At 63.1% G+C, this 56,025-nt stretch carries 54 protein-coding genes (2 of these 54 running past the window's edge); 27 read left to right on the top strand and 27 right to left on the bottom strand.

Annotated features, from left to right (window positions below; all coding sequences use genetic code 11):
• From M3I56_RS13145 to M3I56_RS13115, 7 genes are all read right to left on the bottom strand, one after another.
• On the bottom strand, positions 1-1,347 hold the 5' portion of the coding sequence (locus M3I56_RS13145; RefSeq protein ID WP_254354301.1) for an MFS transporter. It extends 9 nt beyond the left edge of the window; only the first 1,347 of its 1,356 coding nucleotides appear in the window; it begins with the start codon at positions 1,345-1,347; its stop codon lies beyond the left edge, outside the window.
• Positions 1,348-1,487: 140 nt separating this feature from the next.
• Complete coding sequence (locus M3I56_RS13140; protein WP_254354300.1) at positions 1,488-3,449, bottom strand: hypothetical protein; 1,962 nt, start codon at positions 3,447-3,449, stop codon at positions 1,488-1,490.
• On the bottom strand, positions 3,446-4,492 hold the full coding sequence (locus M3I56_RS13135) for a Gfo/Idh/MocA family protein (protein ID WP_254354299.1): 1,047 nt from the start codon (positions 4,490-4,492) through the stop codon (positions 3,446-3,448). The genes M3I56_RS13140 and M3I56_RS13135 overlap by 4 nt, the downstream gene beginning before the upstream one ends.
• Before the next feature lie 3 nt (positions 4,493-4,495).
• On the bottom strand, positions 4,496-5,563 hold the full coding sequence (locus M3I56_RS13130) for an ABC transporter permease (RefSeq protein WP_254354298.1): 1,068 nt from the start codon (positions 5,561-5,563) through the stop codon (positions 4,496-4,498).
• A gap of 63 nt (positions 5,564-5,626) precedes the next feature.
• Entirely contained in the window at positions 5,627-7,189 is a 1,563-nt protein-coding gene (locus M3I56_RS13125) for a sugar ABC transporter ATP-binding protein (protein WP_254354297.1), read from the bottom strand.
• On the bottom strand, positions 7,186-7,845 hold the full coding sequence (locus M3I56_RS13120; protein ID WP_028205435.1) for a DUF2291 family protein: 660 nt from the start codon (positions 7,843-7,845) through the stop codon (positions 7,186-7,188). Before M3I56_RS13120 ends, M3I56_RS13125 begins: the two co-directional genes overlap by 4 nt.
• Before the next feature lie 82 nt (positions 7,846-7,927).
• Positions 7,928-8,866 carry a D-ribose ABC transporter substrate-binding protein gene (locus M3I56_RS13115; RefSeq protein WP_254354296.1) on the bottom strand — a complete coding sequence of 313 codons (939 nt, stop codon included), beginning with the start codon at positions 8,864-8,866 and terminating at the stop codon, positions 7,928-7,930.
• A gap of 348 nt (positions 8,867-9,214) precedes the next feature.
• Between M3I56_RS13115 and M3I56_RS13110 the strand changes: the two genes are divergently transcribed.
• The 3 genes from M3I56_RS13110 to M3I56_RS13100 all read left to right on the top strand — a co-directional run bounded on the left by M3I56_RS13110 (position 9,215) and on the right by M3I56_RS13100 (position 11,535).
• Positions 9,215-10,300 carry a DMT family transporter gene (locus M3I56_RS13110; protein ID WP_254354295.1) on the top strand — a complete coding sequence of 362 codons (1,086 nt, stop codon included), beginning with the start codon at positions 9,215-9,217 and terminating at the stop codon, positions 10,298-10,300.
• A gap of 113 nt (positions 10,301-10,413) precedes the next feature.
• Positions 10,414-10,815 carry an SRPBCC family protein gene (locus M3I56_RS13105; RefSeq protein WP_254354294.1) on the top strand — a complete coding sequence of 134 codons (402 nt, stop codon included), beginning with the start codon at positions 10,414-10,416 and terminating at the stop codon, positions 10,813-10,815.
• 300 nt (positions 10,816-11,115) lie between these two features.
• On the top strand, positions 11,116-11,535 hold the full coding sequence (locus M3I56_RS13100; protein ID WP_254354293.1) for a hypothetical protein: 420 nt from the start codon (positions 11,116-11,118) through the stop codon (positions 11,533-11,535).
• A gap of 175 nt (positions 11,536-11,710) precedes the next feature.
• Here the strand turns inward: M3I56_RS13100 and M3I56_RS41615 are convergent, their stop codons facing one another.
• The gene (locus M3I56_RS41615; RefSeq protein WP_375541720.1) at positions 11,711-12,208 is read right to left on the bottom strand and encodes a hypothetical protein; all 498 of its coding nucleotides are present in this window, start codon (positions 12,206-12,208) and stop codon (positions 11,711-11,713) included.
• Positions 12,209-12,271: 63 nt separating this feature from the next.
• On the opposite strand from M3I56_RS41615, the gene M3I56_RS13090 reads away from it, so the two are divergent.
• Genes M3I56_RS13090 through M3I56_RS13075 form a run of 4 tightly spaced genes read left to right on the top strand, consistent with a single transcriptional unit; the run spans position 12,272 to position 14,602 of the window.
• Complete coding sequence (locus tag M3I56_RS13090) at positions 12,272-12,904, top strand: TetR/AcrR family transcriptional regulator (RefSeq protein WP_254354292.1); 633 nt, start codon at positions 12,272-12,274, stop codon at positions 12,902-12,904.
• 60 nt (positions 12,905-12,964) lie between these two features.
• A complete protein-coding gene (locus tag M3I56_RS13085) occupies positions 12,965-13,708 on the top strand; it encodes a Pr6Pr family membrane protein (protein WP_254354291.1) in 744 nt (247 codons plus the stop codon).
• A gap of 23 nt (positions 13,709-13,731) precedes the next feature.
• A complete protein-coding gene (locus tag M3I56_RS13080; RefSeq protein WP_254354290.1) occupies positions 13,732-14,241 on the top strand; it encodes a DUF1697 domain-containing protein in 510 nt (169 codons plus the stop codon).
• Positions 14,242-14,296: 55 nt separating this feature from the next.
• Positions 14,297-14,602 carry an NIPSNAP family protein gene (locus M3I56_RS13075; protein WP_254354289.1) on the top strand — a complete coding sequence of 102 codons (306 nt, stop codon included), beginning with the start codon at positions 14,297-14,299 and terminating at the stop codon, positions 14,600-14,602.
• Between the two features lie 145 nt (positions 14,603-14,747).
• Here M3I56_RS13075 and M3I56_RS13070 read toward each other — a convergent pair whose 3' ends face one another.
• Genes M3I56_RS13070 through M3I56_RS13055 form a run of 4 tightly spaced genes read right to left on the bottom strand, consistent with a single transcriptional unit; the run spans position 14,748 to position 19,872 of the window.
• A complete protein-coding gene (locus M3I56_RS13070; protein ID WP_254354288.1) occupies positions 14,748-16,040 on the bottom strand; it encodes an MFS transporter in 1,293 nt (430 codons plus the stop codon).
• A 17-nt stretch (positions 16,041-16,057) separates the two neighbouring features.
• Positions 16,058-16,609: a GAF domain-containing protein gene (locus M3I56_RS13065; RefSeq protein ID WP_254354287.1), complete on the bottom strand. Its 552-nt coding sequence runs from the start codon at positions 16,607-16,609 to the stop codon at positions 16,058-16,060.
• Positions 16,610-16,641: 32 nt separating this feature from the next.
• The gene (locus M3I56_RS13060) at positions 16,642-18,054 is read right to left on the bottom strand and encodes an MFS transporter (RefSeq protein WP_254354286.1); all 1,413 of its coding nucleotides are present in this window, start codon (positions 18,052-18,054) and stop codon (positions 16,642-16,644) included.
• 33 nt (positions 18,055-18,087) lie between these two features.
• Entirely contained in the window at positions 18,088-19,872 is a 1,785-nt protein-coding gene (locus M3I56_RS13055; protein WP_254354285.1) for a gamma-glutamyltransferase family protein, read from the bottom strand.
• A gap of 135 nt (positions 19,873-20,007) precedes the next feature.
• Between M3I56_RS13055 and M3I56_RS13050 the strand changes: the two genes are divergently transcribed.
• Entirely contained in the window at positions 20,008-20,748 is a 741-nt protein-coding gene (locus M3I56_RS13050; protein ID WP_254354284.1) for a FadR/GntR family transcriptional regulator, read from the top strand.
• Positions 20,749-20,775: 27 nt separating this feature from the next.
• Here the strand turns inward: M3I56_RS13050 and M3I56_RS13045 are convergent, their stop codons facing one another.
• Positions 20,776-21,300, bottom strand: coding sequence for a heme-binding protein (locus M3I56_RS13045; RefSeq protein WP_254354283.1), 525 nt, complete (start codon positions 21,298-21,300; stop codon positions 20,776-20,778).
• Positions 21,301-21,398: 98 nt separating this feature from the next.
• The gene (locus M3I56_RS13040; RefSeq protein ID WP_254354282.1) at positions 21,399-22,595 is read right to left on the bottom strand and encodes an NnrS family protein; all 1,197 of its coding nucleotides are present in this window, start codon (positions 22,593-22,595) and stop codon (positions 21,399-21,401) included.
• Here M3I56_RS13040 and M3I56_RS13035 point away from each other — a divergent pair.
• The 4 genes from M3I56_RS13035 to M3I56_RS13020 all read left to right on the top strand — a co-directional run bounded on the left by M3I56_RS13035 (position 22,594) and on the right by M3I56_RS13020 (position 25,324).
• On the top strand, positions 22,594-22,755 hold the full coding sequence (locus tag M3I56_RS13035) for a hypothetical protein (RefSeq protein WP_254354281.1): 162 nt from the start codon (positions 22,594-22,596) through the stop codon (positions 22,753-22,755). The genes M3I56_RS13040 and M3I56_RS13035 overlap by 2 nt on opposite strands.
• 344 nt (positions 22,756-23,099) lie before the next feature.
• On the top strand, positions 23,100-23,423 hold the full coding sequence (locus M3I56_RS13030) for a hypothetical protein (RefSeq protein WP_254354280.1): 324 nt from the start codon (positions 23,100-23,102) through the stop codon (positions 23,421-23,423).
• A gap of 323 nt (positions 23,424-23,746) precedes the next feature.
• Positions 23,747-24,184 carry a hypothetical protein gene (locus M3I56_RS13025; protein WP_254354279.1) on the top strand — a complete coding sequence of 146 codons (438 nt, stop codon included), beginning with the start codon at positions 23,747-23,749 and terminating at the stop codon, positions 24,182-24,184.
• Between the two features lie 153 nt (positions 24,185-24,337).
• On the top strand, positions 24,338-25,324 hold the full coding sequence (locus tag M3I56_RS13020) for an aldo/keto reductase (protein WP_254354278.1): 987 nt from the start codon (positions 24,338-24,340) through the stop codon (positions 25,322-25,324).
• Here the strand turns inward: M3I56_RS13020 and M3I56_RS13015 are convergent.
• The 3 genes from M3I56_RS13015 to M3I56_RS13005 form a co-directional block, all read right to left on the bottom strand.
• Positions 25,321-26,370, bottom strand: coding sequence for an acetylserotonin O-methyltransferase (locus M3I56_RS13015; RefSeq protein ID WP_254354277.1), 1,050 nt, complete (start codon positions 26,368-26,370; stop codon positions 25,321-25,323). The two genes, M3I56_RS13020 and M3I56_RS13015, sit on opposite strands and share 4 nt — an antisense overlap.
• A gap of 51 nt (positions 26,371-26,421) precedes the next feature.
• On the bottom strand, positions 26,422-26,736 hold the full coding sequence (locus tag M3I56_RS13010) for a DJ-1/PfpI family protein (RefSeq protein ID WP_302056822.1): 315 nt from the start codon (positions 26,734-26,736) through the stop codon (positions 26,422-26,424).
• 105 nt (positions 26,737-26,841) lie between these two features.
• Positions 26,842-27,390 carry a carboxymuconolactone decarboxylase family protein gene (locus M3I56_RS13005; protein ID WP_254354318.1) on the bottom strand — a complete coding sequence of 183 codons (549 nt, stop codon included), beginning with the start codon at positions 27,388-27,390 and terminating at the stop codon, positions 26,842-26,844.
• A 166-nt stretch (positions 27,391-27,556) separates the two neighbouring features.
• On the opposite strand from M3I56_RS13005, the gene M3I56_RS13000 reads away from it, so the two are divergent.
• From M3I56_RS13000 to M3I56_RS12970, 7 genes are all read left to right on the top strand, one after another.
• Entirely contained in the window at positions 27,557-28,318 is a 762-nt protein-coding gene (locus M3I56_RS13000; protein WP_254354276.1) for a hypothetical protein, read from the top strand.
• Between the two features lie 259 nt (positions 28,319-28,577).
• Complete coding sequence (locus M3I56_RS12995; protein WP_254354275.1) at positions 28,578-28,889, top strand: DUF2282 domain-containing protein; 312 nt, start codon at positions 28,578-28,580, stop codon at positions 28,887-28,889.
• 31 nt (positions 28,890-28,920) lie between these two features.
• Positions 28,921-29,862, top strand: a complete 942-nt coding sequence (locus M3I56_RS12990; RefSeq protein ID WP_254354274.1) for a DUF692 domain-containing protein — start codon at positions 28,921-28,923, stop codon at positions 29,860-29,862.
• Complete coding sequence (locus M3I56_RS12985; protein WP_254354273.1) at positions 29,852-30,631, top strand: DNA-binding domain-containing protein; 780 nt, start codon at positions 29,852-29,854, stop codon at positions 30,629-30,631. The genes M3I56_RS12990 and M3I56_RS12985 overlap by 11 nt, the downstream gene beginning before the upstream one ends.
• A 5-nt stretch (positions 30,632-30,636) precedes the next feature.
• Entirely contained in the window at positions 30,637-31,140 is a 504-nt protein-coding gene (locus tag M3I56_RS12980; protein ID WP_254344143.1) for a DoxX family protein, read from the top strand.
• Entirely contained in the window at positions 31,137-31,778 is a 642-nt protein-coding gene (locus M3I56_RS12975) for a DUF1109 domain-containing protein (protein ID WP_254354272.1), read from the top strand. The genes M3I56_RS12980 and M3I56_RS12975 overlap by 4 nt, the downstream gene beginning before the upstream one ends.
• A 52-nt stretch (positions 31,779-31,830) precedes the next feature.
• Positions 31,831-33,909 carry an NAD(P)/FAD-dependent oxidoreductase gene (locus tag M3I56_RS12970; RefSeq protein ID WP_254354271.1) on the top strand — a complete coding sequence of 693 codons (2,079 nt, stop codon included), beginning with the start codon at positions 31,831-31,833 and terminating at the stop codon, positions 33,907-33,909.
• A gap of 123 nt (positions 33,910-34,032) precedes the next feature.
• On the opposite strand, the gene M3I56_RS12965 is transcribed toward M3I56_RS12970, so the two are convergent.
• The gene (locus M3I56_RS12965) at positions 34,033-34,950 is read right to left on the bottom strand and encodes an AraC family transcriptional regulator (protein ID WP_254354270.1); all 918 of its coding nucleotides are present in this window, start codon (positions 34,948-34,950) and stop codon (positions 34,033-34,035) included.
• Positions 34,951-35,051: 101 nt separating this feature from the next.
• Between M3I56_RS12965 and M3I56_RS12960 the strand changes: the two genes are divergently transcribed.
• Both M3I56_RS12960 and M3I56_RS12955 read left to right on the top strand, forming a co-directional pair.
• A complete protein-coding gene (locus M3I56_RS12960) occupies positions 35,052-35,801 on the top strand; it encodes an SDR family oxidoreductase (protein WP_254354269.1) in 750 nt (249 codons plus the stop codon).
• A 19-nt stretch (positions 35,802-35,820) separates the two neighbouring features.
• The gene (locus M3I56_RS12955) at positions 35,821-36,579 is read left to right on the top strand and encodes an SDR family oxidoreductase (protein ID WP_254354268.1); all 759 of its coding nucleotides are present in this window, start codon (positions 35,821-35,823) and stop codon (positions 36,577-36,579) included.
• A 40-nt stretch (positions 36,580-36,619) separates the two neighbouring features.
• Here the strand turns inward: M3I56_RS12955 and M3I56_RS12950 are convergent, their stop codons facing one another.
• From M3I56_RS12950 to M3I56_RS12930, 5 genes are all read right to left on the bottom strand, one after another.
• Positions 36,620-37,747, bottom strand: a complete 1,128-nt coding sequence (locus tag M3I56_RS12950) for a hypothetical protein (RefSeq protein WP_254354267.1) — start codon at positions 37,745-37,747, stop codon at positions 36,620-36,622.
• A gap of 53 nt (positions 37,748-37,800) precedes the next feature.
• Positions 37,801-39,096 (bottom strand): hypothetical protein, encoded by a 1,296-nt coding sequence (locus tag M3I56_RS12945; protein WP_254354266.1) that lies wholly within the window; start codon positions 39,094-39,096, stop codon positions 37,801-37,803.
• 57 nt (positions 39,097-39,153) lie between these two features.
• The gene (locus tag M3I56_RS12940) at positions 39,154-40,374 is read right to left on the bottom strand and encodes a hypothetical protein (protein WP_254354265.1); all 1,221 of its coding nucleotides are present in this window, start codon (positions 40,372-40,374) and stop codon (positions 39,154-39,156) included.
• Positions 40,375-40,457: 83 nt separating this feature from the next.
• On the bottom strand, positions 40,458-41,180 hold the full coding sequence (locus M3I56_RS12935) for an NADPH-dependent F420 reductase (RefSeq protein ID WP_302056810.1): 723 nt from the start codon (positions 41,178-41,180) through the stop codon (positions 40,458-40,460).
• Entirely contained in the window at positions 41,164-42,585 is a 1,422-nt protein-coding gene (locus tag M3I56_RS12930; protein ID WP_309249151.1) for an aldehyde dehydrogenase family protein, read from the bottom strand. Before M3I56_RS12930 ends, M3I56_RS12935 begins: the two co-directional genes overlap by 17 nt.
• A 247-nt stretch (positions 42,586-42,832) precedes the next feature.
• On the opposite strand from M3I56_RS12930, the gene M3I56_RS12925 reads away from it, so the two are divergent.
• Together M3I56_RS12925 and M3I56_RS12920 are read left to right on the top strand one after the other, a co-directional pair.
• A complete protein-coding gene (locus M3I56_RS12925) occupies positions 42,833-43,291 on the top strand; it encodes a nuclear transport factor 2 family protein (protein ID WP_254354262.1) in 459 nt (152 codons plus the stop codon).
• Between the two features lie 131 nt (positions 43,292-43,422).
• Positions 43,423-44,334 carry a LysR family transcriptional regulator gene (locus M3I56_RS12920; RefSeq protein ID WP_254354261.1) on the top strand — a complete coding sequence of 304 codons (912 nt, stop codon included), beginning with the start codon at positions 43,423-43,425 and terminating at the stop codon, positions 44,332-44,334.
• Between the two features lie 73 nt (positions 44,335-44,407).
• Here the strand turns inward: M3I56_RS12920 and M3I56_RS12915 are convergent, their stop codons facing one another.
• Positions 44,408-45,319 carry a LysR family transcriptional regulator gene (locus M3I56_RS12915; RefSeq protein ID WP_254354260.1) on the bottom strand — a complete coding sequence of 304 codons (912 nt, stop codon included), beginning with the start codon at positions 45,317-45,319 and terminating at the stop codon, positions 44,408-44,410.
• Between the two features lie 211 nt (positions 45,320-45,530).
• Between M3I56_RS12915 and M3I56_RS12910 the strand changes: the two genes are divergently transcribed.
• A complete protein-coding gene (locus M3I56_RS12910) occupies positions 45,531-46,508 on the top strand; it encodes a zinc-binding alcohol dehydrogenase family protein (protein WP_254354259.1) in 978 nt (325 codons plus the stop codon).
• A gap of 519 nt (positions 46,509-47,027) precedes the next feature.
• Here the strand turns inward: M3I56_RS12910 and map are convergent.
• Complete coding sequence (gene map, locus M3I56_RS12905; protein WP_254354258.1) at positions 47,028-47,795, bottom strand: type I methionyl aminopeptidase; 768 nt, start codon at positions 47,793-47,795, stop codon at positions 47,028-47,030.
• Positions 47,792-48,004, bottom strand: coding sequence for a ParD-like family protein (locus M3I56_RS12900; protein ID WP_254354257.1), 213 nt, complete (start codon positions 48,002-48,004; stop codon positions 47,792-47,794). The genes map and M3I56_RS12900 overlap by 4 nt, the downstream gene beginning before the upstream one ends.
• A gap of 229 nt (positions 48,005-48,233) precedes the next feature.
• Here M3I56_RS12900 and M3I56_RS12895 point away from each other — a divergent pair, with 229 nt between their 5' ends.
• Positions 48,234-48,590 (top strand): STAS/SEC14 domain-containing protein, encoded by a 357-nt coding sequence (locus M3I56_RS12895; RefSeq protein ID WP_028205466.1) that lies wholly within the window; start codon positions 48,234-48,236, stop codon positions 48,588-48,590.
• 146 nt (positions 48,591-48,736) lie between these two features.
• Here M3I56_RS12895 and M3I56_RS12890 read toward each other — a convergent pair whose 3' ends face one another.
• Positions 48,737-49,201, bottom strand: a complete 465-nt coding sequence (locus M3I56_RS12890; RefSeq protein WP_254354256.1) for a YafY family protein — start codon at positions 49,199-49,201, stop codon at positions 48,737-48,739.
• Positions 49,202-49,794: 593 nt separating this feature from the next.
• Between M3I56_RS12890 and M3I56_RS12885 the strand changes: the two genes are divergently transcribed.
• Positions 49,795-55,287 carry an AAA family ATPase gene (locus M3I56_RS12885; protein WP_254354255.1) on the top strand — a complete coding sequence of 1,831 codons (5,493 nt, stop codon included), beginning with the start codon at positions 49,795-49,797 and terminating at the stop codon, positions 55,285-55,287.
• Between the two features lie 89 nt (positions 55,288-55,376).
• Positions 55,377-56,025: the 5' portion of a PAS domain-containing protein gene (locus M3I56_RS12880; RefSeq protein ID WP_254354254.1), read on the top strand. It continues 1,796 nt past the right edge of the window; 649 of the gene's 2,445 nt are visible here — the first part of the coding sequence; its start codon is at positions 55,377-55,379; its stop codon lies beyond the right edge, outside the window.

Genomic DNA, 56,025 nt, shown 5'->3' with positions numbered 1-56,025 from the left:
GGCGAGCGCACGCTCGCGCTCACGCGATGCGCGCGGTTCGCGGGCAAAGGCCAGCGCGAGCACGGCGCTCAGCAGCATCAGTGCGCCGACGACGAACATCGGCGCGTGGTAAGAGCCGGTTGCATCGTGCATGGCGCCCGTCACGTAAGGCGCGACGAAGCCCGCCACGTTGCCGACCGTGTTGATGAGCGCGATGCCAGCGGCGGCGCCCGCGCCCGAGAGCGAGCGGGCCGGCAGCGTCCAGAAGCACGGCAGCGCGGCGAACACGGCGCAGGCCGTCACCGTGATGACGGCAATGCTGGCGGCCGGCGACTTCATGTAGAGCGCGAGCGGAATGCTCAACGCGCCGAGCAACGCGGGAATCCCGACGTGCCAGCCGCGCACGCCGCGGCGCGTGGCGTCGCGGCTCCAGACGAAGAGTGCGATGGCGGCCGGCAGATACGGAATGGCCGTAATGAGCCCCTTCTGGAACACGTTGAAGTGCGTGCCGAACTGCCCTTCGAATCCGCCGATGATGGTCGGCAGGAAAAACGCGAGCGCATAGAGGCCGTAGACGAGCCCGAAATAGATCAGCGAGAACATCCACACCCGCGGGCTCAGCAGGGCCGCGCCCGCATGCGCGCCGTGGCTCGCGGCGCCCTGCTCTTTTGCACGCGCCTCGGCTTCGATTTCCGCGGTGAGCCATGCCTGTTCGTCGCGTGTGAGCCAGCGCGCCTGCGAGGGACGGTCGCTCAGATAGAACCACGCGATCACGCCCACCACGATGGCCGGCAAGGCCACACCGATGAACATCACGCGCCACCCCGCGAGCCCGAACCACCCACGCGCCCCGATGAGCAGCGCGGCGAACGGCGCACCGATCACGATGGTGAGCGGCTGCGCGAGATAAAACAGCGCGAGGATATGGCTGCGATGGCGCTGCGGCACCCAGTTGCTGAGGAACAGGATCGCGCCGGGGAAAAAGCCCGCCTCCGCCACGCCCAGCAGGAAACGCAGCACATAGAGCGAAGTCGCGCTGTCGACCCACGCAAGCAGGAGCGCGACCACGCCCCACGTCACCATGATGCGCGCGAGCCAGCGGCGCGCGCCGTAGCGATGCAGCGCCAGGTTGCTCGGCACTTCGAGAAAGATGTAGCCGATGAAGAACACGCCCGCCGCAAAGCCGAACTGCGCCGCGTCGAGACCGAGGTCGTGCGCCATGCCGTTCGGGCCGGCAAACGAGATCGCGGTGCGGTCGAGGAAGTTGATGAAGAACATCAAGGCGACGAACGGCACGAGGCGCAGCGAGACCTTGCGGATCGTCGGACGTTCGAAAGCGGATTCGGCTTTTCCTGAAACGGCTTGCATGCATTTGCTCCCGCGAGATGATCTGCAACAGATCATATGTGCTGGTATGATGAGTAGACCACTATGACGGAACGACAACACCTGGTATTTCCACCGACATGCCCGCACGCCCCAGCGCTTATGAGCTGCGAACGCTACGCCTACACCACGCGCGAAGACGCGAACACACAGGCGAACGGACGCAGCGTTACCGGAACACCGGGCGACAGCGTCCACGGCGTGGGCGCGTCGGGTCGTCCGCTCAACGTGCATTCGTCGAGGCGCGTCGCTTGCAGTGACGTGTGTATTGCCTCGTCGAGTTCGATCTGAACCTCGCGTGGCTCGCTCGTCAGATTGGCCAGCACGATTTCGATCGCACCGTCGGCATGGCGCGCTGTGAGGCACGCGATACCGGCGGCAGCGCCGCTTCCCGTGACGCGCAGGCGCGCCGCTCCCGCCATGCGAGCCAATGCCTTCGCGATATCGAGAACCGGATAGCGTGCGGGCGTGTCGCCTTCCACATCGGCAAGCCCGCGCGGCCCCGTCAAGGCACCGAGCGTGAGCGTTTCGATTCCCGCGCCTTCGAGCGCAGCCGCGTATCCGGCGAGCCAGGCCGCGCCGAACAGGGCGCGCTGGCGCGGATCGTTGGCGGCCATGGCGACGCGTTCGCCTGCGGGATTCGGCATCACGCGCGAACCGTACGGGTTCTGCCGCATGCCGATCGAGACCGGCCCGATCGCGTAGGGCTGGCCGCCGATCAGCGCGCGGCACGAGCGCGTGATGTGGGGAATGGCTTCGAGCGTTTGCATCACACTGCGGTCGTCGGCAGCGTGCACGATGGGGCACGTCGCGTGGGTGACCCAGTCGACCATGTCGAGCGGCGGCCGCTTGCGGTTCAACTCCGTGAAGTAGCTCAGCATGCCGCCGCCAAGGCGTAGTTTGGGGAACGCACGGCGCGCCGCGCGATAGACCTCGTCGAGCGCGGGGCACGGCGGGCTCACGCTGCCCGGCGGGTTCGACTGCCGATGCACGGCCGGGCTCACGACGATGCCCGTCAAGGCGAGGCCCGCCTGGTCGATTTGTGCGGCGAGACGCGAGAGTTCCACAGGCGGCGCCTCGACGCCGGGCAATGCAAACTCCAGCACGGCGGGCACGCCGCTTTCGCGCTGCAACTGCGCAAAGCGCTCAAGCTCGGCCACGCCATCGCCCGCAAGCGGGTCGAAGCCCAGCGTCAATTGCTGCGGCCCGAGTTCGGCAAGCAACGCGAGATTCGCGAGCGCCGCCGCGGCATCGTGTGCGGCGATCGCTACGCCGATCGCCGGCATGGCTTCGGGCAGCGCGGAGTCAGCGCCCCCGATTTCGATCGTGAGTGCGCCAGGCTCGCGCGTCTTTTGCGCCGCCTTCGCCACATCGACCGCCGCGCTCACGCTCAGCGTCACCGTCTGCGCGAACGTCGCGCCCTTTTCCAGCGTATAGGGCCAGGGTAGTTCAAGCGGTCGTGAGTAGGTCTTGAACGACGCATCGGACCAGTTGCGCTGGTCTTCCATTTCGAACACATCGCCCGTGAAGGCGCAACGCACCGTCAATCCGTTCGGCAGATCGTGTTCGATTGCCGCGATGTCCTTGAAGGGCTGCCACGGATCGATCAACGCCGGGAAAGCCGCGCTTTCACGACTGCCATCGCCGTGCTCCACACGCGTAGGTGCGCCTGCTACGCCGTCGATGGGATGCAGCACGCAAAACCCGCAACGCGCCGCGAGAAAGTCAGAATATACGGTGACGTCGCTGCGAAACGAGAGCGCGCCATGGTCAGAGCCATCGATGGCAAGTGCAAAGCTGAGCGCATCTCCGTTCGGATTCGCGCAGCGCGCGTCATACGCGACGTGAAAGCCGCCCGCCGTCTCTTCGAAGTCGATGCGTTCGATCGCGGGGCGGCAGGTGCCCCAGTCCTTGTCCCGCACGAGAAACGACACGGCGCGTATGACTTCGGTGCCTTGATAGCGGATGTCGTGCAATGCGCCGTCGATCAGCCACGCCGACCACGGTCCCGCTTCGAGGCGGCGCGCCGGTGTCACCGGCTGCTCCGTGCCGTAGTAGACCGCGTTGTTGATACCCGCGCTCATGACGCCGCCTCTCCCGGCACGACGCTGCGCCCCTCGCGCGCCGAAAGATACGTGGCCTCCACAAGTTCCAGCGTACGCAGATTGTCGCGACCGCTCGTGGCAGGCTCGACGCCGCGCCGCAGGCAATCCACCCAGTGCGACTGTATGCTGGACACGCTGCCCTGGATCGCCACCCAGGGCTCGCTCGTCCATGAGAGCGCACACGGTGCGACGTTGCGCAGCTCCGTACCTGTACGCGTATGGATCTGCAACTGGTAGTCGGCGAAGAGCCGCAGCGAACCCTCGGCGCCGTCGACTTCGATGAGCGTCTGCGGAAAGAGCTCGCGCGGCAACTGCGTCGCGTAGCTGCAATCCACCACGCTGCTCACGCCGCTTTCATGCGCGAGCAGGATCGTCGCGACGTCCTCGCCGCGAATCGAAGGGTTCACGCGCGCGGTCGTGGCGCTCACACGCGCCACGTCGCCGAACAGGAAGCGCGCGATATCGAGAACATGTATGCCGAGATCTTCGACGATAAAGCGCTCGCCCTGCGCCAGATAGGGTTGGCCGCTAAACACATCATAGGCAGAACGAAACGACACGCGGCCCCAGAACGGCTGCCCGATCGCTCCCTCGCGCAGCGCCCTTCCGACGGCCTGGATCGCGCTCTGCCAACGAAAGTTTTCGTGAACCATCAGCGGCACGCCGGCCTCGTGGCACGCTTGAACCATCGCGCGCGCATCGGTGAGCGTGGAGGCGAACGGCTTCTGGCAGATCGTGGCCACGCCGGCCGCCGCCGCAAGCTCCACGAGCGCTCGGTGACTCGGCACGGTGGTCGCGATATCGACGAAGTCGAGCCGCTCTTCGCGCAGCATCGTCGCCGCGTCCGTATAGCGCCGCTCGATCCGAAAGCGCTCGCCGACCTCGTCGAGACGCGCGCGGTTGGCGTCGCACAGCGCGACGATCCGTGCGCCGTCGATGTCCTGCCACGCGTGCAGATGATTGAGCGAGAAGAATCCGCAGCCGATCAACGCGCCCTTCAATTGCTCCGGTGTTGCGCTCATCGGTCACGCCCCCGTTGCGGCCTGTTTTTGCAGCGCAAAGCGTTGCTGCGCGCGCCGCTGGATCTGGTCCACGACCACCGCCGCCACGATGACGACGCCCTTGATCACCGTTTGCCAGAAGGAGCTCACGCCCATCATCACGAGGCCATCCGAAAGCATGCCGATCACGAACGCACCAACGATGGTGCCGCCGATCTTGCCGCGTCCGCCCGACATCGACGTGCCGCCCAGCACGGCCGCCGCGATCGCGTTGAGTTCGAATGTCTCGCCGCTCATGGGGTGCGAAGCGACCAGTTCGGACGCAATGATCAACCCGACGATCGCCGCGCAGAAGCCGGAAAACATATAGACGAACATCTTCACGCGGTTCACGCGTACACCCGAGAGCTGGGCGGCGCGCTCGTTGGCGCCGACCGCGTAGATCTGCCGGCCGAGCGGCGTGCGCGCGGCGATGTACGCGGCAATCACGCCCACCACGACCAGCAGCCATACCGTGAGCGGGATGCCGAGTATCGTCGCGCTGCCGAGAACGGGAAAGCCACCCGTGCCGTAGGCGGGATTGCCCGTGAGGTTCGGGAAGGTCTCGCCGCCCGAGGACAGCAACGCGGCGCCGCGCGCGATATAGAGCGTGCCGAGCGTCGCGATGAAGGGCGCCACGTTCAGCCGCGTGATGAGCAGGCCGTTGATCGCGCCCACGAGTATTCCCGTGATGAGCGCCACAGCGATCACGGCGGGCACGCTCAGAAACAATGTGTACTCGCTGCCGATCGGAATGCCCTTGAGGATGAGCCCGCCTGCCACCATGCCCGTCAGGCCCACGACCGAGCCCACCGAAAGGTCGATGCCGCCCGCGACGATCACGAAGGTCATGCCGATCGCGAGGAAGGCATTGAGCGCGACGTGCCGCGACATGATGAGCAGGTTCTCGATGCTGAGAAAGTTGTGGGCAGCGAACGAAAAGAAGACCACGACCGCGAACAATGCGATGAACGTGCGCAGCTTCAGCAGCAGGAGCAGCGGCGCCTCGCCGAAGCTCGCTCCGGGTGCCGTGCTCTTGATGGCCAGCGACATGAATGCTCTCCAGATGAATGCAGGCTAAATGTTGGAACCGTGACAACCGTTGAACGCGCTTGCTCAGGCCGCCTGTTCGTGCGCCGCATGGGCGGCATGCGCCGTCCTGTGCCCGACTGCGGAGCCGGCGACGAGCGCGTCCTGCGTCGCGTCGGCGGCATCGAATTCAGCGGTGACACGGCCGTTCGACATCACGAGAATGCGGTCGGACAAGGCCATCACCTCTTCCAGATCGGACGTCACGAACAGCACGCCCAGTCCCCGGCCGGCCAGGTCGCGCATGACCTTGAAAATGTCCGCCTTCGCGCCCACGTCGATGCCGCGGCTGGGCTCGTCCATCAGCAGGACCTTTGGCGTGGTCATCAGCGCACGGGCGATCACGACTTTCTGCTGGTTGCCGCCGGAGAGCGAGCTGACCGGCAGCCGCCAGTCGGCGACCTTGATCGCGAGGTCGCGAATGTAGTCGAGCACCGAGCGCTGCTCGCGCCGCGGATCGATGTGAAAACCTCGCGCATGGGCCGCGAGACTCGAGAGCGTCATGTTCTCGCCAATCGACATGATGGGCAGCAGCGCGTCGGCCTTGCGGTCCTCGGGAATGAGCGCGAGCCCCTGCGCGACGCGCCCCGCGATCGGCTTGCCGTCGAGCGGCTTGCCGTTCAGCACTACGCTGCCGGTTGCGTGAGGATGCACGCCCAGAATGCATTCGAACAGCTCGGAACGCCCCGCCCCCATCAGCCCGTAGATGCCGACGATCTCGCCCGCGTGCAGCGACAGCGAGACGTGATCCACGAGCAGGCCACTGCCTTTGCGCGGCAGCGTGACGTCCCGCAGCGTCAACACCTCGGTGCCGCGCGTGTGGCCGACGGGGCGCGAAAAGTCCTTCGTTTCGCGGCCCACCATTTGCCGCACGATCCACGGCACGTCGATCTGCGCCATCGGTTGATGGCCCGTGATGAGGCCGTCGCGCAGCACCGTGATGTAGTCGCCGATCCTGACCAGTTCTTCGAGCCGGTGCGAGATGTAGACGATCGACACGCCCTGCGCCTTCAGCTCCGCAATCACGCGAAACAGCACGGCCACTTCCGCCGCGCTGAGCGCCGAGGTGGGTTCGTCGAGGATCAGCACGCGCGCGTCGTGGGCGAGTGCCTTCGCGATCTCCACGAGCTGCTGCTGCCCGATGCGCAGATCCTCGACCAGCGTGTCAGGGCTGAGGTCGAGTTCGAGCCGCGCGAGCAACTCGCGCACTTTCTCGCGCTGCGCGGCGGCGTCGATATCGATGCCGACGCGCGTGATTTCGTGCGCGATGAAGATGTTCTCGGCGATCGTGAGGTTCGGAAAGAGGTTGAGTTCCTGAAACACGATGCCGATGCCGTGGCGCAGTGCCTCCGCACTGCTGCCCGGTGCGACAGGCTTGCCGTCCAGAACGAGATTCCCGCTGGTCGGCTGCTCCGCGCCCGCGATGATTTTCATGAGCGTGGATTTTCCCGCGCCGTTCTCGCCCACAAGGACATTGACTGCGCCACGCCGCACCGAGAAGTTCACGCCCTTGAGTGCAACCGTGCCGGGATAGACCTTGGTGACGTCCTCGACCTGGAGGATCACGTCCGCATTGCAGGCATCGGTCATGACTTGCCCCCGACCGTGACCGCGAGCGGCACGATCTCCGGCTGGTCGCTCGACGAGTCGTACGAGAACGACCCCGTTACGGTAATCGGCTTGCCTTTCAGATCGTTGCGCGGCAGCGGCTTCATGACGTGATTCGCCGCGTACGCATTGAGCGCCGTGCCAAACTGCGCGTACTCGATCTGGTTGCGGAAATTGCTGAACGAAATGAAATCGAGCGAATCGCGCAGCGTGGTGCCGAGCACCGTCGGGCCGATGTCGACGATCACGCTCGCCTGCCCGCTGCCGTCAACGTCGACGCCCACGGTGCCCTGGCTCGACTGCGTGTCCACGTCCACGATGGTGCCGTGCAGCGTGGTCGGAAAATTCCACGGCGCGCCATCGTCCTTGCCGCGGTAGCCGTACTTGTGGCCGGCGGCGTCGGGGTCCGCCTTGATCGCGTCGCGCAGCGTGCGATAGTCCACCGCGCGCTTCTCGATGTCGGGCACGATCTTCGTACTCCACATCGACGCCACCATGGCGTTCGGGTCGTAGCCCGCCGACGCATAGTTATCGTGCGATCCACCCGAGCCCTGCAGGTCGCTGTTTTTCACGAGCTTGCAGCCGTGCAGCGCGCCGCTCGCCACAACGGCAATGACCGCGTACCGAAGCACTCCCATGCATAACCCCATCTGGTTACGGATGTCGTTGCGGAGCGCGCCGCGCTCCGCTCGTACGATGCTTGTGCTACCGATGCGCGCCTTAACGCAACGCGAACATGTCGAGCTTGCTGGCGTTCGTCTTCGTGATGAGCGAGCAGTTGATGAGCTGCTTTTCGGGCTTGCCCGTCGCGCCGGTCTTCAGATACTTGTCGGCCTGATCGACGGCGTCCGTGGCCGCCTCTGCCGCGGGCTGCAGCACCGTCGCGCGGATGTCGCCGCGCTTGATCGCGTCGCGCACGTCGTTACTGCCGTCAAAGCCCACGACGATGATGTCGTTGCGCTTGGCAGCCTTCAGCGCGGCTGACGCGCCCATGGCCATGGTGTCGTTGCCGGCTATCACGCCCTTGATGTCGGGGTGGCTCTGCAGGATCGATTCCATCACCGTATAGGCTTCAGTCTGACTCCAGTTCGCCGACTGGCGCTCGACCATCTTCATGTTCGAAAACTGGTCGATCACATCGTGATAGCCCTTCGAGCGGATGCCCGCGTTGATATCCGCCTCGCGGCCGACGAGTTCCACGTAGTTGCCTTTCTCGCCCATCGCCTTGACGAAGGCGCGCGCACCGAGCTGCGCACCCTGGTAGTTGTTCGAAACGATTTGCGAAATGGCGATACCGGTCGCGTTGATTTCCCGGTCGATCAGAAACGCGGGAATTTTCGCGTCCTTGGCCTTCTGGACTGCGGCGATGGACGCCTCCGAACCGGCGTTGTCGAGAATGATCGCCTTCGCCCCGCGGGCGATGGCGGTGTCGATGAGCTGCGATTGCTTGTTGGCGTCGTCGTCGTGCACCAGCACGATGGTGTCGTAGCCAAGCGCCCTGGCGCGCGCGTTCGCCGTGTCGGCTTCCGCCTTGAAGAAGGGATTGTCGTGAGAGGGAGTGATGATGGCGATGAGACTGGTCGCTTGCGCGGCCCCCGCCGTGCCGAGAACCGCAAATGACATCAACGTCGACGCAAGCCAACGCCTGGGTGCCTTCATGATGCTGTCTCCTGTCTGGTTAAACGCCTTTGTCTGACTACAACCAGCTGACGGTCTCGACTGCTTTGCAATACTCATCACTTATGCCGTCATGAGGTCATCATACCAGTAGGCGCGCGTTCCGCTATGTTTTTAGATCCAGGGTTTTCTCTCATCCGGAGAGATAGGGACGGGGCACAGCCAGCGCGCTTCACCCGGTGCGCGAGAAGACTTAGAATCTGGCCGAATCTGCCCCCCTGCCCAAGTTAAAGATTTATAGTTCCCAGACCAAACCGGCGCGCAGCCCGCTCGCGCGCCCATCGTGCTTCTGCTCCGCTTTTTTGGTCCTCTTTCCGCTTCCAGCCTGCTATGAAGTCCCATCGGCATACCATCTTCACGGCGCTGCTTGCGGCCGCGCTGTTCGGCATCACCACACCGCTCGCCAAGGCGCTGCTCGGCAGCGTCTCGCCGTTCATGCTCGCGGGGCTCTTCTATCTCGGCAGCGGTTCGGGGCTCGCGGTCGTGCTGCTGTTGCGCCGCCTCCCGGCGCGCCGCGACTCGGCCGCCGCGCGTGAGCCCACGCACGACCCGCTGCGCATGGCCGAATTGCCGTGGCTTGCCGGTGCGATCGCTGCGGGCGGCGTGGCGGCGCCCGCCCTGCTCATGCTCGGCCTGAACACTACGCCCGCCGCCACGAGCGCGCTGCTGCTGAACCTCGAAGGCGTGCTGACGGCGCTCATCGCATGGGTCTGCTTTCGGGAAAACTTCGATGCGCAGATCGCGCTAGGCATGCTGGCGATCGTGGCGGGCGGCGTGCTGCTCTCGTGGCCCGGCGCGCATGCCGGCGCCGTGTCCGGCATCGCGCCCGGCGCGCTGCTCGTCGCGCTCGCGTGCCTGTGCTGGGCCATCGACAACAACCTCACGCGCAAGGTCTCGACCAATGACGCGATGGTCGTGGCGTGCACCAAGGGCCTCGTGGCCGGGCCGGTGAATATCGGCATTGCGCTCGCGGCAGGCGCGCACTGGCCTGCGTGGCCGGCGGTCGGCGGCGCCATGGCCGTGGGCTTCGCGGGCTATGGCGTGAGCCTCGTGCTCTTCGTCGTCTCGCTGCGCCATCTCGGCACGGCGCGCACCGGCGCCTACTTCTCCGTGGCGCCGCTGTTCGGCGTGGCGCTTTCACTGCTGCTGTGGCCGGAGCGCCCGGCGCTCGCTTTCTGGCTCGCGCTCGCATTGATGGCGTTTGGCGTGTGGCTGCACGTGCGCGAACGTCACGACCACACGCACACGCACGAGCCGCTCGAGCACACCCATGCGCACCGGCACGACGAACACCACCAGCACGAGCACGATTTCGCGTGGGACGGCTCTGAGCCGCACGCGCATGCGCACCGTCACGCGCCGATCACGCATAGCCACGCGCACTACCCCGACGTGCACCATCGGCACGCGCATTGAGGCGGCACGAGTCGCAGCCGCTGCCGTCGCAAACGACGTCAAGATTTCCCAGGACCGCCGCGCGTTGCGCGCCCACGATGCACTCGTCACACAAAACGAAGGAGACAAGTGCGATGGCTACCGTCTACCGGGACATCCCCGTTGAAGCATCGGCGCAAGACGTCTGGGCCGCGCTGCGCGACCCCGCCAAGGTCGACCGTGTATTCGCCGGCGTGCTGACCGACGCGCGCATGGAAAACGACGTGCGATGCGTAACGTTCGCCGACGGCACCGTGATCGAGGAACGCGTGATCGGCGTCGACGACGTCCACATGCGCCTCGCCTACACCGTGTGCGGCGGACGCTTCGAGCATCATCACGCGACGCTTCAGGTGATGCCGGATTCACCCGATTCGCCCCAACGTTGCCGCGTGGTCTGGATCAGCGACTTCAAGCCCGATGAGCGGATCCAGATGGTCGAGCCGCTCACGGATGCGGGCTGCGCAGCGCTCAAGCGCAATCTCGCGCGGCGATAAGGGTGGCCGCGGGGCAGTAGTCGCCGGAAAACCCGGCGCGTGCGCTCGGCCATCTGCGCCGCACGCCCTGGAGACCGATGTTATTCACGTCGATGGCTGGACTCCTTTGCGGTCGCGCTGGCCAAATTCGACTGCCGTGGCCGGGCTTGACAGTTAGTTGCACAATCATGTCGCAGCCAGGCTGACAAAAGGCACAAACCTGGCGCCGCGCTGCCGCGAAACGCACTGTGCGACTGCGCCCATACCGGCACGCCAATTGCGGCCACAATAGTGTCAGATGACTCGACACCGGGAGCCGCAATGCGGGTAGGTAAATTAACGTTGGCCGTGCACTGCATCGCTGTCTGCGCGACCCTTGCTGGAACACCCGCGGCGCACGCCGCCGGCACCTTCGATGGCGACTGGAACGTGACGCTCACGTGCTCCAAGGGCGCCGGCGACACACCGGGCTACCGGTATCAATTCCCCGCCGAAATCCAGCAAAACGTCCTGCACGGAGAACACGGCGAACGCGACGCCAGTGGCTGGCTCACGCTGGACGGCAAGCTCGAACCCGACGGGTCTGCCACGCTCGTCGCCCACGGTCTGACTGCCACATCGCCCCACGCCGACAATCGAGCGCCCTATTCGTATGAAGTCAGCGCGCAGTTCGACGCGACTTCAGGCAGCGGCTCGCGCACGACCACACGCAAATGCGACTTTGTGTTCGTAAAGGAATGACTGGCGAGGATGGCTGGCGGCCTGAGCAATCCGGCGCCAGAAAAGAAAAAGCCCGCTGAGAGAGCGGGCTGAATCCATATCAGGAGGAGACATGGAGGAGACGGGTTAAGTATAGGGTTTTCCCTTAAGCTGTGCAACTGTTTTTTTCACGATCTTGCCGCGGCCTGCTTCGACCTCAATCGGCGCGCTTCTCCCGCTGAACCGCGCCGAAATGGAACGCAAGAAAAAGCCCCATGAGGAGCCCACCCGCCAGCAGCGCCAGGACGTCCTCGCGCGTTGCAGGCTGCTGGAGATGTCCAGTGCCCAGCGCGATTGCGATCGCGATATTCACGAAGCCCCAAACCACGTTCACGATGGGCGACGAGTCGCCCCGCCCTCGCGGACGGGCGAAGGGCGTAGGAAAAGGCAGCCCCTGCAGACCGGAAACCAGATGCGGGATCGCGTTGCAAAAGAACGCGCCAGCGAAAAAGAGCCACACGTACGGCATGTCGTAACCTCGAACGTTCAAACGGGAAAGGTAAACGTGATGGCGCCAGCGGCGGCGATCGCCGCGCCGAAATGTGAGGATAACCTCGCAAATCATGGTAGAGAGTATCCTCGCATAAGTCAATTCATCGGCAAGCAGCCGGCGCGCATCCGCTTGTACTCGTGCGTTCTTGCGCCTCGCCGTCAAAAGCGTCCCGCATGCTAATATGCGAGGAATTCATCTCATATCCTCGCATTTTAAGATATCGCCATGACGTCCACCACGCCTGCTGCGGAAACCGCGCGCCCTACCGAGCCCAAACGCGAAAGGGGCCGCCAGCGCGTTGCCGCGATCATGGACGCCGCCGTCGCCGTGTTCACGGAGAAGGGTTACGACGCCGCCACCATGACCGAAATTGCGGCGCGCTCATCGACGGCAATCGGCTCGCTGTACCGCTTCTTTCCGACCAAGGAGGCGCTGGCCGAAGCGCTGTTGCTGCGTTACGCCCAGCAGGCAAAGAACGGACTCGCCGAGCTGGAGCAACAGGTTCCGGAGATGACACTCGAGGCCGTTGCCGACGCGCTCGTCGATTTCGTGCTGCTGTTGCAATCGCAGCGCAGCTTTGCCGTTGCACTCGTCGACGCCCGCAGCGGCAGCGACGACCACCGCAAGCACTTTCGCGAAGCGATGCGCGGCGGCGTTGCCGACATCCTGATCCGCGCGATCGCGCATCTCAGGCCGGCCAGGGCAAATGTCATGGCGATCGTGCTGATTCACATGCTCAAGGGCGTCGCCAGCATCGCCAACGAAGAGCCATCGGCGCGCGCCGTGCTGATGGCGGAACTGCGCGATCTCGTGCGCCTGTATCTCGTTTCGGCTGCGGAACGCGCCGACGGCAAATAGCCTGGCGCCGGGAAAAAGCCGCTTCGGACGCGCATGATCTTTGTGCGCTACCATCGCTGCATGTCCGAACAACCGCTATCCGCACACGCGGCTGCCGCGCCGCCTACTGCCGCGGCGCAGCCGCCGAGTCCCTACGCCACCGCGTTGGCGGGTGTCATCGCGCTGCTCGCGTGGGGAGCGCTCGCCGCGCAAACCGACATGACGATCGAGCGCATGGTGCTGCGCGGCTTCGACACGTTCGAGGCCATCGGCAGGCTGTCGGCCTACCTGACCAATCTCACGGTGCTGCTCGTCGCGCTCACCTTCACCTGCATCGCGCTGCGCGTGCGCACGTGGCCGGCACCCCTGCTCCGCGCTCCGGGCGCTGTGAGCGCAGTCACGGTGTATATCGTGTTCGTTGGCATTGCTTACAATCTGCTGCTGCGGCATCTCTGGACGCCGCACGGTTATCGCGCGCTGCTCAACGAGAGCCTGCATAGCCTGATCCCGCTGCTATGCGCGGCGTATTGGCTGCTGTTCGTGCCGCGCTTCAGCCTTACTGCTCGCGACCGCTTCGCCTGGCTACTCTACCCGCTTGGCTACCTTGCCATCACCTTCTGGCGCGGCAGCGAGACGGACTTCTACCCCTATCCGTTCATCGACGTCGCTCAACTCGGCTATGCACACGTGCTCGTCAACAGCGCCTTGCTGCTCGCCGCCTTCATGGTGCTGATGGCGGTCTTCGTGACGATCAACGCGCGCAGGCGCCCTGCCATCGTGGCAAACGAAGGCCTCGCCGCAACCGACTTGCGGCGCCCTGACTAACTCCTGGCTTCCCGATCGATCCCATGCCCGTCTATATCGCCCTGCTACGCGCCGTGAATGTCGGCGGAACCGGCAAGCTCCCCATGCCCGAACTTCGCGGCATGTGCGAAGCGCTCGGGTTCACGCAAGTGCGCACCTATATCGCGAGTGGCAACGTGGTGTTCGAGAGCCGGCTGGCCGAAGCATCGGTGAAAAAGAAGCTCGAGCAGAGCCTGGAGGCTTATGCGGGCAAACCCGTTGGCGTGGTGGTACGTACGGCCGCCGAATTGGGCGCGGTGCTGCAGGGCAACCCGTTTCCCGCTGCCGCACCGGATCGCACTGTCGCGATCTTTCTCGACTCGCCGCCGCCCGCGGACGCGTTCGACAACGTGAGCGGCCAGCAGGCGGAAGAATTCCGCCTGGGCGAGCGCGAGATCTTTGTGTTTTACAAGGACGGTATCGGGCGCTCGAAGCTCAAGATCGCTGCGGCGAAGGCTGGAACCGCGCGCAACATGAATACCGTGGCGAAGCTTCTGGAGATGGCGCAAGCGTGAGCTGCCCTTGAAGGGCGGCCCGAGCCCTTACTTCAACAACCAAAAGAAAGACCCCATGATTACCTGCTATCTGCGTTACGTCATCGATCCATACCAGCTCGTAGAATTCGAAACGTACGCCAAAATGTGGATTCCGCTCGTGGAAAAGTTTGGCGGCAAGCATCACGGCTACTTCCTGCCTTCCGAGGGCGCCAACAATATCGCGCTCGCGCTCTTTTCGTTTCCGAGCCTCGCGGCCTATGAAACTTATCGCGCCGATTCGATGAAAGACGCCGAATGCCAGGCCGCATTCCGCTATGCCGCCGATACGCGTTGTATCGTGAGTTACGAGCGGAGTTTTTTCAGGCCGGTGCTGGAATAGGGCAAATCAACCGCATGGCCCGCAGAGACGATTCGGCTAGCCGAAAACGCCGGCCTCGTTTTCAGGCGCGTCGCAAAGCAGCTTACGAAATCGTTCCACAGTGAGTGCGGCGAGGGCTGTTCAGGGGGCGTCGCCCCGCTACGCGTCACCCCCTGCCAGTCGCCGCCGCCAAAGCCCCCTGCCGCGCCTCCCCGCTCACCTGCGCCGGATCGACTTCGCTCGTATCGTGCAGGCGGTCCGGAATGAACAGCGCCATCACGCCGCTCAGGAAAAACACCGCGCCGACCAAAAGAAAGCCCATGCCGATCGAAAACTGCGTAGCGATATAGCCGATCACGACAGGCGCCGCGCCCGAACAAAAGCGTCCTACGTTATACGAACCGCCCACAGCCGTGCCGCGAACGCGCGTTTCGAAGCTCTCCGACATGAACGTGCCGATCGTGCCCAGCGGCACGCCATAGAGAAAGCCGAACACGAGCATCAGCCACGCAATATTCTCGCGGGTGTGGAACAGCACGATCACGGGAAGAAAGACGGCCGCGCCGATACAGCCCAGCACATACACGCCACGCCGGCTCCAGCGGTCGCCTAGCCAGCCCGCCACGATCTTGCCGATGAACGCCACGACCCACGTTGCGGTCATGTATCCCGTCATCGCACTGAATTTGATGTGCAGTTCGCTTTCCAGATACGTGGGCAACCAGTTATTCAAGCCATAGAATCCCGAAAGCGCAAACACGGAAGCGAGCGACCAGAAGATGAACATCCTGCGCGCCTCGCGGTCCGCGAAAATCAATGCGTAGCGGTTGTCGTGCCAGCGGCGGCCGCTCGGGCGAGCCGCAGCCTCGCTCATGCGCCAGCTCGGTGGCTCGGGCACGAAGAAGTGAATCGCGACCGCAAGCAACACGGGCGCTGCCGCCACATAAAACAGCATACGCCAGCCGTAGTGCGGCAGGATCCAGGTGCTGAGCGCGATCACCGTGATATAGCCTGCGGAAATCGCCGTTTGCAGCATGCCGAGTATCAGCGAGCGCCGCGCCATGGGCACGTATTCGGCCACGAGCGTGCTCACCAGCACCATGCAGCCGATGCCCATCGAGCTGACGAAGCGCACGACCGCGAATTCGACGAAGCTGTGCGTGAGACCGAGCAGCCCCGCGCCCACCGAGAACAGCATCATCGCCCAGACCACCACGCGCACGCGCCCGAACGAGTCGCTCGCCCAGCCGCCAACAATACCGCCAATCGCCATGCCGAGCAGCGTCAGGCTGCCGAGCGCGCCCGCCTCGACATTGGTCAAGCCGAATTCGCTCTTGATGCGCGTGAGTGTGAGGCCGTACATCATGACGTCCGCACCGTCGACCAGCAGCGCGAGATAGCCGAGCGCGAAGACGAGCAGCCAGCGATTGGCGTTTCCTGCGGATATCGTTGTCTTCATCAACAAGGGTCCTGCGATCAGGGGCTTGAATGGGCTGCGCAAGACATGCCGTGCGCGACGAGCGCAGGCGCGAGAAACGCGCCGAGCAGCAGGCCCGTTTCCTCGTGTTGCGCGGTGTACCAGCCCTCCACGTGCGTAAGGTTCATCGTCCCGACACAACGGCCGTTGTAGGCAACCGGTATGTTCAGAATCGAGCCGAGCCCCATCGCCGTCATTACCGCGTGATCGTCGAAGGCTTCGCGCAGGCCGTCTGGCGTCGTGGCGCGAAACGGTTCGAGATCCGAAAGAATGCGCTGCGCCCAGGGCGTGCCGCTTTTTCGCTTGCGCCCGCCCGGCGGGTAGACGTCAGGCATGTTCGTGAACATGCGCTCCACCTCCTGGTTCCCGGCGTCATAGGCCATGATCGTGAAGAGGCGAAAGCCGATGGCTTCGGCGGCGACGGCACACACTTCGCGGAAAATCGCGTCCGGTTGCCCGGGCTGGCGAATGACGCGCGCAAGACGCGCGAGCGTGGCAAGTTCGCGTTGCAGCGCGTAGGGTTCGTTCGCGAGGGAAAGGGGCGTTTGCATGGGACGTACACGAGAGTGAGAATGGCGCGTGCTCAGCCGCGCAGCCCGTCGCGCGCGAGCGGCTTGTGCGCATCGAAGTCCGCCTGCGCGCCGCTCGCCTCGATGTCTTCGAGCGAGCGATTGCGGGTTTCGATGCCGAGGAAGAACACGACGCAAGCGCCCGCCAGCAGCACGGCGGTCGTCATGGCGAACACGCCGAGAAAGCCGAACGCGGGATACACGAGACCGACCAGAATAGGCGCGCTCACCGAGCCGATGCGACCGAACGAAGACGAAGATCCCGTACCGGTCGTGCGTACCGCTGTCGGGAAGACCTCCGGCGTATAGGCATAGACGCCCGCAAACGCGCCATTCATGAAAAACGAGAGGCACACGCCCGCCACCGTGATCTGCAGGCCCGTATGCGAGAAAGCCAGCGCAATCGCGGCGAGCCCGCCAAGCGTCATGTAAGAGGCCACGACGCCCTTGCGCCCAATCCGCTCATTGAGCCAGGCTGCCGAGAAATAGCCGGGAATCTGCGCACCGTAGATGGCAATCGAATAGCCGAAGCTCTTCGTGAGCGTCAGGCCTTCCTTGACGAGCAGGCTCGGAATCCACGAGAAGAACGAGTAGTACGCGAAGGCCACGGAGAACCACATCAGCCAGCTCACCGCCGTCGTGCCCACGAGCCGGCGTGAAAACAGCGTCAGCACGTTCTGCAGCGCACTGCCGCTGCCCTGCGCCGCGGCGGGAATCGCGCCCACCGAGCCCAGCGGCGCCAGCGCAATGCCCTCCTGCTCGTAGCGCGACTCGATCGCCCGCACAATGCTGTCGGCTTCGGCGGAGCGTCCGCGGCTTTCGAGCCAGCGCGGCGACTCGGGCAGCGTCCTGCGCCACCAGAGCAGCATCACCACCGGCAGCGAAGTCAGCACCGCGAGATAGCGCCAGCCGTCTGCGAAATTGCGCACGACGGTATAGCCAAGAATCGATGAACCTAGATATCCGAACGACATGAAGCCGACGAGCGCGCCGCAGAACATGCCGCGATAGCGCCGCGGCACAAATTCCGCGAGGAACGGCGCGATGACGACCGTTTCCGCACCCGAACCGAAGCCCGCGAGCATGCGCAGCGCGAAAAACGTGTGCCAGTCGTGCGCCGTGGCGCTCGCCATGGACGCCGCGCAATAGATGGCCAGCGCGCTCATCATGATGCGGCGGCGACCCATCACGTCGGCCAGCACGCCCGAGAGAAATGCGCCGAAAAAGTAGCCGATATACGTGCTGCTGGCGACGAGTCCCGTTTCGGCGCTCGTCAAATGCCACAGCTTGCTCACGACCGGCAGCAAGAAGGCGAGCGACGACGAGTCCAGCCCGTCGAACATATAACCGAGACCGCCGATCAGCAGCAGTTTGCGATGGAAGCCCGCGAGCGGCAGTCTTTCGAGTCGGGCAGCGACGGTGGACATGGTGGGTCGGTTCCGGTTGAGCGTGGCGCGCGTTCAGCGGCCGATCGCATAAGCCTGCATCTGGCGCGGCGTGGCCGCGCCGCGCATGAGCCCGTTGCGCATGCCCACCGCGCACACCCGCCCGAGCCCCCACGGCTCGGCCACGGTGAGATCGTGGCCGCGCGCGCGCAATTCGGCGAGCGTGGCTTCGGGAAAGCGCGACTCGGCCGACATCTTGCCGAGCTGCATCGAGCGCGGATAAAACGAGCCGGGGAAATGCGCGGTCTGGAACGAGGGTGCGTCCACCGCGGCCTGCAGGTTCATGCCCGCATGCACGTGCCGCAGGAACAGTTGCATCGACCATTGATCCTGCTGGTCGCCGCCCGGCGTGCCGAACGCCGCATAGGGCTTGCCCTCGCGCGTGACGAGCGTGGGCGAGAGTGTCGTGCGTGGACGCCGGCCCGACCCGAGCGACGAAGGCAAGCCCTCTTCCATCCAGAACATCTGCGCGCGCGTGGTGACGTTGAAGCCGAGCCCGGGCACCGCGGGCGACGCCTGCAGCCACCCGCCCGACGGCGTGGCCGACACCATGTTGCCCCAGCGATCGACCACGTCGAGATGAACGGTATCGCCGCGCAATTCGGGCAGCGGCGCGAAGGTCGGTTCGCCCTGCCCGAAGCCGCCCGGCTGCTGCCGCCCCGCGTTGGCGAGAATGCGCGCCGCGCGCGCTTCGCTGTCGAGCAGCGGCCCGGGGCGGAATTCGAACGAGGCCTTGTGCGGATCGACAAGACGGCGGCGCGCGTCGTTGTATGCGTCGCTCAGCAGCGTTTCCATCGGCACGTCGGCAAAGCGCGGGTCGCCATAGAACACGTCGCGGTCGGCAAACGCGAGCTTCGACGTTTCGATGACCGTGTGCACGAAATCCGCACCGAACGGATCCATCGCGCCCAGATCGAAGCCCTTGAGCAGCGCGAGTTGTTGCAGGAACATCGGCCCCTGGCCCCACGGTCCTGTCTTGTGCACACGCAGGCCCGCGTAGTCGTATGAGAGCGCTTCCTCGTAGGTGGGCTCCCAGCGCGCGAGATCGTCCGCGTTGAGCAGGCCGCGATTGCGAAGCCCCGAGGTGTCGAGCACGTCGGTCGAGCGGAAATACTGGTCGATCGCGTCGGCCACGAAGCCGCGGTAGAACGCCGTGCGCGCGAGTTCGCACTGCTCGGCGCGGTCGCTTTTCGCGCTCGCCTCCCGCAGGATGCGGCGGTACGTGGCGGCAATGGCGGGATTGGCGAACAGCGCGTTCGGGGCGGGGGCGTCGCCGTTGCGCAGCCATTGCTCGGCGGAGGTCGTCCATTCGCTGAGGAAGAAGTCCTTGATCGCGAGAATCGACGCACACATGCGCGGCAGCACCGGGTAGCCGTTCTCTGCATAGCCGATCGCGTAGCTCAGCACGTCTTCGAGCGGCAGTTGCCCGTAGTCGCGCAGCATCGTCATCCAGGCGCCGAATGCGCCGGGCACCACGGCGGGCAGCAGGCCGGTTCCCGGCACGACTTCGAGCCCGAGCGAGCGCATGCGTTCGATCGTCATGGCCGCCGGCGTCACCCCCTGGCCGCACAGCACGCGCACGCGGTCTTCCCGCGCGCTGTAAAACACGACGGGCAACTCGCCACCGGGACCGTTGAGATGCGGCTCGACGATCTGCAGCACGAAACCGGCCGCCGCCGCCGCGTCGAACGCGTTGCCGCCCTTCTCGAGCACCGCCATCGCCGACGCGCTGGCGAGCCAATGCGTGGACGCCACCATCCCGAAGGTCCCGATCAGCTCCGGACGCGTTGTAAACGACATCTTCCACTCCCTGTGCGAAAGGTTCGACGGGCGGACGAATCATTTATGATTGGTTCCAAAACCTTTCACGATCAGCTTACGAAGGAAGATTTTTGGCCGCACCCGGTGTTAACCCCGAAATCTTGACCAAATCCTATGGTTTTCGTCCATTCTGGAGACCGTGCGGTTGCGTGTCACCGCACGGCTGCTAGAATTGAACCAATTGATATTGGTTCACACGACACCATGGAAAGGTCCGCGCTCGACCATCTGCTTGCCTACATCGCACAACACCGCTTGAAAGACGGCGACGCGTTGCCTAGCGAGCGCAAGCTCGCCGAGGACCTCGGCGTGAGCCGCCGCGAACTGCGCGCGGCGCTTGCCTCACTGGAGGCGTCGGGCCGGATCTGGCGCGGCGTGGGTCGCGGCACTTATCTGGGCGCGCGGCCGCTGAAGTTTGCGCCCACGCTGCGCGGCCTGCGCTCGCGTACGAGCCCGGCCGACATTGCGGAGATGCGCCTCATGTTCGAGCCGGCGTTAGCCGGTCTTGCCGCCGCCAAGGCCACGCCCGAGGATCTGACCGAACTGGAGAAGTGCGCAAAAAGAAACGCGTCGGCGAAAAACGATGAGGAGTGGCAACTATGGGACCAGCGCTTTCACCTGCTGATCGCCCAGGCCTCGCGCAATCCCGCGATCATCGCTCTGATGGAAGTGATCAATGGCATGCGGGTCAGGCCAACCCAGCGTGAAAAGACCACAGATCAGGCCACGCGCGATCATTTCGCGCAGCAGCACCAGTCCATCGTCGATGCGATTCTCGCCCGCGACGGCGAAACCGCCGCGCGTTGCATGCGCGAGCATCTGCTGAAGGTGCAGGGATACGGCTCGCCGCATTGACTGAGGAAGCTACGGCGCCTCGCGCGTTCACTTCACGGTGGAGGCCGCTGCCTTGCACGTTACGGCATCCTGATCGCCCGTGCCGCCGCTGCAGCCGATCGCACCGATCACCTTGCCGTCCTCGACCAGCGGAAAGCCGCCGGGTGAAGCGACGAGGCCCGGCACGAGCGTGGCAACGTAGGCATGACCGCTCTCGAACTGGTTATAGAAAACGCGGGTCTCGCGGCGAAAGCGCGCGGACGTGCGCGCCTTGTTCTGCGAAACCTCGACAGAGGCGTACTGCGCGCCATCCATGCGCTCGAAGGCAACGAGATCGCCATGCGGATCGACCACGGCGATGTTCATTTTCCAGTCGTGCCTGCGCGCCTCGGCTTCAGCAAGCGCAAGCAGATGCTTCGCCGCATCGAGCCCGATAGGCGAACCGTAAGGAATGTCGTAAGGCATGCGCTCGGGCACAGCAGCCGCTGGCGGCATGGAAGCTGACGTTTGAGCCTGCACGGAGGTTACAAAGACGAGACAGGCCACGCCTGCGATCTGAACAGAGTGATGCATTGCACACCCTCCTTCATCGGCGGGCCCAAGGCGTCACGCGCGTCCAGCCCTCGCCAGTCAACATACTCGCGTGATCCGCCGTGTGCAAGGCCGATGGATCAGCCCTCCTTACCATCGACACGCGGTGCAATGAGCCATCCGGCGTAGCGATAGCAGTAGGCCGCGAACGCAACGACCCAGCACGCGCCTGACGCTTCGATCCAGAACGTGAGCCACTGCGGCGCGAGCCAGGGTCCCACCACGCGGATCAGCGCGGCGACCACGAGCAACACATAACAGGCGATATCGAAGCCGCCCGCCACCAGCTTGCGGCCCGTATGTCCGCGCGCCGTGCGTGTGATCATCGCCGTGATCGCGCAGCCGATAGCGCCCACCGTGAACGCGTGAATGGCGAGCGTGTGCGCGACGAACCCCAATGCGGCCAACGCGAGCAGCACGAAGCCGACGGGTATCCAGGCATAGGCGATGTGCAGAATAGTCAGGATCGGCCGGTTGCCGACTCGCCACCAACGCCAACCCCAGATCCGTGCGCCTTGTGCGCACGCCGCCGCGAGCGCGGCGATCGCGACGAGCACACCGGAGCCGAGTGCGGCGTCGAGCACGAACGCCAGTGCGCTGAGCGGCATCACCGCGCGCTCGACCGCATTCCAGCGCTGCGCCGTGTAGCCGGGCACGGCGTTGGCCGTGAACGACGGGATGATGCGTCCGCCAATGATCGTGATGAACAGCACCAGCATGCCCACGGCGAGATACGCGCTGTGCAGCGCCCAGTCCGCGCGGCCGGCCCGCATCGAAAGATGGAACGCCACGTTGAGCGCGGCGAGCATGCCGAGCGCGACCGGCAAGAAGATATTGTGGCTGTTCTTTGCGCCGATGAGCACGCGCAGCAGCACGAGCGCGCATGCGGGGAGAAAGAGGCTGTCGACCACGGCGGCGACGCCAGACGGTGCGTAGGCAACGGTGATGCGCCCCGCGAGCCACAGCAGCCATAGCGCAGCCAGCGACTTGCCCTGCGCCGGCGTGACCGATGTCCACGCGCGCACGGCGGTCAGCAAAAAACCCGCCACGATCGCTGCGCCGAAGCCGAATATCATCTCGTGCGCGTGCCAGAACATGCCCGGCAGGTACGAACTGAGGCCCGGCAACGGATGGCCGGCATACGCGGCCATCCAGGCCAGCAGCGCCGCGCCGCCAAAGAGCGCACCGCCAAGGTAGAAGGGCCGGAAGCCGAGCGCCCACAGCGCGAAACCACCGCGATCGGTGGGGGTGGGTTCTTCGATTCGAAAGACGGTCATGATTGCTCTCGCCAATACATTCATTTTCAATGCATCTTATATGGACTGGCTGAGAAATGCCGCTGGGAAGCTGAAAGGTGCGGAGCAAAAGAGATTGAAAAGTCAGCAAAAAAAACCCGAAAACCGGCGTGGAGCGTGGAAAACAGACATGAAAAACTGAAAGTGCGGTGTAATGTCGCCCCTTCATTTCTCAACGACAACCTAGGAAGTCCGGACGCCTGCGTGGGAATCGAGCAGATCAGCGGCTGCAATTTAAGCATGGGATTGCTGCGACAACGCCGCTTATCGCGGGGAAGACGAGCTGTCGTCGCCTGACTCCAACCCGGGGCCGCCACTATGGTCTACCCGCCCCCGTCGCGTCGCCTCATCTAGCCTGGTCGACACCCGCGCACCCCTGTCCGGCCCTGCCGATGCATCAGTGGGCATCCTTGACCGCCGCCATTGGGCAACTGTCGGCTGAACAAGTACTCGCTCGAAAATGGTTTGGCAATCGGAATAATTCAAATGCCCCACTCTCCCATCACGATCCTCATTTTTATGCAGGCACGCAGCCAGAACGGTTGGCTCGACCGTCCCGTCAGCGACGAACAGTTGCGCGCGCGTTACGAGCATCTGAAAGGCGGGCCAACCTCTGTGAACTGTTCACTCGCCCGCTTCGTGTTTCTGCGCACGTCAGCGGCAAAAGAGAAACTGAGACCTGCGCTCGCGCCAGGCAATGTCGAGAAAACGCTGAGCGCGCCCGGCGTCGTAATAGATGGGCGATTACTAGCTGGCCATGCAGCAGCGTGGCTGGTCGCTAGCAACACTTCGTCCACGCTGGCAGCATAGAACAATAGTGAAAAGAATTTCGAACTCACGACGTCAGGTCTTCGTGTGACATCGCAGTCGGGAGCTTGCTCATGAAAGTCCAAAGCGCGACACCATACCTGTCATTGCTTGCGAGGCACTCGTCCTATGCCGCACTATTGCTCGGCTGCCTGACAAATCCGTCCGCAGCGCAGGAGCCAGCAAGTAAGCCCGGCACACCCACAACTGACGCGCCGAGCTACAAGGTCGGTGATACGTGGACCTTTATATGGGGGCGAACCGACTCCAGGCCCGGGACCCCTCTTGTTATGACGGTAGTCGCGGTAACAGAGACGCAGACGACCATGTCGTCCTCGTGGAACGGCGCCCCCCCAAAGGAGAACCACTACGACAATCAGGGAAACCTGACGCGGGATGGCAACGGAACAACGTATGAACCAAGCAATGGAACCCTGAGTTTCCCAATGGCTGTGGGAAAGACCTGGGACTTTCATCATGTCCGGCGTTTCACGCTCGGAACCATTGACGTCAGTGGCCACGATGAGATCGTTGCATTCGAGCGGGTACAGGTACCCGCTGGATCATTTGACGCCTACAAGATCGTCAGCCATGGGGTGAACGCCAGGCAGCTTGATCGCTTGTACGATGCGCCGTTCACCGAAACCTACTGGTATGCGCCAAGCGTTAAAAAGGTCATCAAGTCGGATTACGTGTTGTATCTCGATCACCAGGCGCTGCTGACCCGTACTTCCGAATTGAGTGCTTTTTCACTTGCTCCATGACGTTACCTCGATGGCCCACCATCGCCCGCAGGACCAGCATCTGGTTCAGGTTGAACAAGCGTCGAAGAATCGTGCAAGCAATCGAGAGTATTGTGCTAACACGTCTTCGACGCGTGTGCCATTCTAGGTCGCTAGCCATCACAGGAGGGCAATATGCTGAATACGCGCAAGCTTGGACGTGAAGGACTCGTCGTTTCGGAGATTGGGTTGGGGTGCATGGGGATGTCCTACGCGTACGGCACGCCCGATGACGCAGAGTCGATCGCCACGATTCATCGGGCGATCGAACTGGCTTGCACATTCCTCGATACCGCTGAGATCTATGGTCCTTTCGCCAACGAAGAACTGCTCGGACGCGCGCTAAAAGGACGTCGTCACGCAGTGACGATCGCGACGAAATTCGGCTTCAGGTTCGACAACGGGGTACGCGGCCTCGACAGCCGCCCCGAGCATATCAAGGAGGTGATCGACGCGTCGCTGGTCCGATTGCAGACCGATCACATCGATCTGCTCTATCAGCACCGCGTGGATCCCGCCGTGCCGATCGAGGACGTGGCAGGCGCGGTCAAGGACGCGATCGCCGCAGGCAAGGTTCGCTATTTCGGCTTGTCGGAAGCGAGCGTCGATACCATCCGGCGCGCCCATGCCGTGCAACCCGTCTCGGCCGTGCAAAGCGAGTATTCGCTGTTCGAGCGCGGCGTCGAAGACAAGGTGTTGCCGGCCCTGCGCGAACTGGGTATCGGCTTTGTACCCTACAGTCCGCTTGGCCGGGGCTTCCTGACCGGCAACGCCAGGCGGGCGGAGGAGCTTCCCGCCGACGACTGGCGGGCAGCCAATGATCCGCGCCTACAGGGCAGCAACTTCGATACGAACGTCAAGCTCGCAGATTTCGTCAGGACCCTTGCCGACGAGAAGTCCGTGACACCGGGCCAGCTCGCGCTTGCCTGGCTGCTCAAGCAAGGTGACGATCTGGTGCCGATCCCCGGCACCAAACGACGCCAATACCTCGAGGAAAACGTGAACGCAGCTTCAGTTCGTCTGACGCCAGCGGATCTGGATCGCATCCGCGGTTTCCTGGCTGAGCACCAGACCGCGGGCACACGTTACCTGCCGCCCATGCTGTCGCATCTTGACCGCTAGCGGACGCCAATAAGCATCGAGTTTTGGCCGCCCAGCGGTTCGACTCTAATCTCCCGAAAGCCCGCCTCGGTCATCCATTCACGGCACTGCCCGGCGGTATAGTCGAAACCGCCGGGCGTCTCGATCAGCATGTTCAGACTCATCAGCAAGCCAAACGCATTGTGCCTGCGCCCGTCGTCGATCATCGCGTCGTAGACGATCAGACATCCGCCGGCGGGCAACGCCTGATAACTCCTCGCGAGCAGTTCGCGCTTCTGTTCGAGATTCCAGTCGTGGAGAATGTGTCCCATCACCATGACGTCGGCTGAAGGCATGGCGTCCTTGAAGAAGTCGCCCGGATGAAAGTGGATTCGCTCCTGCAGCGCGTTCGCCGCGATGTAATCGTTGAATACCGGAGCGACCGCGGGCAGATCGAACCCAATTCCCGCAAGATGCTCGTGTGCACGTGCGATCTCCGCCACCAGAGCACCCTGCGCGGTGCCGACGTCGACGACCGAGCGATAGTTCCGCCAGGGAAATTTTTGCGCAATCTCCTTTGCCAGATCCAGGCTGACACCCGTCATTGCGCCCAGAAACTCACGGAGCCCGCGTTCGTCACGATAGATTGCCTCGAACGGGTCACCGCCCTGCTTTGCTTCGTTCTGCGGCAGCCCCGTGCGCAGCGCTTCGGTCAGCGAACCCCAGAAGGGGTATAGGCGGTTGTTAGCCATGCCCAGCAATCCGGCGATACAACCCGGCTTGGTTCTGTCGAGAAATGCGCCGGCCTCAGCGGTATTGCGGTATAGGCCGTCGTCTCGATCCAGGACCCCCAGCGCAACCAGGGCATCGAGAAAATCGTATGCCGATCGCGGATGCAACTGCAGTTGCTCCAGCAGTTGTGTTGCTGTGCGCGGGCCTCTGCCCAGAACGGTGAACAGGTCGAGCTCGACCGCGGATAGCAGCGCCTTCGAGGCCCAGAAACCCATGGCCAACTGAAGCAGCTTTTGCGGAGAAGCGGCGGATGCATTCCCGGTTTCAGACGTCAAGGTGCTCGATTGCGTTTCCATTGTCTCGTTTCCTTTCGCAGAGTTACCAAGGTTCTCGATGGTTTTGCTTTGCTACGCGAATCTACTTTGCATCAATAGAACACCCTGCGGGCGAAGACTATTCCGCGCTTGTTGCAGTTCCTGGGCGACCGTCTCTCCCCGCAGCAGCGAGACCACGATCAAGGAGCCATCGATTCCCGACGTCACGCCACCCGCGCTGATCAGTTGCCCGTCGATCACCACCCGCTCGCCACTGGGAACCGCGCCATAGAGCGGGAGGACGTCCATTGCTGTCCAGTGCGTCGTGGCATGCTTGCCATGCAGCAGGCCAGCCGCACCGCAGAGCAGCGCGCCGGTACAGACCGAATAGAACGCGCAGAGGAACAGTCATACCCGTCTCCTTTGAGAATGCAGAACGTCAGGGGTGACCAGCGAGGAGGCGGACCGTCGACTGCCGCCCCCTCACTGGGTACATCAGCACATAGTGCGTGCTTAGGCCTGCCAGGCGTATTGCTGGAACATCTCCTCGAGCGGCGGGTTGGCGACGCTGCCGGTATAGTTCGTCATGGTCGACGCAGCAACAACCAGGATGACGTCCAGCACCAGAGCCGGGGCGAAACCGGCGGCGGTGAAGAACGCGACGTCCTGATCGTCGAGACGGCCACGCTTGTCGATCAACGTGCGTGCGAGACGCGAGAGCGCCGCGAGCTTCTGGTCGGCCGGCAGACGGCGGGCGCGAATGGCGTTCACATCGGCTTCGCTGAGCCCTTCCTTGAGTCCGAGGAAGGTGTGGAACGCGACGGCCCAGGTGCTGCCATTGGTGACGGCATTCGTGAGCAACAGGGTCTGAACCTGTGCCTCCGTAAAATTGCCGCCGTGGACCTGCTGAAACACGCCGGTCAGGCCGTTGATCAGTTTCGGCGAACCGGCAATTGCGCCTGCAATGTTGGGAACCATGCCGAACGCTTCAGCAAGACCTCGAAAGGCCGGTTTCGAACCTTCCGGTGCCGATTCGAGTGTATATACGGGGAAGTTAGCCATGATATTTCCTTGGGAGTTGGACGCATGCATCAAGGGGCGATGACACGACAAGCAAAGAGTAGTGATGCGCCGCAGCCTCGCCAATTACATGGCGTGTAATAGAAAACAGTCGTTCAGCATCCGGCGAAGACAACCGCGCCTGCACGCAAAAACGGAGAATCGAATAATGCACCATCTCGGCATTGCGGTCATTGTGTTTGCATGCGTGTTGAGTAGCGCCCTGCTCGGCCTGTATCTGCACACCATGCTGCCGGCGCACCATCTCAGCGACGAATCGGTCAGCGTCATTAAGCTGACGATTGGATTGATAGCCACCATGGCCGCATTGGTGCTCGGGCTGCTGATCTCGTCGGCGAAAAACTCATTCGATGCCGCGAACGCCGCGGTCGTACGCGACGCCACCGAGATCATTCTGCTCGATCGCACACTGGCCCAATATGGTCCAGACACGCAGGAGATCCGGGCCTTGCTGAAGCAGAGCGTCGCCACAGGCATCCAGAAGATCAGCTCCGGCGATCCGGGTCAGCTGGCAAGCATGCGTAGCCCCGAGGAACTTAAACGCGGGGAATATATTCAACGCCGGCTGGCGGAACTGTCGCCGAACAGCGAAACGCAACGCCGGCTGCAGGCGCGCGCCATCCAGATCGCGGGCGAAGTGCTGGCGATGCGCGAGCTTGCGCTGCTGCAGGCGGCAGGCTCGACCCCGATGCCGCTACTGCTAACGCTCGTGTTGTGGCTGTGCATCATCTTCGGCTCGTTTGGGCTGTTCACCTCACCCAACACGACGGTCGTCATCACGTTCTTTATGGGCGCGATATCCACCTCCATCGCCATTTTTCTGATCCTGGAAATGAATACGCCGCTCGGCGGAATCGTCGCCGTCTCCCTCGCGCCCGTGCATGAGGCGCTCTCCATACTTGGACAGTAGTCGTAGCGGTGCCGCGTAGAAGTTTTGCCGCCGCGAACGACATCGGGCGCTAGTTCGTTCGATTGGGCATTCCGGTTACAGCCGGAAGTGCTTCTTTTGCTCGAGAAAGCGCTTTGCAGCGCTTGCGAGCGTCCTGCCCGCTCTCCCTTCGAAGTGCCACGCAAAAAAAATCGATCGGTGTAACCGGCGTCCAGCCTCGCGCGAATTAGCTGGTGTATCCGCAATGGGTACCTCTCATCTCAATCACTGGAGAACGTCCATGTCCGCCAAGACCACTGTTAGTTCCGCTCTGCTCGCAGGTGCCGTTGCCAGCCTGCTGGCTTCAGTCGCTCATGCCGCGCCGCTCACGAAGGAAGAAATGAGTGCCGCCGTCGCCGCTCACAAGGAAAAGTGCTTCGGGGTCGCGCTGAAGGGGCAAAACGACTGCGCCGCCGGTCCCGGCACGACCTGTCAGGGTACGTCGACGATGGACTTCCAGGGCAACTCGTGGAAGTTCGTTCAGGGTGGCACCTGCGCGAGCATCGTCGTGCCGGGCGGTGGACACGGCTCGCTCACGCCGATCAAGTCCTGATCGCGAGCACGACGAAAGAGCGGGGACGATCATGAACGCTTCCATCCGATCAGCGGCAAGGTCTGGCCGTCCCCTTCGCACGGCGCACGGCGGGGCCGCGCTCGCGGGCACGAGCTTCAAGCATGAGCATCTCGCGGCGATCCTCGAACACGGACTGCAGGACGGATTTTTCGAGGTGCACGCCGAGAACTATATGGGCGCAGGCGGGCCGCCGCACCGCGCGTTGAGCGCGATCCGCGAGCGCTATCCAGTCTCGCTGCACGGTGTGTGCATGTCGATCGGCGGACCGGACAGGCTCGACGCCCGCCACCTCGAGCGCTTTAGCGCGCTGGTCGCGCGCTATGAACCCGCACTCGTTTCCGAACACCTCGCGTGGTCCTCGCACGGCGGCACGTTCTTTAACGATCTGCTGCCACTGCCTTACACGAAGGCGACGCTCGATAAGGTCTGCGAACACATCGATCAGATGCAGGAAGCCATTGGGCGTCCGATGCTGCTCGAGAATCCGTCGACGTACGTGGCCTTCGCGGCGTCGACGATGAGCGAAACGGAATTCATCCGCGCGGTCGCGCAGCGCACTGGCTGCGGGCTGCTGCTCGACGTCAACAATGTGTTCGTTTCGGCGACCAATCACGGTTATCCGGCACGCGCTTATCTCGCGGATTATCCTCTCGAACACGTCGGCGAGATTCACCTGGCCGGCCACAGCGAGCAGCACGACGACGAGCACGCGCGACTGCTCATCGACAGCCACGACCGCGCCGTCGCCGATCCGGTATGGGCGCTCTACCGCGAAGTGATCGCGCGTACCGGGCCGATACCGACGCTGATCGAATGGGACAGCCAGTTGCCTGCGTGGCCCGAACTGCGCGCACAAGCATTGGCGGCCCGGCACATTGTCTCCGAACGTTCCAGCAACAATGCATCGGAGTCCGATATATATTACCCGGAGCGGGCCGCCCATGAAGCCTGAGCAATTCACGAGCGACTACGCGACGGCCTTCGCGCCGGGACTGACGAACCCCGAGCTCGCAGCGCCGAACGGTGTCGTGGCTGCGCACGGCAAGGGCGTCGTCAAGCGCTACAACGTCTATCGCAACAACGTCACCGTTAGCCTCATCGACGCGCTGGCCGCGATCTATCCCGCTGTGCAGCGCATCACGGGTGTCGAGTTCTTCCGCGCGATGGCACGCTTTCACGTGCGCGCCACGCCGCCGGCTTCGCCGCTACTGTTCGAGTACGGACGCGATTTTCCGTCGTTCATCGAAACCTGGGAGTACGCACGTGAGATGCCGTGGCTTGCGGATACGGCACGCATCGAGCGCGCGTGGCTCGACGCCTGGCACGCCGGGGACGCCGCACCGCTTGCGGCCGACGCATTCGCGGGCATCGATGCGGATTCGCTCGCGCAGGTGCGCTTTGTCCCGCATCCGGCCGCTCGCATCGTGCGCTCGCGCTATCCGGCCGTCGCGATCTTCGCGATGAACCGGGCGCCCGGCCCCGTCACCCCGCTGCATTCGAACGATGCAGAGGACGCGCTCGTCACGCGGCCCGATTACGACGTGATTGTTTCGCGCTTGCCCGCGGGCGGCGCTGCGTTTCTGCTCGCGCTCATCGAGGGCATGCCGCTCGGCACCGCCGCGCAGGCAGCCTTCGAGGAGAGCGACACCTTCGACCTGACGGCCAGCCTGGCCGCGATGATTTCGGCTGGCGTATTTGCCGCCGTTCAACCAGGAGCGTAACCATCATGCAAACTCGACAGGACTCCAGACCGTCTTTCGCGGGCAACGTCGCGCACGCGATCGGCTGCGCCCGGCGCTTCATCGAGCGGCTCGCACAACCTTCGTTCGTGCAGCTCGTGCTGCGCCTTGCGCTGGCCGTGCCTTTCTGGAAATCGGGCATTCTCAAGTGGCACGGTTTCCTGCAACTCAACGACACGGCCATCGATCTCTTCACCGACGAATTCAAGCTCCATCTGCCCGGCGGCCCGTATCCGTTTCCGGCGCCGGCCCTCTTCGCGTTCCTCTCCGCGTGCGGCGAGGTCGGCTTCCCGGTGCTGCTCGTGCTCGGGTTCGGCACGCGCTTCGCGGCCGCCGGATTGCTGCTGATGACCTGCATCATCGAGCTGACGGTGCCGGACGGCTGGCCGATCCACATCACGTGGGCCGCCATGGCGCTCGGCATCGCCGCCTGGGGCCCCGGCGTGATATCGATCGACTACCTGCTCGGAGACCGCGCGTACCGGTCATGAAAACGCGAGAGCTGGTCACCCGGCTCGCGAGCGACGTGTCGCCCATCGAGCGCAACGCCGTCCCGAAGCTGCTCACGCGCGCGCTGCTGTACGGCCTCGCCGGCAGCGCGGCCCTGCTGGTTGCGCTGTACGGCGTGCGCAGCGACATGCCCGAGCTGATCCTCACGACGATGTTCTGGATTCGCCTTGCGTTCCCACTCGCGATCATCGCCGCGGCCATGGAGCTCGCCGGGCGGCTAGGCCGCCCCGGCGCACGCCTCAGGCTCGCCGGGCTCGCGGCGGCGCTGCCGGTGGCCTCCATGCTGCTCGCCGCGGGCAGCATCCTGCTGGCGACGCCGCCGGGCTACCGGCTCGAGTTGATGCTCGGCACCACTTGGCGCACGACGACGGCGAACGTCGTACTGCTATCGCTCCCCTCGCTCGCTGCAATATTGCGCGCGATGAAGCAGCTCGCGCCGACACGGCTCGCCCTGGCCGGCGCGGGCGCGGGTTTTCTGGCCGGCGCGCAGGGATTGCTCGTCTACTCGCTCTATTGCTCGGAAATGGCGGTCCCGTTCTGGGGTGTCTGGTACGTGCTCGCAATCGTCATCACGAGCGCGGTCGGCTCGGCTATCGCGCCGCACTGTCTGCGCTGGTGAGATTCGCGTCGACGCCGCATGCGCCGTGATGGTTCGCTCGAAAGGGTGCCGTATGTTCTGGAACGCCTTCAAACCCCTGGTCCGCGTCGCGCCCAAAGTACGCGCGCTTTGCATGCCGTGGCTGCTTCTTGCCACACGCGTCTGGTTCGGGCAGGTCGTGCTCGTGCATCAGATCATGGCCATGGCGCAAGGCGATCAGGGCGGCTTAACCGGCGCCGGATTGCATGCTCCGTCCAGCGTGGAGGCAGCGCTGCACGGTATCGTGCCGCTCCTGCTCACCGCTGGCCTCTTGACCCGACCCATAGCGCTTGTTTTGCTGGTTGGCGGCTACGGATCGATCGCCCTCGGTCCGGGCGGCGCAACGCTTGTTTTGCTCGCCTGGCTGGTCGTGCTGGGTCCGGGAACGTTCTCCCTCGACGCGATGTTGGCGCGAGGCCTGGCGTGGGCTCCACTTGGCCCGGCCCGACAGGTCAGGAAATGCTACGAGCTGCTAGAACGATTTGTGTCCCCTGTGCTCCTGCTCTTCTCGCGCGCGGGCATAGCGGCGTCGCTCAGTCTCGCTTCCGCATTGACGCCTTCCCTTTTCGGGCAGGCTGCCCATCAAGGTCTTACGACACTGTTCGCCTACCCCTCATGGATCGCTGCGCTGCTCGCATTCTGCATCGCCTTCGGCTGCATGACGCGGCTGGCGATGTTCATCTATGCCGCCATGGTTCCACTCGCTGGCATCGCCATGGCCATGGACGACCGGCTGGCCATTCTTCTCTTGCTGCTTATGTTTGTCGCCACGGGGCCCGGCGTCATCTCGGTGGATCATTGGCTCGCCCGCTGGGTGCTCGACAGCCCGGACAGAGAAAAAGGCACGTTGAATGCGTATCCACATGTCGTGGTGGTAGGCGGTGGCTTTGGCGGGATCGAGACCGTTCGCGGCCTACGCAATTCGCACTGCCGGATCACCCTCATCGACCAGCGGAATCATCATCTGTTTCAGCCGCTGCTCTACCAGATCGCGACAGCCGCGTTGTCGCCCGGAGAAATCGCAACGCCGATCCGAAGCCTCTTTCGTGGACAGCGAAACGTCCAGGTCCGTCTGGGAACCGTCACAGGCATCGACACCGCCACCCGCGAAGTGCTGATCGGCACAGCCAGCCTGAAATTCGACTATCTCGTTCTCGCGACCGGCGCACGTCACAGCTACTTCGGCAACGATCACTGGGCGCCGTACGCGCCCGGGCTAAAGAGCATAGAGGACGCGACCTCGATCAGGAGCCGTCTGCTGCGGGCATTTGAAGAGGCGGAAACGGCCGCCGACGCAGCAGCCCGCGCCGCATGGCTGACGTTCGTCATCGTCGGCGGAGGACCAACGGGTATCGAGCTGGCCGGCGCCATCGCCGAACTCGCGCACCATGGGATGGATCAGGAATATCGCGCAATCGATCCGTCGACATCGCGCGTCATTCTGGTTCATGCCGGACCCCGCGTTCTGCCGACATTCCCGCCGTCCCTGTCTGCCGCCGCGGAACGTTCCCTTCGCAAGCTGGGTGTCACGATCTACCTCGACACCAGGGTGCTGGGCGTCGATCAGGAGGGCGCCGACCTCGGCAAGGATCGAATTGCATCCCGCACCATCCTGTGGGCTGCCGGGGTGGCGGCGTCTCCGGTCGCCCGATGGCTAAAGCAGCCAGAGGACGCGTCTGGACGAATCAAGGTGAACGACGACCTCTCTGTTCCGGCAGCTGAAGGCATCTTTGCAATTGGCGATGCCGCTTCGAGTCTGGGCTGGAACGGAGTAGCGGTGCCGGGGTTGGCGCCAGCCGCCAAACAGCAGGGAAGATATGCCGCGCGGGTGATCAACGCACAGCTTGCGGGTCGCCGTCGTCCGCCGCCGTTTCGATACAGACATTTCGGCAGCCTGGCAACGATCGGGCGTCAGGCCGCGGTGGCGGAAATCGGCCCCATCCGCATGTGGGGTGCGCCAGCGTGGTGGTTCTGGGGCGCCGCACACATCGCGTTCCTCACCGGCGGGCCGAACAGGGTGAAGGTCATGCTGGATTGGTTCTGGGCCTATGTCACCTATCGACGCAGCGCGCGACTCATTACCGGCCCGGCTTCCGACAGGCAGCCGGATTGATGTTCGCAGTGCACAAACCGGTCGCTTGCCGCGCTCGGAGCGCCGCCAGCTGAAGCGCGCGCCCCAGCCTCCCGGCAACCCGCTTGCGCCTGCTTACGCCTGCTTGCGCCTGCTTACGCCTGCTTACGCGCCATCCGGGGTCATCTGCTCCTCGCGCGCGTACTGCGTCGGTGGCCGGCCGACGTGCCGCGTAAAGGCAACGCTGAACGTGCTGGCCGAACTGTAGCCGACAAGTTGTGCAATCTCGGCGATACGGCCGTGATTGCGGCGCAATAGATCCTTCGCGAGCGCCATGCGCCAGGTCAGCAGGTATTCCATCGGCGCGACGCCGACTGCGCGGCTGAAGCGCTCGAAAAAGGTCGAGCGTGAGAGCGCGGCCTCCTTCGCGAGCGCGGCAACCGTCCACGGCTTCGTCGGGTGCTCGTGCATCTCCCGGATCGCTGCCGCGAGACGGCTGTCGGAGAGTCCGCGCACGAGACCCGGTGGCGCATACGTTCCCGCCGTGGATCGTAGTGCTTCGATGAGCAGCACTTCCAGCAGGCGGGAGAGCACGACTTCGCGCGCAGGCCGCTGCTCTCTCGATTCCTCGCGCACGAGTTTTACGAGCGTGGCCAGCCGTTCCTGGCCGCGCACATGCACGAGTTGCGGCAGCAGCGAAACCAGCAGGGACGAATCCGGCGACCCGAAGCTGCAGTGGCCCGCCACCATGCGCGAGTCGACCGCCTGGTCCGCAGCGCCGATTCTGAATTCATTGTTGCCCAGCGCGACGGGCGTCACTGGCTCGACGTCCTGCGGCGGAGGCTCGAGGCTGCTCATCCCGATGCCATAGGACGCGGGAATCAGGACGAAGTCACCGGCCACGAGTTCGAGCGGCGCGTGATCGTCGATCGTGATGCAGCACCCGCCATCGAGGATGACGCAATAGAAAGGCTCGCCCGCACCCGAGCGACTGATGCGCCACGGGCCGGCGCCGAGGACGAGTTTGGAGTAGCGCGCACTCGGCTGCAGCAGCGTCACGACTTCAGCCAACGGATCGATCATGGCCGGACTCCTGCAAACGAAATTCGTACCTTTGATTGTAGCAAGTACGGTCTGCGCGATCTATCGTATGGACACACGCAAACCATGCCAAAGGAGATTCCATGCAAACCGTGCTGATCACCGGCTGCTCGTCCGGATTCGGGCTCGAGGTCGCCCGCTACTTCCTGGCCCGTGACTGGCGGGTCGTCGCCACGATGCGTACGCCGCGTGACGACGTGCTGCCGCCTTCGGAACACCTGCGCGTGCTGGCGCTCGACGTCACGAAGCCGGAGAGCATACGCGAGGCCGTCATGGCCGCGGGCCCGATCGACGTCCTCGTCAACAATGCGGGCTTCGGCGCGGCTTCCCCGGCTGAACTGGTTCCGATCGAGGCCGTGCGCGAGGTCTTCGAGACCAACACGTTCGGCACGATCGCGGTGATGCAAGCCGTGCTGCCCCAGTTCCGCGAGCGCAAGGCGGGCGTCATCGTGAACGTTACGTCGAGTGTGACGTTGAAGGCGCTGCCGCTGATCGGCGCGTACCGCGCGAGCAAGGCTGCGGTGAACGCGTTCACCGAATCGATGGCGCTGGAACTCGAGCCGTTCGGCGTGCGGGTGCGCCTCGTGCTGCCGGGCCGTTCGCTGGAGACACGCTTTGGAGAGAACGCGCGGGCCCACATCCACGGCTTCGACAACGAAGCCTACGCCGGTCTCGTCAAAGAAGTCCTCGCGCGTCTGGAGGACACGGCGTCCCCCCTCACCCACGCACAGGACGTCGCCGAGGCGGTATGGCGCGCGGCAACCGACCCCTCGACTCCGATGCGCATTCCCGCCGGCGCCGATGCCGAAGCATGGGCAGCTGAGGTGAGCTAATCAACACCAGGAGATTTCCATGCAGGACAATGTCATCGCCCTCGTCACCGGGGCCAATCAGGGCATCGGTCTTCAGATCGCGAAGGATCTCGCGTCACACGGCCTCACGGTGCTCGTCGGGTCGCGCAATCTCGAACGCGGTGAGGCCGCGGCCAGGGAGGTTGGGCCGAACGCGCGTGCGCTCCAGCTCGACGTGACGGATCACGCTTCGATCGCAGCGGCCGCGCAGCGCATTCGCGACGAGCATGGCCGCCTCGACGTGCTCGTCAACAACGCCGCGATTTCGAGCACGAACCGGCAACCCGGCCAGTCGGTCGAGGACTTCGCCAAGACCACCCGCCCGAGCAATGTCTCCCTCGATGAAATGCGGGCGGTATGGGACACCAACGTGTTCGGCGTGCTGGCCGTTTATCAGGCGATGCTGCCGCTCCTGCGCAAATCGACGGCCGCCTGCATCCTCAACGTGTCGAGTGGCGTTGGGTCGCTCACGACGAACTCGGACCCTGCGTTCCCGTGGCGCTCGATCTTCGGTCCCGTATACCCCGCGTCCAAGACGGCGCTCAACGCATTGACCGTTGCCATGGCGATCGAGCTGGAGCCGTTGGGAATCAGGGTCAACGCCGTCTCGCCGGGCTACACCCGCACGAACCTCAACGGCTATACGGGCACGGAGACCGTCGAGGAAGGGGCACGTGAAGCAGTGCGCGTCATTTTGCTGGGACCGAACGGCCCGTCGGGGACATTCACCCGCTGGGAAAATCAGACGATTCCGTGGTGAGCGAGGGGCCGCTGAAGGCGAAAGGTTGACTTCACGCTCCTTACGCCGAATTCGCCGCTTGTGTGAGTTCGAAGCGAATCGTTCGGTTGGTGCGTTCGACGCTCGATTCGCGGTGCGCTCGCAGCGGCCCGTCAAACGCTTCGAACAGGTTGTTGCCACAGACGTCTTCCAGCTCCGGCGCGACACGAATGGCGGGCCGCATCGCCGTCCAGGGCGAAGCCGGCGTAAAGGTCCAGCGTCTTTCGCCCCGTTCGATCGCGACGCGCCCTGATACCGGCAGTTCGTCGTCTCCCACGACCGTAATCGCACGCCCGAGCAACGCCCAATCCAGTGGCCTGGGAAACACGATTTTCAGAGGTTGATAGCTCTTCGCCGCAGGAGGCAAAACCGTCCAATGTGCGACCGCAACGGGCTCGCGAACCGCCTGGGCGACAACGAAAGACTTGTAGCAATTTCGCCATAGCGGACGACCGGACGAGTCGACCATCGCGGAGCCGATGGCCAGCGCGTAGCGTTGCCCCATCCTCAGCGGCGGACCCAGTTCCCGATTGGGACCTACCCAGCGTTTCAGCCTGCCGGGATCCAGCAGAACCGTCAGGCATCGCATGCTCCTGTCCCAAAGCTCCAGCGCAGGCCGATAGAGCACGTCGTGCGCAGGCCGTCCATCGGGGCCGATGAGACTGATCTGCGTCTCGGCACCGCCACGCCGCATCGGGCTGGAAAAGCAAACGTAGAATCGAAGCAGGTTTTCCGGCAGCACATCGGCGGAAGGAAAGACACCCGTCACGAAAGCCGGGGCGGCGCCGATCGGGCCCGGTAGCGAGAATTCGAGTGTCAGCACGTCCGCATGCCCGACCCGGCCGAGCGGCCGCGGATCGAAGCTTGCTCGATAGCGAACGCCCGGTTCGAACGGAAAACGCGGAATGAATCGCACCCCGGCCTCCAGAAGCTGATAGCGGCCAGCCACATCGGGAAGTTCGTCGCCGCCCCGCATCGCTGCATCGATAACGTTCACACGCAGCACGGATTGCAGGAGGCGGGCCGTCCCCTGGTGTTCGACGAGAAACGCAACGAGATCTGGATCGAGGTTGTGCACGCCGACGCTAGCCGCCCCGCTCCGCTGTGTCTCGTGCTCGACCCGCAGTGATGGCTGGAGTGTCATCGGCATTCTCAGGCAGTCTCGTTGCGCAATAGCCCGCGTCCGGTTGATCCTGCAACCGGCTATGCGTGGTCGATCTCGTTGCGATGTTCGCGGTAGTGGAACGGATCGGGACCATTCGGCCAGTTCATTTCCGCCATCCCCAATCTGCGGTCGAAGAAGTACGGAACCATCAGTGTGCCGATGTCCAGTCGCGAGGACGTCTTCGGATGCCGCCAGATGACGACTGCCCACCGTGGATCGAGAATCGCGATATGTTCCGCCCGGATCGGCAGATCGCGCTGCGTGCGCCCGAGGCCGCCCGGCCCGAAATCGATGGGGCCACCGGTCGGCTCGGGTTTCGCGGTTGTCAACTCTGCAGCTTCGATACGCGATGCGCTGCGTACATCGATGGTAACCAGCAAGTAGTCCTTATGGTCGGTCGGATCGGTATAGGTCAGCATATCCAGCGGATTCGACCCATAGCCCAGCTCGCCGATCGTGTCCCCATGCACGTGCGCGCCATCCTTCAAATCTTCCAGGCGGAAGCGAACGAGCGGCGTGCAACCGTACACCGCAAACAGGTACGGCTTTCCATCCATCTCCCGGATCAGTTGCCGCACGATCGGGGCGCGTGTTTCGAACTCTCCGTGCGTCGGGTGCCAGATTTCGACGGTGCTCGTCGACAGCCGGGAACTGAACGGATATGGGATGCGATACAGCGTCGATGCAAAGCGCTGATTCGAGATTCCCGTGACGAAAACCTCGCCGTTGTAGTACTTGACGTCCGTGATCGCATAGACCTGCTGGGGCTCGAATTCCAGCATCGCTTTCTGGTCCGGCTCGTTTGGAATTGCCATTTTCGAGTGCGCAATCCCGTCGAGTTCGAGCAACTCGAGTTTGCCGTGATTGACCTTCACGATCGCAGCCATGGCGCCTGGCCCGCCGCCGCGTTCGACCGACATGAAGATCTGTCGCGACGGCTGATGGATCGCCATATCGTTGATGACAATATTGCCGACCGTCGTGCCGAAGAGCGCAGCGAGCTTCTGATCCACGCCCAGGACCAGATCTCGGCCTTCGAAGTTATGAAAATTTCCCATTACCACGTCGGCCTGAGAGGTCACGTCCGACTCCCTCAGTGCAAACGCATGAACGGCCGCACCCGTGATATCGCCGACGAAGAGAACATTGCCGGGCCCGAACTCGAGGGCTCCCGCAGACTGAAGCGGACCGCCCGGCCGCGGCGAGCCGGATCCCGCCACTTCAGTCCTGGTCGTTTCACCCCCCGCCAGCACCGGGCCCGCCAAGGCAAGCATGAGTGCCGAGGCCGAGCCAGCCCGCAGAAACTCGCGCCGCGAACGGGCATCGTCCGCCATACCGGATGTCGTTGTGTGGTCCATTGCGTTCCCTGGTTGTAGCATCACCGTTCGGTGCTAGATGCTGGCGAATCCGCCGCCGGCTGCCGTCAATCCACCGCTGACCTCGAGCGCATCGATCGCGCCATGCAGTTCCAGCGGATTGACGCCTTCGCCATGCGTGATCAGGCCACCGGCGATCGCGATCTTGCGCGCCGATCCTCCGGGCTTGATGCTAAGCGCCGTCGCCGCAAGCCGGACAACGACGCCCTTGACTAGCGAGTCGCCCGTACCGCCCCACGTCTCGATGCCCCGGCGGACGGTGATCTCGCCGACGGGCTGGCTGATCTGGATGCCCACTGCGCCATCGGCATGCGTGACGACGCGCTCGAATTGCGCCGACCGCACGGTGCCTGTGTAGACATTGAAGCCGCGCGATCCCTGGCCGAACGTCTCGATCAACGCGTTGACTTCGAGCCGGTCGAGGGAGCCGAAATTTACGAAACCGATGCCGCTCGGCCCATAGGACGTGACTTTCCCGTCGACGATCCAGCGATCGACCGCTCCCCAGTTGTCGAGCACCATGTCATTCGGGCCGTAGGTCGTCACCGGGCCGTGATTGTGCACGCTGGCGACGTATGCGCCCGACACGACGAACACGCCGCCGGTGATGCGATCCGGCGTGCCGGGCGCGATGCCGCCGTCGCTGTGGACGGCGCCCGTCTCCAGGCGATGCGCGACGACACGCCCGCCCGTCTCTCCAGCGCCGCCAACGAAGATGCCGCTGCCGCGAACCGGCGCACCCGCACGTCCCGCCGAAAGCCCGCTGAGGTCCGCCGTGATGACCACGCCGCGGTCTTCGCGCTGATTCCAGAGCGTGAAAACACCAGCAACGACTTCGACGCCATACCCCTTCGGGCGCTCTTCATAGCCTCGGGCGTCCGCAGCCCAAATGTCGATATCGTGTGCTTCGACATGGCCGCCAGCCACGCTTTCGCGGGCCAGCAACCGCACGACGCCCGCAATGCTCAGATCGTGCAGCACGAGCCGACCGAATCCGTCGACACGGGTGTCGTTGAAAATGGCGCGCCGATCGGGGTCCGTGGAAAGCCGCAAGCCCTCGACCCGATTGTCTGCCGAAAGCTCCAGCCCGTCGCTGCCGGGCGCGAAGCGCAGGGCGGCTTGTGCGTCGATGCCGGTCAGCGCCAGACCGGGCCGCAGGCGAAGGGCCGCCACCCCATCGATCTGCGCTGCAACGACGATATGCAGAACCTGGTCGTCGTCGACCGCCGTCTGCAATTCGGCGAGCGTGGAGACGTTGCGCGTTTCGGTGTTCACGATGGGTCGTTCCTCCATGATCTGATGCACGGTGCGCACGCCGCTTAGACGAGCGACGCGGCCTCTTTGGCGCTGACCAGCTTGCCAAGCTTTCCATACTCGTGCAGATCGCCGCCAACCTCGATCCGGATCGACTGGTCGATACCGCCCACTCGCACGGGAGAAAACCCGCTGACGGTAATGAGTCTTGCCACAACCTCGCCGGCTTGCGCATCGTCCGCTGCATAGAACAGCACGGCCCGCTCCGGCGACCGGTTCGCGCCGGCCTCCAGCGATTCGGCGCCCAGCGTGCCGAACGCCTTGACGAGACGCGCCCGATCCGGGAGCAGCCCGGAAATTAGCACTCCAGAAGATTGCTCGTCAGGAATGGTCTTCCTGTATCCGCCCTTACCGTCCGGGGCGATCGGGTTTGACGGGTCCACGATGATCTTTCCCGCCAGCGCCTCACGATGCGTGACGAGAAATTGTCTGATTGCGTCGAACTGGATCGCCAGGACAATGACGTCCGCCCTGGCAATTGCATCCTCGACCGTTGACGCTTCGGCATGGCTGCCGAGTTCGCGGGCCACTTCCTCTGCCTCATCCAGCGTCCTTGCCGCGATGATGATCGTCTCGCCGCCGGTTACCAGATTCTTCGCCAGCCGGGAGCCTATGTTTCCAAGGCCGATGATCGCGGTGTTCATGACAGTTGCGCTCCTTTCTGTTTCCCGCCTGCGTGACCGCAACGGTCCGTCGCGGCGGATGATGGAATCAGTGACGCTTTGCATCCAGGCCGATCTCGTGAATGACCGTGCGATACTCGACAAAGTCGTCGATTGCGGATACGCCGTTCAGCCGGCCGAGACCGCTCTGCTTGTAGCCACCTTCTTCCGTCTCGTCGTAGACGACCGCCCAGTTATTGATCCAGACGGTGCCCGCTTGCAACTGCCGGGCGATGCGCAGCGGACGGTCCACGTTCGTGGACCAGATCGACGCAGCGAGCCCGTACTCGGAGTCGTTCGCGAGGTCGACTGCCTCGTCTTCGCGGTCGAAGGCCTGCATAACCAGGACTGGGCCGAACACCTCTTCCTGCGCGATCGGCATCGAATGATCGTTGATCTCCAGAAGTGTCGGACGGTAGAAGGCGCCTCTCGCGAGCGGCCCATCCTTGAACGGACCGCCTCGTACGACGACCGCGGCGCCAGCCGCGATCGCGGCCTCGACCATGCCGTCCACGCGGCGGACATTGGCCATATTGATCATCGGCCCCATGTCGCTGGACGGGTCCGCGGCCGGACCGGCCTTGACCGCTTCAAGACGCGCGGCGAGACGCTCGCGAACGGTGTCCAGAACGGGGCGGTGAACGAGAAGCCGGCTGCCCGTCATGCAGAACTGCCCGGCGAACACGGTCAGCGCCTTCTCGATTTTGGGCAGTGCGACGTCGAGGTCGGCGTCGTCGAACACAAGCATGGGCGTCTTGCCACCGAGCTCGCCGCTGAAGCGTTTCATGTTCGTCGCGCAGGCTGCCATCATCGCCTGTCCGGTCTTCGAGCTGCCGGTCAGACTGATGACCGGCACATCTGGAGAATCGACCAGCACCCGCGCGCCGGCGCTGTGGGTTTCGGTAAAGACATTGACGACGCCCGCAGGGAGGCTCGCGACTTCGCTGAAAACCTCGCACATCCGCGTGTTCGTCTGCGCGGTGAAGCCGGGAAGCTTACCGACCACGGTGCAGCCCGCGGCAAGCGCCGGCGCCAGCGAGCGGATGAAGAGCACGACCGGCGAATTCCACGGCGCGATGATGCCGGCAACGCCTGCTGCCTCGCGCAACGTCGTCGTATAGCGTCCTGGAGCGGTTTCCATGGCGCGCCCGTAATCCGCGAGGGCCAGGGCAGCGTAAAACCGCAACTTGGAAGGGACCATCGTGACTTCGAACTCGGCTTCGGCCTTAACCTTTCCGTTTTCGAGCATCAGTATCTCGACCAGGTCGGCGGTCCGAGTCTCGAAGCGGTCTGCCATTTCGTTGAGGGCCTTTGCCCGTAGGCGCCGGTTCTCGCGCCAGCCGGAGTCCTGAAAGGATTTGAGCGCAACGGCGATCGCCCGTGTTGCCATCGTATCGGTCGCTTCGGTAAAGGTGCCAATCGTCTCACCGCTTGCCGGGTCGATACTCTCGGCCGCAACCGGGGCATCCACCCACTCGCCTCCGATCCAGTGCCGACCTCGCAAATTTAAAGCCATATCACACTCCCGTCCGGTTTCCCGTTTCGTTCCGAGCCACCGCGCAAACACTCGTGACCGCAATGTGTTCTGGATGGTAGCCAACCGTTCGGCTGACCGCTAACGGACATTGCGGAAATCGGATTTCCATTTCTGGAAAGCTCACGCGAGCGGCTGCGTTTGTATGCTTGAGCATGTGCCCCTGATGAGGAGGAAGAAGCCCATGCTCACGCCAACCGAAGTGCTGTCCTCGATACTCGAGAAGCCAACCGATATCGAGCACATCCGTGCGCTCGTCACACCTGACGTAACGTATGTTTCGCTCAACTACGACAATCCCGATCTGAAGCGGATCATGCCGTGGGCCGGTACGTCTCGTGGTCCCGAGAGCATCGTGAAGACCTTTGTGGATGTCGGCCGATTCTGGAAGATTCAATCCTTTGAGCCGGAGGCGCTGTTCGGCACCGACGAATACGCCGCCATGTTCGGCCGTTTCACGTACCGATCGACGGTACTCTCAAAGGTCGTGACAACGCCGTTCGCGGTGTTCGCCAAGGTCGAACATGGCCGCTGCACGTATCTTCAGTTTATGGAGGACACGTTCGCGACAGGCGCGTCGTTCCGAAGCGGCGGAAGCTGGACTTTTCAAGGCAATCCGAACGGCGAGCGAGTCGTGCTCTAGCCGACTGGCTCCTTTGCGTCGCCACGGGCGGACTGCTGCCTTGCTGCCGCCCCGTTGCGGCGGTAATCTGCGTCAGACGATGGAGGCTGCAGATCGCCAGCAATGTGCGGGTCGGACGGAGCGTAACGCTAATGAAAGATCTGAATACGCTGCTGATTTTTGCGAAGGTTGTCGAGGCGAGCAGCTTCTCGGAGGGCGCGAGGCGGCTCAAGATGCCCATTTCCTCAGTGAGCCGCCGTATTGCCGAACTCGAAAATCAGCTGGGTGTTCGTTTGCTCGATCGATCCACGCATCACCTGAGGCTCACGGACTTCGGCACCGAAGTATTCGAGCTCGCAAGACAGGCCACCGAGGTCAGCGAAGCCGTCGACAATGTCATTTCGAACCGCCTGCCCGAGGTGTCCGGCGCCGTACGGCTCTGTGCGCCGCCAAACCTCTCCGATTCGCTGATCGTACCTGTCGTCGGAGCCTTTCAGCAGTCTTACCCGAACGTTGAGGTCAAGGCATTCATTACCGAACGCATCGTCGACCAGATAGCCGAGGACGTCGATATCGCGTTCAAGGTCGGAACTTTCACCGACGCGACGCTCGCAGCGCGCACGCTTCTGACCTACCGGCATCAGGTCGTTGCAAGTCCGAAGTACCTCGCCAGATGCCCTCCTCCGGAATCGCCGCGGGACCTTCCCGCGCACCGGCTTTTCGCGTTCTCTTTCTGGAAGCCGGACTATAGCTGGAGCTTCGTCCACGTCAACGGCCGGGACACCGAAACGGTTTCCTTCCAGCCGGCAATCGCCATGAACGATTACACGGGGCTCATCGTGGCGTTGCTCGAAGGCTGCGGCATCGGGGAACTGCCACCCATCGTCCAGCCAGACCTCGTGCGCAGCGGGCAGCTCGTCGAGGTCTTGCCGGACTGGCATCTGCCGGTGTTCGACCTGACCATCGCCAACCTGCGCGACCGCTATCTGCCCCGGCAGGTCCGCATCTTCAGGGACTTCGCGTCGAAGATGGTGCCCGGGCTCTTTGGCGCCTTACCATCCTGAAAGGCGGAAACAGGCGATACCATCGAACCCGTTTCAATCATTCGCAATCTTTAAGGAATTCGAATGTTCCGCACTACTCCGGAAGATCCGGAAACAACACCGGTGCCATTTCGATCGCGAATTCCTTGAAGAGCCTGCACGGTTTCGAAATGTGCCGGTTGCCCAGGTAGACGAGGGAGAGGTCGTATGTCGGGAGGCGCCACTGCGGCATCACCTCCACCAGCTTGCCCTCGCGGACGAGATCGGGCCGAACCACCGGAGGCAGCTCACCAATGCCGGAACCCGCCAGCAACATGGAAGCGAGGCCGGCAAAATCGTTCATGGCGAATAACGGCTGGAACGTGAGCGTCTGCTTTTCGCCTCCATTCTTGTGCACGAAGCACCAGCTGCAATCCGGCTTCCAGTGCGAAAACGCAAGCAGGCGATGCTCGAGCAGATCCTGCGGCTTTCGGATCGCCCCGCAACGCTCGAGGCAGGCGGGCGTTGCCACGATGCGATGACGATAGGCCAGGAGGCGCCGCGCGACCAGCGACGAATCGCGCAGCGTCCCAACGCGGAACACGAGGTCGACGCCGTCTGCGATATGTTCGACGTAGCGCTCGGTAACGAGAATCTGAAAACGCACGTTCGGATAGCGCTTCTGGAATTCCATGACGAGCGGCGTCAGCAAGGTATCCGAAACGCTCGGCGGCGCCGAAAGGCGCAAGAGCCCGGACATGTCCGAGAGATGGTTGGAAGCGACGCTGTCGATGGCCTCACCCAGCTCGACGCCTCGCACGGCTTGCTCGTACACCTCCTTGCCGAGGTCGGTGAGGGTGAGATTACGCGTGGATCGTTCGAGGAGGCGAACGCCGAGCGCCTGCTCGAACTCCGCGATGTGCCGGCTGACCGTGGAGACCGGCATGCCAAGCCGGCGTGCCGCCCCGGAAAGGCTGCCCGATTCGACCACCTTTGCGAATATCACCAGCGAGTTGAGGTTCGCCATCGCTTTTCCATCATTGGAAAACCATTGTGCGCCAATCGTCGGCGGCGTCGCAAGGAAGGGTGCCAACCGGAGCGCGAGCGCGCAAGTGACATGTCATGGCACGCCGATCTTCCCGGAACTGGAAAACGATTTTCTGCTTTGCCGCCTACCGGAAAATCGCACCTGCTCTATGGTTTTGCATATACACCCGCGAGCCGCAAAGGAGGCGTCGATGACGACCATGAAAGCCGCAGTGATCCATGAGCCGGGCGGCCCTGAAGTGCTCAAGCTCGAACAGCGTCCGATCCCGACGCCGCAGCGCGGCGAGGTGCTGATCCGCGTGAAGGCATTCGGAATCAACCGGTCCGAAATGTTCACGCGCCAGGGATTTTCCCAGAGCGTGAAGTTTCCGCGCGTGCTGGGAATTGAGGCGGTCGGCATCGTGGAAGACGCACCGGGAATGGAGTTCGCCAAGGGCGATACGGTTGCCACCGCGATGGGAGGCCTGGGGCGTGAGTTCGACGGCAGTTATGCGGAGTACACCTGCGTACCTGCCCGGCAGGTGCAAAAACTGATCACTGGCTTGCCCTGGGAAACGCTCGGCGCAATGCCGGAAATGCTTCAAACCGCGTGGGGCTCGCTGTTCAAGGCCCTCGCGCTGCAGAAGCGGGACCGGCTGCTGGTTCGCGGCGGAACGACATCGGTTGGACTTGCCGCTGCGGCAATCGCCAAGGCACACGGTGCGTTTGTGATATCGACGACTCGCAATCCGCAGAAAGGCGACGCGCTGCGTGCTAACGGCGCCGACCGTGTCGTCATAGACTCGGGCGCAATCGCGCAGGAGATCGGCGAAGTGTCGCCCGGCGGCGTGGATAAAGTGCTGGAACTCATCGGCACCGCGACACTGAAGGATTCGTTGCGCTGCGCGAAACAGGGCGGCGTGGTGTGCATGACGGGCATTGTTGGCAACCAGTGGTCGTTCGATACCTTCAGCCCGATGGAAGTGATACCGAGCACGGTGAAACTGACCATTTACGACGGCGGAGTCAATGAATTCATGGCGACCCCGTACGACGAATTGCTGGAGCAGGTGAAGGCCGGAACACTTCGCATCCCCGTTGGGAAGGTTTTTCGGCTCGACGATATCGTAGAAGCACACCGGTGCATGGAAGAGAACAAGGCCGGAGGGAAGATCGTCGTGCTGCCATGAAGGCGACTTCCAGGCGATGCCACTGACCGATGGGAGCCCCGATCTCGCGATTCGCCATGCGCATTGACAACGGATGACCAGAAGGCACCCGCGCCCGGCCGCGGTGCCCGCCGAGCATCTTCGCCAAAGGCGACGCGCCCGATCTAGCCCAGACTGCAGTGCGCCGCAAGCTTCCCTAATTTTATTGTTGTGCTGTGCCGACACGACGCGCCGCTATTTTTGTCGGCTAGAAGAATGTCACGCGCCTTGCGTAATCTGGCGATGCGCCTGAACACGGAATAGCCCCCGTTCGGTGCACCCCTCGGCCGCGTCCCTGTATGCGGCTTTTTTTATGCACTGCAAACATTTGAGGCCGCTTTGCCTTGCGCCCACGAACGGCCAATCGAGGTTCGCACCGCCGCGGCATTCGTGGCAGGGCGAACTGACATCGAACATCCAGCGTTGATACGCCGCCGCAAAGGCACACCTGCCACTAAGTGAAAACCTCGCTCCGGGTTCGGCGCACCGCTCCCCGAGCCGTCAGTCGAGCATCGTTTCCCCGGGGCGCAGCGTCAAGACCCGCACGCCGTTTCGGGTCACGGCTACGGTGTGCTCGAACTGAGCGGACAGTTGCCCGTCGCGTGTAACGACCGTCCAGCCATCCTCTTCGGTCCAAACGGCAGACCGCCCCTGGTTAAACATCGGTTCGATGGTGAACACCATTCCTTCGCGTAACATCAAACCTGTTTGCGGCTTTCCCCAATGCAGCACCTGAGGATCCTCGTGCATTTCCCGCCCAATGCCATGCCCGCAGTATTCCCTTACGACCGAATAGCCATTTCTGCGGGCGTGCCGCTCAATGGCATGACCCACATCGCCAAGTCTGGCACCGGGACGAACGGCCCTGATTCCTTTCCACATCGCTTCGTAGGTCACTTGCACGAGCCGTTTGGCCAGTGGCGACACCTCACCAACCAAATATGTTTTGCTGGAATCAGCGATATATCCATTCTTCTCCAACGTGATGTCAAAATTGACGATGTCCCCGCTCCGCAAAACGTCTGTCGTGGAAGGAACGCCGTGGCAAACCACGTTATTGCGGGAAGCGTTGAGCGCATAGGCGTAGCCGTACTGGCCTTTGCTTGCCGGGCGTGCCTTGAACTCATTGACGATGAGGCTATCGACCATGTCATTCACTTGCATCGTCGACATGCCGATCAAGCTCAATGTATCCAGATAGCCAAATACGTCCGCCAGCAACTTGCCCGACTCCGCCAGCAATTCGATTTCTTCCGGCCGTTTGGTCATGGTGTAGCCACGTTGACGGATTGCGCTACAACGCCAGCGGCTCTGAGTTCGCGGGCAACGATCTCATTGAACCCCATCGTCGGATTCATTTCGCACAACATACCGATCTTGATCCAGAAGGCCGCTTGCGCATTGATTGACCGGCACGAAACCGCGCTTGCCTTTCGTATCTGATCGTGCAGATCGTCGTCGATATTCACGATACCCATGTGCCACTCCATTCATATATGATTCGTATATGGATCATATATGGAAACCGGACGACAGTGCAAGCGCCGTGGCGATGTCGCGCGGGGATGAGCGGCGAGCGGGCAGAACGCGCCGCTCGCATCTCGCAAGCCGACCGGGCGCGAGGAAAGGGGTACCATGAGAAAGCTATCGAACGCCAGGCTGATCCGCGCCTGAGCGTGTAACGTCTCCGTACCCAGGGGGCCCGCCATGATCCAGTATCACTCCACTCCCGATTCGCCGGTCGTCGAAATCACCGTCGAAGGCAAAATCACCGACCACGATCTGCGCGAAGCCATCGAGCGCATGCGTGGCGATCTTGAACTGAACGGGAAGACCCGTGTGCTCGAACGCATCGAGCACTTCAGCGGTATCGAGCCGAAGGCGCTGTGGACCGACATGACGCTCGGCGTCTCCCTCGCCCGCAAGGTCACACGCGCCGCGGTGGTGGCCGACGCCGCCTGGATTCGCGCCTCGATGCATTTGGCCCGATTCTTTACCAAGGCTGAAATCAAGGCGTTCCACACTAACGAACTGGAGCAGGCGCGAGCCTGGATCAACGCCTGAACGTCGCCTGCCGCCGCACGCTTCGGACGGCAGGCGGCGAGGAGCCGTCATTCGTTCCCCAACGTCGGTTTGACTGCTTTCGCAGTCAGGATGCGCTTTGCCTTCATGACAGCGGACAGCGCAGTCGCGAGCACGGAGAACACAATTTATTCCGGCAGATCGATCCCGCGCGATTGCTTCATATGCTGTTTCCACCGTGCCATCAGTGTTCTTCTCCGCACATCATGCGGCTCGTCAAGAAACGTGGCGTCGACAATCCGATCCGCCCTGAAGTGACGAAATTCCTGACGTAGTTCGCACCACGCAACAAGTAGTCGGACAGCATCCGCGTACCCAATGAGCAGCGGCCATATTGTGCGTTCGCTCGCGCGTCCGCGTTCGTCGCGGTAACGGATTCGAAGCTTGCGACCCACGCGAATCCATTCGCGAACCTGCGCGATGTTCAGCATATCGGCCGGCGACGATTGTGGCGGCGGCGTGCTGACTGTCGGCTCCGCGATGAATGGCCTCAACTGGTCCGGCACCGCCGCCGTGATCTTGGCGATCAGATCCTGAGCGGCTCTTGCCAGCACCGGATCGCTTCGTTGGGCGACCCATTGTGCGCCGAGCACGGCGGCTTCCTTCGTATGCCTAATCTATTTTTAATCAGAATCGCCGAAACGACACAGACGGCGCTTCCCTGGTGCAGGGATGCTTCCCAGCGCGTCCGACGGGGCAACGAGGGCGGCGAGCGCGACCTGGTCTACTCGGGGATGACCGTCAAGCAGATTGCGCACAGCCTGGGATTCGAGGACAGTGCGAATTCCGGAGCGCCGCTCATCACGATCTGGCATTGGGTATGTGACAGCGAGAGGGAGATACGGGGACTAAACGATGGCCACCGTATTGCGGCGGTTGCGTGAATAAACGCTCAACGGCTGAGAATATTTATGTAAGTTCTGACTGCATCCGATAGCACGCAAGGGCGTAGCGCACAGCACGCGCCATCGACTCCGCTAACGACGAAAGCACGCGTTGCCATGGCATTGACGGAACAGCTCAGCGCTACGCCCCGCGAGTTTTCCCGTGCTCAAGTGCATTGACGCATCTGCTACCATTCGAATCGACAGTCCTGCGCATAACTTCTAGAAAAATATGGACTATGACATGGCGTTGCGTAGCACGCAGAAGCCGAATCTGGATCCATAAGCGACTCCTTCAGAGCATGTCATCTGAGACCCGGTCCAACTCGATTGCAGATAGCAGCCAGGTGTTATGGGAGGATGGCGACCGGGTCTTTTCCCGCGCATGGCGCTTGAGCCTGGATGGCGCGCAGACTTCGGTCATGGAGTTGCGGCCTTCCGCCGCCAGCCGCACGCCCGCGAGCCTCGAACGCCTCGCGCACGAGTACCAGCTGAAAGACGAGCTTTCCGGCGATTGGGCCGTGCGGCCGCTCGAACTCGTGCAGGAAGGCAGTCAAACCGTACTGGTGCTCGAGGATTCGGGCGCCGCTCCGCTCGACCGGCTGATTGGCTCGCCGCTTCCGCTAGAACGCTTCCTGCAACTCGCTATCGACATTGTCGCTGCCTTGGGCAAGGCTCATCAGTGCGGTCTCATCCACAAGGACATCAAGCCGGTGCATATCCTGGTGAACGACGCAACGGGTGAGGTCAGGCTCACCGGCTTCGGTATCGCATCGCGACTTCCGCGCGAACGCCAGAGCCCGGAACATCCCGAATTGATCGCCGGAACCCTTGCGTACATGGCGCCTGAGCAGACCGGCCGGATGAACCGGTCGATCGATTCGCGCAGCGATCTTTACGCGCTCGGTATCACGTTGTACGAGCTGTTGACCGGAACCCTTCCTTTCACTGCGCTGGACCCGCTGGAATGGGTGCATTGCCACATCGCGCGGCAGCCGGCTGCGCCGGACGAGCGCGCCAAAGGCATCCCTGCCCCGCTCTCGGCCATCGTCATGAAGCTGTTGTCGAAATCCGCCGAGGACCGCTATCAAACCGCGAGCGGCCTCGAGTGGGACCTCAGAAGGTGCCTGGCGGAATGGGAGGCCGCCCATCAAATCGCACCTTTCCCGCTTGGAACGCACGACACGACCCGACAGCTTCTGATTCCCGAAAAGCTCTATGGGCGCCGCAGGGAAATCGCGACGCTTCTGGATGCCTTCGAGCGCGTCGTCACGCAAGGCACGCGGGAACTGGTCCTCGTGTCCGGCTACCCGGGCATCGGCAAGTCGTCCGTCGTCAATGAATTGCACAAGGTTATCGTGCTGCCCCGCGGCATCTTCATTTCGGGAAAGTTCGACCTGCGCCTGAGGGATATTCCCTACTCCACCTTGGCCCAGGCATTCGCCGAATTGATCCGACAAATCCTGAACGGACAGAATGTCGACGTTGCGCGTTGGCGCGTGGCAATCGAAGAAGCTGTCGGCCAGCACGGGAGATTGCTAACCGATTTAATCCCCGAACTCGCCAGCTTGATCGGACCGCAGCCCCCGGTCCCCGCACTCGCGCCGCTCGAAACCCAGTTGCGGTTTCAATCCGTCTTTCAAAAGTTCGTTAGCGTGTTCGCGCGCGCAGAGCATCCGCTCGTCATATTCGTCGACGACCTCCAGTGGCTCGATCCGGCCACCTTAACCATGGTGGAATACCTGATCACGCATGCCCACACGCACCACCTGCTGTTAATCGGCGCATATCGCGACAACGAGGTCGCGCCCGGGCATCCCTTGACGAGTACGTTCCATTCGATTCGCAAGGCCGGAACGGCGGTGCACGAGATCGCACTTGGCCCGCTCTCGCGACGTGATTTCAGCGAGCTGCTTTGCGACGCTTTCAGATGCACGCGCGAGCAAGCCTTGCCTCTGGCAAAGCTGGTTCACCGGAAAACCGGCGGCAATCCATTCTTTGCAGGACAATTTCTGACGAATCTCGCCGAGGAAGGGCTCCTCGCGTTCGAGTCGAGTTCGGCCTCGTGGCGATGGAGTCTCGAACACATCGACGCAAAAGGCTTCACCGAAAACGTCGTGGATCTGATGATCCGCAGGCTACAGCGGCTTTCGTCCACCACACAGGACGCGGTGATGCTGCTCGCCTGCCTCGGCAGCCAGGCCGACTTCGGCACGCTCGCGAGCGTCTGGGGCGGCTCCGAGGCCAAGGTCCATGCCGATTTCGCGGACGCCGTCCGGGCCGGCGCGATCATCTCCATGGACCGCAGCTTCAAGTTCGTGCATGACCGGGTGCAAGAAGCCGCGTACGCGCTGATCCCGCCCGATTCGCGCGCCGAGCATCACCTGCGCATTGGCCGCCTGCTGTTGTCGCGGCTCGATGACGCGGACATTTCGGCCAGAATTTTCGATCTCGTGAACCAGCTGAATCCGGGATGCGAACTGATGGTCGAGCGGCCCGAACGACATCGCGCAGCCGCCCTCAATCTCGAAGCCGCAAAAAAGGCGAAAGCCTCCACCGCTTACCGTTCGGCCTGCAATTATCTGGCGACCGCTGCGTCGCTGCTATCGCAGCAAGGATGGGACGACTGTTACGAGCTAACCTTCAGCGTCTGGTTCGAGCGGGCTGACTGCGAGTTTCTTCTCTCCCACCTCGGCGAGGCTACCGAATGGATCGATGAAATATTGCGTCGAGCGCAATCGAAGATCCACCGCGCCGAAGCCTACCGGCTCAGGATGGTCCTGCAGTTGGTGACCGGCGACAATGCGTCCGCGGTCAGCACCGCCCGCGAATGCCTGGGCATGTTCGATATCGACTTGCCCGATCATCCTACGGATACCGAAGTATCGGCAGAGTACGAAGCGGTCTGGGCGCATCTCGGCGCGCGCCCGATCGAAAGCCTTCTTGATCTCGCGATGATGGAAGACCCGGAGATGCGCGAGGTCATGAACATCTTCCACATGCTGGGGCAGACGGCCTATTTCACCGATATCAACCTCGCCCAGACGATTGCGTGCCGAATGGTCGCTGTGACGCTGCAATACGGCACAACCGATTCGGCTGTCATCGCCTATGCGTTCATTTCCATCCTTCTGGGGCCGTTCTTCCACCGCTACCAGGAGGGCGAAGCGTTCGCCCGGCTGGCGGTCGCAGTGGCGGAGAAGCACCGCTTCACCGCTCAACACGTGGCCGCACATTTCTTTATGCAAATGGCGGTTCTCTGGACGCAACCGATCGAAGTCGCATTAGGGTGCGTCGATACTGCCATTCGGTATGCGCAGGAGACAGGCGAGGTCATCTATGCCAGCTTCAGCCTCGAACATCGGCTAACGGATCTTCTGGCACGCGGGGTTCACCTCGACGAGGCGTGGCTCGAATCGATCAAGGCCATTGCGTTCGTCGAGCGAATCAGCTTCCGTCACGTGCACGATATTCTCACGTGCATCCAGCAATTCATTCAGAAACTTCGCGGGCGCGCCGGCGACCAGACAGTCGTCGAAGACGCGACGATTGAGGCGCAAATCACGGAAAGCGGTATTGCCGTGGTCAACTGCTTCTACTGGATTTTGCGGGTGCAGCGCCACTATCTGTTGGGCGAACACGAGAAGGCGCTCGAGTGCGCCGCCCGCGTCAAGCCGATTCTCTGGTCCGCACGCTGCCATATCCAGTTCTCCAACTACTGCCTTTACTATTCGCTTGCACTCGCAGCCGTTCACAACACCTCGTCGAGCGGGCGGCAAGCCGGGATCGAGACGGACATCGCCGCAAACATTCAGGCATTCGAAAGATGGGCACAAAGCGGCCCGGTCACGTTTGCGCACAAGCATCTGCTGCTGTGCGCTGAACTGGCCCGTCTGAACGCAGACGCAATGCAGGCCTTGCGGCTTTATGAGGATGCCGCGCGCCTGGCAGGCGCGCGAGGCTTCGTTCAGGATCAGGCACTGGCTAACGAGCTGGCTGGGCAGTGCTGCCTCGCCGCTGGCCTCGAGCGCGCGGCGCGCACCTATTTGCGCGAGGCGCGGGACTGCTACTCGCAATGGGGTGCACACGGCAAAATCGAACAACTGGAGCAGCGCTACCCCTTGAGCAAGCCCGAAGCGGCGTCTGTCTCGCGCGTGACTATCGAGGAGTACGCCGAGCAACTGGATGTTGCGACAATCGTGAAGACGGCTCAGGCAATTTCAGGCGAAATGGTGCTTGAAAATCTGATCAAATCCTTGATGGTGACCGCGGTCGAGCACGCTGGCGCCGAACGCGGTCTGTTGATCCTTCCACAGGGCGCCCACCTGCGCATCGAGGCCGAAGCCACGACTCAAGGCAGCCAGGTCGTCGTGCGATTGCCGCAGCAGTCGCCGAGTTCGGCCGCGTTGCCCGACTCGCTCTTGCACTATGTCGCAAACACGTGCGAGCCCGTCATCATCGACGACGCCTCTGCCGAAAACCGGTTTTCCGCCGATCCCTATATCCGCCAGCAAGGCGCGCGTTCCGTCCTTTGCTTGCCGTTACTCAAGCAGGCCAGGCTGATCGGCGTCCTCTACCTCGAGAACAACCTCGCGTCCGGCGTTTTTGCTCCGAAGCGCATCGCCATGTTGAAGCTGCTCGCCTCGCAGGCGGCGATTGCCCTGGAAAACGCCAGCCTGTACCGCGATCTCGCAGAACGTGAGGCGAAGATCCGGCGCCTCGTCGACGCCAACATCGTCGGCATCTTGATTGGGGACGTCGAGGGGCGGATCCTCGAAGCGAACGACGCGTTTCTCCGTATGGTGGGATACGACCGTGACGATCTGCAGCTTGGGAGTCTCAGCTGGAGGGACCTCACACCACCCGAGTGGGTCGAGCGCAGCAGACTGGTGTGGGAGAAGCTGAACGAGACCGGGATATTACAGCCCTACGAGAAAGAATACTTCAGGAAGGATGGCAGCCGCGTGCCGGTGCTGATCGGCATGGCCATGCTGGGCGAGAACGCGACTAAAGCTATCGCGTTTGTACTCGATCTGAGCGAGCTGAAGCGGGCGGAAGCGCAGGCGCGCCAACTGCAGCTCGAGCTTGCGCATGCGAACCGTGTCACGGCCATTGGACAGCTCGCGGCGTCGATTAGCCACGAAATGAAGCAGCCGGTTGCGGCGACGGCCGTCAATGCGTCAACAGGTCTGCGTTGCCTCGAGCTCGATCCGCCCAACGTAGGAGAGGCCCGCCAGGCGTTCGATCGTATCGTTCGTGACACGAGGCGTGCAGGCGAAGTGATCAAGCGGATTCATGGCCTTGTCAACAAGGCCCCGACGATCAACGAGATCCTGCAGATCAACGAGGCAATTCGCGAGGTTCTGGCGCTCGCGTCCAGCGAAGCGAACCGGAACGGCGTTTCTGTGCGGCTGCAGCTTGCGGAAGCTTTACCGCCCATCAAAGGCGACCGGGTGCAAATCCAGCAGGTGATGCTGAACCTTATTATCAATGCCATCGACGCCATGAGCACGGTTGACGATGGGCCGCGAGAATTGACGATCAGCACCGCCATCAACGAGCCGGGTGCCGTTCTTGTAGCAGTGCGCGATCGCGGCCCGGGTATCGCCCCAGAGAACACCGAGCGCCTGTTTGAGCCGTTTTATACGACGAAGGCTAGCGGGATGGGTATGGGGCTCTCGATATGCCACTCGATCGTCAAGGCGCATGGCGGCCGATTGTGGGCTAGCGCCAACGTCCCCCGTGGCGCGCTCTTTCAATTCACGTTGCCAGTCAACCCCGCTGTTTCTGCGTAAGCCGGCCCAAAACCGACACCAAGGTATATTGACTCCCCGTTCTCAAAAGCCGATTGTTGTATCGTCAGGCGCGTGGTAAAGGGACGGAGATGGACAACGAACTCAGTCGTACTGTGGATGCGCTACCGGGGCTGGTATGGACAGCCTTTCCCGACGGCCGCATCGAGTTCGTCAATCGACGCTGGTGCGAATATACGGGGCTTTCCGTTGGTCAGGCGGCAGGCGAAGGCTGGCAAACGGCGTTCCACCCCGACGACCAGCCCGCGCTGCTCGAAGCATGGCGGGCCGTCGTCGCCTCCGGCGAGCAAGGCGAGGCGGAAGCGCGAATGCGCCGCTTCGATGGCACGTATCGCTGGTTCGCATGCCGAGCCAGTCCGATTACCGATGCTGCCGGTGCAGTCATAAAGTGGTGCGGGATCAACTCGGACATCGAGGACCGTAAGCAGACCGAAGCGGCACTGCGCGCGCAAGAGCAGCGCTTCGAGTTGATCGTCGATAGCCTCCCCACCCGGGTCGTCCTCTTTGCACCCGACGGTGACGTGTTGCACGCCAACCGCCATACGCTCGAATACGCCGGTGTGACCCTCGACGAGTTGCGAGCATGGAAGACCAATGGCCTGACCCACCCTGACGATCGGGACGCAGTGATCGCCCGGTTTCATGCGTCGATCAGCACCGGCGAGCCCTATGACGCGGAGTCACGCCATCGCGGTGCCGGTGGCGTCTACCGATGGTTTC

Source organism: Paraburkholderia sp. CNPSo 3281 (assembly GCF_024206515.1).
Classification (GTDB): domain Bacteria; phylum Pseudomonadota; class Gammaproteobacteria; order Burkholderiales; family Burkholderiaceae; genus Paraburkholderia; species Paraburkholderia nodosa.
Note: the sequence above shows the minus strand (reverse complement) of the source record. Positions and strands in the feature narration are given on the sequence as shown.

Bases quoted from the DNA above. Each gene is read 5' to 3' on its own strand.
- M3I56_RS13060 (WP_254354286.1), bottom strand. From the start codon at position 18,054: ATGTCCACCGTCGCTGCCCGACTCGAAAGACTGCCGCTCGCGGGCTTC.
- M3I56_RS12970 (WP_254354271.1), top strand. From the start codon at position 31,831: ATGTTCTGGAACGCCTTCAAACCCCTGGTCCGCGTCGCGCCCAAAGTA.
- M3I56_RS12915 (WP_254354260.1), bottom strand. From the start codon at position 45,319: ATGGCGAACCTCAACTCGCTGGTGATATTCGCAAAGGTGGTCGAATCG.
- M3I56_RS12990 (WP_254354274.1), top strand. From the start codon at position 28,921: ATGAACGCTTCCATCCGATCAGCGGCAAGGTCTGGCCGTCCCCTTCGC.
- M3I56_RS12935 (WP_302056810.1), bottom strand. From the start codon at position 41,180: ATGCAAAGCGTCACTGATTCCATCATCCGCCGCGACGGACCGTTGCGG.
- M3I56_RS13025 (WP_254354279.1), top strand. From the start codon at position 23,747: ATGTCGTCCTCGTGGAACGGCGCCCCCCCAAAGGAGAACCACTACGAC.
- M3I56_RS13075 (WP_254354289.1), top strand. From the start codon at position 14,297: ATGATTACCTGCTATCTGCGTTACGTCATCGATCCATACCAGCTCGTA.
- M3I56_RS12885 (WP_254354255.1), top strand. From the start codon at position 49,795: ATGTCATCTGAGACCCGGTCCAACTCGATTGCAGATAGCAGCCAGGTG.
- M3I56_RS12920 (WP_254354261.1), top strand. From the start codon at position 43,423: ATGAAAGATCTGAATACGCTGCTGATTTTTGCGAAGGTTGTCGAGGCG.
- M3I56_RS12980 (WP_254344143.1), top strand. From the start codon at position 30,637: ATGCAAACTCGACAGGACTCCAGACCGTCTTTCGCGGGCAACGTCGCG.
- M3I56_RS12900 (WP_254354257.1), bottom strand. From the start codon at position 48,004: ATGGGTATCGTGAATATCGACGACGATCTGCACGATCAGATACGAAAG.
- M3I56_RS13135 (WP_254354299.1), bottom strand. From the start codon at position 4,492: ATGAGCGCAACACCGGAGCAATTGAAGGGCGCGTTGATCGGCTGCGGA.
- M3I56_RS13125 (WP_254354297.1), bottom strand. From the start codon at position 7,189: ATGACCGATGCCTGCAATGCGGACGTGATCCTCCAGGTCGAGGACGTC.
- M3I56_RS13050 (WP_254354284.1), top strand. From the start codon at position 20,008: ATGGTTTTCGTCCATTCTGGAGACCGTGCGGTTGCGTGTCACCGCACG.
- M3I56_RS13105 (WP_254354294.1), top strand. From the start codon at position 10,414: ATGGCTACCGTCTACCGGGACATCCCCGTTGAAGCATCGGCGCAAGAC.
- M3I56_RS13110 (WP_254354295.1), top strand. From the start codon at position 9,215: ATGAAGTCCCATCGGCATACCATCTTCACGGCGCTGCTTGCGGCCGCG.
- M3I56_RS12945 (WP_254354266.1), bottom strand. From the start codon at position 39,096: ATGGCGGACGATGCCCGTTCGCGGCGCGAGTTTCTGCGGGCTGGCTCG.
- M3I56_RS13100 (WP_254354293.1), top strand. From the start codon at position 11,116: ATGCGGGTAGGTAAATTAACGTTGGCCGTGCACTGCATCGCTGTCTGC.
- map (WP_254354258.1), bottom strand. From the start codon at position 47,795: ATGACCAAACGGCCGGAAGAAATCGAATTGCTGGCGGAGTCGGGCAAG.
- M3I56_RS13030 (WP_254354280.1), top strand. From the start codon at position 23,100: ATGCCCCACTCTCCCATCACGATCCTCATTTTTATGCAGGCACGCAGC.
- M3I56_RS12925 (WP_254354262.1), top strand. From the start codon at position 42,833: ATGCTCACGCCAACCGAAGTGCTGTCCTCGATACTCGAGAAGCCAACC.
- M3I56_RS13045 (WP_254354283.1), bottom strand. From the start codon at position 21,300: ATGCATCACTCTGTTCAGATCGCAGGCGTGGCCTGTCTCGTCTTTGTA.
- M3I56_RS13035 (WP_254354281.1), top strand. From the start codon at position 22,594: ATGATTGCTCTCGCCAATACATTCATTTTCAATGCATCTTATATGGAC.
- M3I56_RS13115 (WP_254354296.1), bottom strand. From the start codon at position 8,866: ATGAAGGCACCCAGGCGTTGGCTTGCGTCGACGTTGATGTCATTTGCG.
- M3I56_RS13140 (WP_254354300.1), bottom strand. From the start codon at position 3,449: ATGAGCGCGGGTATCAACAACGCGGTCTACTACGGCACGGAGCAGCCG.
- M3I56_RS13085 (WP_254354291.1), top strand. From the start codon at position 12,965: ATGTCCGAACAACCGCTATCCGCACACGCGGCTGCCGCGCCGCCTACT.
- M3I56_RS13070 (WP_254354288.1), bottom strand. From the start codon at position 16,040: ATGAAGACAACGATATCCGCAGGAAACGCCAATCGCTGGCTGCTCGTC.
- M3I56_RS13090 (WP_254354292.1), top strand. From the start codon at position 12,272: ATGACGTCCACCACGCCTGCTGCGGAAACCGCGCGCCCTACCGAGCCC.
- M3I56_RS13130 (WP_254354298.1), bottom strand. From the start codon at position 5,563: ATGTCGCTGGCCATCAAGAGCACGGCACCCGGAGCGAGCTTCGGCGAG.
- M3I56_RS13065 (WP_254354287.1), bottom strand. From the start codon at position 16,609: ATGCAAACGCCCCTTTCCCTCGCGAACGAACCCTACGCGCTGCAACGC.
- M3I56_RS13120 (WP_028205435.1), bottom strand. From the start codon at position 7,845: ATGGGAGTGCTTCGGTACGCGGTCATTGCCGTTGTGGCGAGCGGCGCG.
- M3I56_RS12910 (WP_254354259.1), top strand. From the start codon at position 45,531: ATGACGACCATGAAAGCCGCAGTGATCCATGAGCCGGGCGGCCCTGAA.
- M3I56_RS13000 (WP_254354276.1), top strand. From the start codon at position 27,557: ATGCACCATCTCGGCATTGCGGTCATTGTGTTTGCATGCGTGTTGAGT.
- M3I56_RS13040 (WP_254354282.1), bottom strand. From the start codon at position 22,595: ATGACCGTCTTTCGAATCGAAGAACCCACCCCCACCGATCGCGGTGGT.
- M3I56_RS12975 (WP_254354272.1), top strand. From the start codon at position 31,137: ATGAAAACGCGAGAGCTGGTCACCCGGCTCGCGAGCGACGTGTCGCCC.
- M3I56_RS13015 (WP_254354277.1), bottom strand. From the start codon at position 26,370: ATGGAAACGCAATCGAGCACCTTGACGTCTGAAACCGGGAATGCATCC.
- M3I56_RS13055 (WP_254354285.1), bottom strand. From the start codon at position 19,872: ATGTCGTTTACAACGCGTCCGGAGCTGATCGGGACCTTCGGGATGGTG.
- M3I56_RS12955 (WP_254354268.1), top strand. From the start codon at position 35,821: ATGCAGGACAATGTCATCGCCCTCGTCACCGGGGCCAATCAGGGCATC.
- M3I56_RS12965 (WP_254354270.1), bottom strand. From the start codon at position 34,950: ATGATCGATCCGTTGGCTGAAGTCGTGACGCTGCTGCAGCCGAGTGCG.
- M3I56_RS13005 (WP_254354318.1), bottom strand. From the start codon at position 27,390: ATGGCTAACTTCCCCGTATATACACTCGAATCGGCACCGGAAGGTTCG.
- M3I56_RS13080 (WP_254354290.1), top strand. From the start codon at position 13,732: ATGCCCGTCTATATCGCCCTGCTACGCGCCGTGAATGTCGGCGGAACC.
- M3I56_RS13020 (WP_254354278.1), top strand. From the start codon at position 24,338: ATGCTGAATACGCGCAAGCTTGGACGTGAAGGACTCGTCGTTTCGGAG.
- M3I56_RS12895 (WP_028205466.1), top strand. From the start codon at position 48,234: ATGATCCAGTATCACTCCACTCCCGATTCGCCGGTCGTCGAAATCACC.
- M3I56_RS12985 (WP_254354273.1), top strand. From the start codon at position 29,852: ATGAAGCCTGAGCAATTCACGAGCGACTACGCGACGGCCTTCGCGCCG.
- M3I56_RS12950 (WP_254354267.1), bottom strand. From the start codon at position 37,747: ATGCCGATGACACTCCAGCCATCACTGCGGGTCGAGCACGAGACACAG.
- M3I56_RS12960 (WP_254354269.1), top strand. From the start codon at position 35,052: ATGCAAACCGTGCTGATCACCGGCTGCTCGTCCGGATTCGGGCTCGAG.
- M3I56_RS12995 (WP_254354275.1), top strand. From the start codon at position 28,578: ATGTCCGCCAAGACCACTGTTAGTTCCGCTCTGCTCGCAGGTGCCGTT.